Source organism: Neisseria sp. HMSC061H08, from assembly GCF_001836795.1.
Taxonomy (GTDB): domain Bacteria; phylum Pseudomonadota; class Gammaproteobacteria; order Burkholderiales; family Neisseriaceae; genus Neisseria; species Neisseria subflava_A.
Genome location: NZ_KV830548.1, coordinates 1 through 55773, shown reverse-complemented (window position 1 = coordinate 55773; position 55773 = coordinate 1). Strand labels below are relative to the sequence as shown.

General features: G+C 50.5%; 56 protein-coding genes and 1 other RNA gene (1 of these 57 only partly in view). 27 read left to right on the top strand and 30 right to left on the bottom strand.

All coding sequences use genetic code 11. The features are described from left to right. The 5 genes from HMPREF2675_RS00500 to HMPREF2675_RS00480 all read right to left on the bottom strand — a co-directional run. Positions 1-608: the 5' portion of an IMPACT family protein gene (locus HMPREF2675_RS00500; protein WP_049323008.1), read on the bottom strand. The gene continues 4 nt to the left of window position 1, outside the view; 608 of the gene's 612 nt are visible here — the first part of the coding sequence; the start codon lies at positions 606-608; its stop codon lies beyond the left edge, outside the window. A gap of 61 nt (positions 609-669) precedes the next feature. Continuing rightward, complete coding sequence (locus HMPREF2675_RS00495) at positions 670-1602, bottom strand: electron transfer flavoprotein subunit alpha/FixB family protein (RefSeq protein WP_070813686.1); 933 nt, start codon at positions 1600-1602, stop codon at positions 670-672. Positions 1603-1612: 10 nt separating this feature from the next. After that, on the bottom strand, positions 1613-2362 hold the full coding sequence (locus HMPREF2675_RS00490) for an electron transfer flavoprotein subunit beta/FixA family protein (protein WP_003686610.1): 750 nt from the start codon (positions 2360-2362) through the stop codon (positions 1613-1615). 184 nt (positions 2363-2546) lie between these two features. Then, on the bottom strand, positions 2547-3515 hold the full coding sequence (waaC, locus tag HMPREF2675_RS00485; protein ID WP_070813685.1) for a lipopolysaccharide heptosyltransferase I: 969 nt from the start codon (positions 3513-3515) through the stop codon (positions 2547-2549). Positions 3516-3561: 46 nt separating this feature from the next. Then, positions 3562-4197: a nicotinamidase gene (locus HMPREF2675_RS00480; RefSeq protein ID WP_070813684.1), complete on the bottom strand. Its 636-nt coding sequence runs from the start codon at positions 4195-4197 to the stop codon at positions 3562-3564. A gap of 170 nt (positions 4198-4367) precedes the next feature. On the opposite strand from HMPREF2675_RS00480, the gene tsaA reads away from it, so the two are divergent. After that, entirely contained in the window at positions 4368-5042 is a 675-nt protein-coding gene (gene tsaA, locus HMPREF2675_RS00475; protein WP_070813683.1) for a tRNA (N6-threonylcarbamoyladenosine(37)-N6)-methyltransferase TrmO, read from the top strand. A 95-nt stretch (positions 5043-5137) separates the two neighbouring features. On the opposite strand, the gene gap is transcribed toward tsaA, so the two are convergent. Continuing rightward, on the bottom strand, positions 5138-6142 hold the full coding sequence (gap, locus tag HMPREF2675_RS00470; RefSeq protein ID WP_003747744.1) for a type I glyceraldehyde-3-phosphate dehydrogenase: 1005 nt from the start codon (positions 6140-6142) through the stop codon (positions 5138-5140). Between the two features lie 650 nt (positions 6143-6792). Between gap and lpxC the strand changes: the two genes are divergently transcribed. Beyond that, positions 6793-7707: a UDP-3-O-acyl-N-acetylglucosamine deacetylase gene (gene lpxC / locus HMPREF2675_RS00465; protein WP_036492441.1), complete on the top strand. Its 915-nt coding sequence runs from the start codon at positions 6793-6795 to the stop codon at positions 7705-7707. 235 nt (positions 7708-7942) lie between these two features. Here the strand turns inward: lpxC and ggt are convergent, their stop codons facing one another. After that, complete coding sequence (gene ggt / locus HMPREF2675_RS00460) at positions 7943-9712, bottom strand: gamma-glutamyltransferase (protein ID WP_070813682.1); 1770 nt, start codon at positions 9710-9712, stop codon at positions 7943-7945. Between the two features lie 482 nt (positions 9713-10194). Here ggt and gnd point away from each other — a divergent pair, with 482 nt between their 5' ends. After that, the gene (gene gnd, locus HMPREF2675_RS00455) at positions 10195-11643 is read left to right on the top strand and encodes a decarboxylating NADP(+)-dependent phosphogluconate dehydrogenase (RefSeq protein WP_070813681.1); all 1449 of its coding nucleotides are present in this window, start codon (positions 10195-10197) and stop codon (positions 11641-11643) included. 195 nt (positions 11644-11838) lie between these two features. Here gnd and HMPREF2675_RS00450 read toward each other — a convergent pair whose 3' ends face one another. Next, positions 11839-12789: a D-2-hydroxyacid dehydrogenase gene (locus HMPREF2675_RS00450; RefSeq protein ID WP_070813680.1), complete on the bottom strand. Its 951-nt coding sequence runs from the start codon at positions 12787-12789 to the stop codon at positions 11839-11841. 128 nt (positions 12790-12917) lie between these two features. Between HMPREF2675_RS00450 and HMPREF2675_RS00445 the strand changes: the two genes are divergently transcribed. Both HMPREF2675_RS00445 and dinG read left to right on the top strand, forming a co-directional pair. Then, complete coding sequence (locus HMPREF2675_RS00445) at positions 12918-13136, top strand: DUF2061 domain-containing protein (RefSeq protein ID WP_070826381.1); 219 nt, start codon at positions 12918-12920, stop codon at positions 13134-13136. A gap of 164 nt (positions 13137-13300) precedes the next feature. After that, entirely contained in the window at positions 13301-15451 is a 2151-nt protein-coding gene (dinG, locus tag HMPREF2675_RS00440) for an ATP-dependent DNA helicase DinG (RefSeq protein WP_070813679.1), read from the top strand. Between the two features lie 68 nt (positions 15452-15519). Here the strand turns inward: dinG and HMPREF2675_RS00435 are convergent, their stop codons facing one another. After that, positions 15520-15975, bottom strand: coding sequence for a GNAT family N-acetyltransferase (locus HMPREF2675_RS00435; protein WP_070813678.1), 456 nt, complete (start codon positions 15973-15975; stop codon positions 15520-15522). A 167-nt stretch (positions 15976-16142) separates the two neighbouring features. On the opposite strand from HMPREF2675_RS00435, the gene HMPREF2675_RS00430 reads away from it, so the two are divergent. Continuing rightward, positions 16143-16409, top strand: a complete 267-nt coding sequence (locus HMPREF2675_RS00430) for a DUF3079 domain-containing protein (RefSeq protein WP_003686685.1) — start codon at positions 16143-16145, stop codon at positions 16407-16409. 81 nt (positions 16410-16490) lie between these two features. On the opposite strand, the gene HMPREF2675_RS00425 is transcribed toward HMPREF2675_RS00430, so the two are convergent. Continuing rightward, positions 16491-16973, bottom strand: coding sequence for a dihydrofolate reductase (locus tag HMPREF2675_RS00425; RefSeq protein WP_070813677.1), 483 nt, complete (start codon positions 16971-16973; stop codon positions 16491-16493). 194 nt (positions 16974-17167) lie between these two features. On the opposite strand from HMPREF2675_RS00425, the gene HMPREF2675_RS00420 reads away from it, so the two are divergent. Beyond that, the gene (locus HMPREF2675_RS00420) at positions 17168-17968 is read left to right on the top strand and encodes a factor H-binding protein (protein WP_234395567.1); all 801 of its coding nucleotides are present in this window, start codon (positions 17168-17170) and stop codon (positions 17966-17968) included. An 88-nt stretch (positions 17969-18056) separates the two neighbouring features. Here HMPREF2675_RS00420 and asd read toward each other — a convergent pair whose 3' ends face one another. Then, the gene (gene asd / locus HMPREF2675_RS00415) at positions 18057-19172 is read right to left on the bottom strand and encodes an aspartate-semialdehyde dehydrogenase (protein ID WP_049344926.1); all 1116 of its coding nucleotides are present in this window, start codon (positions 19170-19172) and stop codon (positions 18057-18059) included. 240 nt (positions 19173-19412) lie between these two features. On the opposite strand from asd, the gene HMPREF2675_RS00410 reads away from it, so the two are divergent. The 4 genes from HMPREF2675_RS00410 (at position 19413) to HMPREF2675_RS00400 (ending at position 23658) form a co-directional block, all read left to right on the top strand. Continuing rightward, complete coding sequence (locus HMPREF2675_RS00410; RefSeq protein WP_070587859.1) at positions 19413-19985, top strand: RDD family protein; 573 nt, start codon at positions 19413-19415, stop codon at positions 19983-19985. Positions 19986-20192: 207 nt separating this feature from the next. Beyond that, on the top strand, positions 20193-20309 hold the full coding sequence (locus tag HMPREF2675_RS10780; RefSeq protein WP_001791010.1) for a tetracycline resistance determinant leader peptide: 117 nt from the start codon (positions 20193-20195) through the stop codon (positions 20307-20309). A 15-nt stretch (positions 20310-20324) separates the two neighbouring features. Beyond that, complete coding sequence (gene tet(M), locus HMPREF2675_RS00405) at positions 20325-22244, top strand: tetracycline resistance ribosomal protection protein Tet(M) (RefSeq protein WP_063856397.1); 1920 nt, start codon at positions 20325-20327, stop codon at positions 22242-22244. A 91-nt stretch (positions 22245-22335) separates the two neighbouring features. Next, positions 22336-23658, top strand: a complete 1323-nt coding sequence (locus tag HMPREF2675_RS00400) for a murein transglycosylase A (RefSeq protein WP_070813675.1) — start codon at positions 22336-22338, stop codon at positions 23656-23658. A gap of 107 nt (positions 23659-23765) precedes the next feature. On the opposite strand, the gene rnpB is transcribed toward HMPREF2675_RS00400, so the two are convergent. From rnpB to HMPREF2675_RS00365, 7 genes are all read right to left on the bottom strand, one after another. Continuing rightward, positions 23766-24127: RNase P RNA component class A (gene rnpB, locus HMPREF2675_RS00395), an RNA gene on the bottom strand. 53 nt (positions 24128-24180) lie between these two features. After that, positions 24181-24891 carry a hypothetical protein gene (locus HMPREF2675_RS00390; RefSeq protein ID WP_070813674.1) on the bottom strand — a complete coding sequence of 237 codons (711 nt, stop codon included), beginning with the start codon at positions 24889-24891 and terminating at the stop codon, positions 24181-24183. Positions 24892-24944: 53 nt separating this feature from the next. Beyond that, entirely contained in the window at positions 24945-25178 is a 234-nt protein-coding gene (locus HMPREF2675_RS00385; RefSeq protein WP_070813673.1) for a methionine-binding protein, read from the bottom strand. A gap of 13 nt (positions 25179-25191) precedes the next feature. Beyond that, positions 25192-25776: a Holliday junction branch migration protein RuvA gene (ruvA, locus tag HMPREF2675_RS00380; RefSeq protein ID WP_049335658.1), complete on the bottom strand. Its 585-nt coding sequence runs from the start codon at positions 25774-25776 to the stop codon at positions 25192-25194. Positions 25777-25874: 98 nt separating this feature from the next. Continuing rightward, positions 25875-26594, bottom strand: a complete 720-nt coding sequence (locus HMPREF2675_RS00375; protein WP_070813672.1) for a septal ring lytic transglycosylase RlpA family protein — start codon at positions 26592-26594, stop codon at positions 25875-25877. A 48-nt stretch (positions 26595-26642) separates the two neighbouring features. Continuing rightward, a complete protein-coding gene (gene trmL / locus HMPREF2675_RS00370; RefSeq protein WP_036492475.1) occupies positions 26643-27107 on the bottom strand; it encodes a tRNA (uridine(34)/cytosine(34)/5-carboxymethylaminomethyluridine(34)-2'-O)-methyltransferase TrmL in 465 nt (154 codons plus the stop codon). 64 nt (positions 27108-27171) lie between these two features. Next, entirely contained in the window at positions 27172-27888 is a 717-nt protein-coding gene (locus HMPREF2675_RS00365) for a ComF family protein (RefSeq protein WP_070813671.1), read from the bottom strand. On the opposite strand from HMPREF2675_RS00365, the gene bioH reads away from it, so the two are divergent. From bioH to HMPREF2675_RS00345, 4 genes are all read left to right on the top strand, one after another. Beyond that, on the top strand, positions 27887-28633 hold the full coding sequence (gene bioH / locus HMPREF2675_RS00360) for a pimeloyl-ACP methyl ester esterase BioH (RefSeq protein ID WP_070813670.1): 747 nt from the start codon (positions 27887-27889) through the stop codon (positions 28631-28633). The genes HMPREF2675_RS00365 and bioH overlap by 2 nt on opposite strands. Before the next feature lie 60 nt (positions 28634-28693). Beyond that, on the top strand, positions 28694-29488 hold the full coding sequence (locus HMPREF2675_RS00355; protein WP_070813669.1) for a class I SAM-dependent methyltransferase: 795 nt from the start codon (positions 28694-28696) through the stop codon (positions 29486-29488). 115 nt (positions 29489-29603) lie between these two features. Beyond that, entirely contained in the window at positions 29604-29930 is a 327-nt protein-coding gene (locus HMPREF2675_RS00350; RefSeq protein WP_141759928.1) for a cytidine deaminase-like fold-containing protein, read from the top strand. Continuing rightward, entirely contained in the window at positions 29920-30345 is a 426-nt protein-coding gene (locus HMPREF2675_RS00345) for a DUF6911 family protein (RefSeq protein WP_197049997.1), read from the top strand. Before HMPREF2675_RS00350 ends, HMPREF2675_RS00345 begins: the two co-directional genes overlap by 11 nt. 102 nt (positions 30346-30447) lie before the next feature. Here HMPREF2675_RS00345 and HMPREF2675_RS10775 read toward each other — a convergent pair whose 3' ends face one another. The 4 genes from HMPREF2675_RS10775 to HMPREF2675_RS00330 all read right to left on the bottom strand — a co-directional run bounded on the left by HMPREF2675_RS10775 (position 30448) and on the right by HMPREF2675_RS00330 (position 32626). Continuing rightward, positions 30448-30627, bottom strand: a complete 180-nt coding sequence (locus HMPREF2675_RS10775) for an IS3 family transposase (RefSeq protein WP_083323852.1) — start codon at positions 30625-30627, stop codon at positions 30448-30450. Beyond that, positions 30606-30854: a BolA family protein gene (locus HMPREF2675_RS00340; protein ID WP_003686612.1), complete on the bottom strand. Its 249-nt coding sequence runs from the start codon at positions 30852-30854 to the stop codon at positions 30606-30608. Before HMPREF2675_RS00340 ends, HMPREF2675_RS10775 begins: the two co-directional genes overlap by 22 nt. A 126-nt stretch (positions 30855-30980) precedes the next feature. Then, entirely contained in the window at positions 30981-31310 is a 330-nt protein-coding gene (locus tag HMPREF2675_RS00335) for an FKBP-type peptidyl-prolyl cis-trans isomerase (protein ID WP_141759927.1), read from the bottom strand. 140 nt (positions 31311-31450) lie between these two features. Beyond that, on the bottom strand, positions 31451-32626 hold the full coding sequence (locus HMPREF2675_RS00330; RefSeq protein ID WP_070813666.1) for a cytochrome-c peroxidase: 1176 nt from the start codon (positions 32624-32626) through the stop codon (positions 31451-31453). 380 nt (positions 32627-33006) lie between these two features. Between HMPREF2675_RS00330 and efeU the strand changes: the two genes are divergently transcribed. The 3 genes from efeU to efeB all read left to right on the top strand — a co-directional run bounded on the left by efeU (position 33007) and on the right by efeB (position 36420). Next, on the top strand, positions 33007-33840 hold the full coding sequence (efeU, locus tag HMPREF2675_RS00325) for an iron uptake transporter permease EfeU (protein ID WP_004519216.1): 834 nt from the start codon (positions 33007-33009) through the stop codon (positions 33838-33840). A gap of 12 nt (positions 33841-33852) precedes the next feature. Next, complete coding sequence (gene efeO, locus HMPREF2675_RS00320; RefSeq protein WP_004519217.1) at positions 33853-35019, top strand: iron uptake system protein EfeO; 1167 nt, start codon at positions 33853-33855, stop codon at positions 35017-35019. 135 nt (positions 35020-35154) lie between these two features. Next, complete coding sequence (efeB, locus tag HMPREF2675_RS00315) at positions 35155-36420, top strand: iron uptake transporter deferrochelatase/peroxidase subunit (RefSeq protein ID WP_070813665.1); 1266 nt, start codon at positions 35155-35157, stop codon at positions 36418-36420. A gap of 78 nt (positions 36421-36498) precedes the next feature. Here the strand turns inward: efeB and HMPREF2675_RS00310 are convergent, their stop codons facing one another. The 3 genes from HMPREF2675_RS00310 to HMPREF2675_RS00300 all read right to left on the bottom strand — a co-directional run bounded on the left by HMPREF2675_RS00310 (position 36499) and on the right by HMPREF2675_RS00300 (position 38999). Next, the gene (locus tag HMPREF2675_RS00310) at positions 36499-36966 is read right to left on the bottom strand and encodes a CinA family protein (RefSeq protein WP_070813664.1); all 468 of its coding nucleotides are present in this window, start codon (positions 36964-36966) and stop codon (positions 36499-36501) included. A 74-nt stretch (positions 36967-37040) separates the two neighbouring features. Next, positions 37041-37886 carry a mechanosensitive ion channel family protein gene (locus tag HMPREF2675_RS00305; protein ID WP_070813663.1) on the bottom strand — a complete coding sequence of 282 codons (846 nt, stop codon included), beginning with the start codon at positions 37884-37886 and terminating at the stop codon, positions 37041-37043. Positions 37887-37997: 111 nt separating this feature from the next. Beyond that, on the bottom strand, positions 37998-38999 hold the full coding sequence (locus HMPREF2675_RS00300) for a thiamine ABC transporter substrate-binding protein (RefSeq protein ID WP_070813662.1): 1002 nt from the start codon (positions 38997-38999) through the stop codon (positions 37998-38000). Positions 39000-39064: 65 nt separating this feature from the next. Here HMPREF2675_RS00300 and HMPREF2675_RS00295 point away from each other — a divergent pair, with 65 nt between their 5' ends. From HMPREF2675_RS00295 to glmS, 4 genes are all read left to right on the top strand, one after another. Further along, positions 39065-39712 (top strand): pyrimidine 5'-nucleotidase, encoded by a 648-nt coding sequence (locus HMPREF2675_RS00295; protein WP_070813661.1) that lies wholly within the window; start codon positions 39065-39067, stop codon positions 39710-39712. A 61-nt stretch (positions 39713-39773) separates the two neighbouring features. Then, the gene (locus HMPREF2675_RS00290; protein WP_003686634.1) at positions 39774-40058 is read left to right on the top strand and encodes a membrane lipoprotein lipid attachment site-containing protein; all 285 of its coding nucleotides are present in this window, start codon (positions 39774-39776) and stop codon (positions 40056-40058) included. Positions 40059-40156: 98 nt separating this feature from the next. Further along, positions 40157-41530 (top strand): bifunctional UDP-N-acetylglucosamine diphosphorylase/glucosamine-1-phosphate N-acetyltransferase GlmU, encoded by a 1374-nt coding sequence (glmU, locus tag HMPREF2675_RS00285; protein WP_070813660.1) that lies wholly within the window; start codon positions 40157-40159, stop codon positions 41528-41530. 161 nt (positions 41531-41691) lie between these two features. Beyond that, positions 41692-43530 (top strand): glutamine--fructose-6-phosphate transaminase (isomerizing), encoded by a 1839-nt coding sequence (glmS, locus tag HMPREF2675_RS00280; RefSeq protein WP_070813659.1) that lies wholly within the window; start codon positions 41692-41694, stop codon positions 43528-43530. A gap of 251 nt (positions 43531-43781) precedes the next feature. Here glmS and HMPREF2675_RS00275 read toward each other — a convergent pair whose 3' ends face one another. Together HMPREF2675_RS00275 and HMPREF2675_RS00270 are read right to left on the bottom strand one after the other, a co-directional pair. After that, positions 43782-45080 (bottom strand): M16 family metallopeptidase, encoded by a 1299-nt coding sequence (locus HMPREF2675_RS00275; RefSeq protein WP_070813658.1) that lies wholly within the window; start codon positions 45078-45080, stop codon positions 43782-43784. A gap of 58 nt (positions 45081-45138) precedes the next feature. Next, positions 45139-46488 (bottom strand): M16 family metallopeptidase, encoded by a 1350-nt coding sequence (locus tag HMPREF2675_RS00270; protein ID WP_070813657.1) that lies wholly within the window; start codon positions 46486-46488, stop codon positions 45139-45141. Positions 46489-46683: 195 nt separating this feature from the next. On the opposite strand from HMPREF2675_RS00270, the gene HMPREF2675_RS00265 reads away from it, so the two are divergent. Continuing rightward, positions 46684-47862 (top strand): phosphoglycerate kinase, encoded by a 1179-nt coding sequence (locus HMPREF2675_RS00265; RefSeq protein WP_036493913.1) that lies wholly within the window; start codon positions 46684-46686, stop codon positions 47860-47862. 167 nt (positions 47863-48029) lie between these two features. Here the strand turns inward: HMPREF2675_RS00265 and yccS are convergent, their stop codons facing one another. From yccS to HMPREF2675_RS00250, 3 genes are all read right to left on the bottom strand, one after another. Continuing rightward, on the bottom strand, positions 48030-50165 hold the full coding sequence (gene yccS / locus HMPREF2675_RS00260; protein WP_070813656.1) for a YccS family putative transporter: 2136 nt from the start codon (positions 50163-50165) through the stop codon (positions 48030-48032). A 164-nt stretch (positions 50166-50329) separates the two neighbouring features. Next, positions 50330-51559, bottom strand: a complete 1230-nt coding sequence (locus tag HMPREF2675_RS00255; protein ID WP_049344908.1) for a PilT/PilU family type 4a pilus ATPase — start codon at positions 51557-51559, stop codon at positions 50330-50332. Positions 51560-51645: 86 nt separating this feature from the next. Then, positions 51646-52692, bottom strand: a complete 1047-nt coding sequence (locus HMPREF2675_RS00250) for a type IV pilus twitching motility protein PilT (RefSeq protein ID WP_004519239.1) — start codon at positions 52690-52692, stop codon at positions 51646-51648. Between the two features lie 117 nt (positions 52693-52809). Between HMPREF2675_RS00250 and HMPREF2675_RS00245 the strand changes: the two genes are divergently transcribed. The 4 genes from HMPREF2675_RS00245 (at position 52810) to dksA (ending at position 55589) form a co-directional block, all read left to right on the top strand. After that, positions 52810-53505 (top strand): YggS family pyridoxal phosphate-dependent enzyme, encoded by a 696-nt coding sequence (locus HMPREF2675_RS00245; protein WP_070813655.1) that lies wholly within the window; start codon positions 52810-52812, stop codon positions 53503-53505. A 76-nt stretch (positions 53506-53581) separates the two neighbouring features. Continuing rightward, the gene (gene proC, locus HMPREF2675_RS00240; RefSeq protein WP_049344906.1) at positions 53582-54379 is read left to right on the top strand and encodes a pyrroline-5-carboxylate reductase; all 798 of its coding nucleotides are present in this window, start codon (positions 53582-53584) and stop codon (positions 54377-54379) included. A 2-nt stretch (positions 54380-54381) separates the two neighbouring features. Next, positions 54382-54939: a YggT family protein gene (locus HMPREF2675_RS00235; protein ID WP_049344905.1), complete on the top strand. Its 558-nt coding sequence runs from the start codon at positions 54382-54384 to the stop codon at positions 54937-54939. 233 nt (positions 54940-55172) lie between these two features. Beyond that, positions 55173-55589: an RNA polymerase-binding protein DksA gene (gene dksA / locus HMPREF2675_RS00230; protein WP_049344904.1), complete on the top strand. Its 417-nt coding sequence runs from the start codon at positions 55173-55175 to the stop codon at positions 55587-55589. Positions 55590-55773 lie beyond the last annotated feature (184 nt).

Sequence of the window (55773 nt, the reverse complement as noted above, 5' to 3'; positions counted from 1 at the left end):
TCAAACGGCTTCTCAGTATTTACTTCAATTTGGCGCGTATTTTTCCAGGCGGCAATACAGGCTTCATAATCGGCCAACGCTATTTTTACTGTCAACTTACAATCCAGCTGCAAATCCTGTTCCACAATATCGGCCTGATATTGTTTGGCAATCCGTATCGCCTCATTCAAAACAGGATATTCACATTTCAACCAAACCGTTTTTTCAACATTCTTTTCAACAACTTCAGCTATCGCTAGTGCCTGAGCCGTTGATTCCTTATAGGCATGAATCAAACCGGGAACACCCAATAGCGTACCGCCAAAATAACGCACAACCACAACCAATACATCCGTTACGCCGACAGAATCAATCTGCCCCAGAATAGGGCGGCCTGCGCTCCCGGACGGTTCTCCATCATCGTTTGCGCGAAACTGCATTCCATCCACACCCAATCGATAGGCGTAACACCAATGTCGCGCCTTGTGATGCTCTTCCTTTAATGGGTCGAGATATTTCTTCACATCGGCCAAAGTGCGGATTGGATAGGCATATGCGATGAAGCGGCTGCCTTTATCTTTAAATTCAGCCTGTGTCGGTGTGGTAATGGTTTTATAGGTCGTAATCATGCCGAAATATTTTCAGACGGCCTTTGTTATAAAAGGCCGTCTGAACGTTTCACGTGAAACATTAGTTTTTCAGTGCTTCTGTCAGTTGAGGCACAACTTCAAACAAATCACCAACCAAGCCGTAATCTGCTACATTGAAAATCGGCGCGTCAGCATCTTTGTTGATGGCAACAATTACTTTACTGTCTTGCATACCGGCAACGTGTTGGATAGCACCGGAAATACCGATAGCGAAGTACAGTTGCGGCGCAACCACTTTACCGGTTTGTCCGACTTGGGCATCGTTTGGCGCATACTCGGCATCCACTGCCGCACGGGACGCACCAATCGCCGCACCCAAAGCATCTGCCAAAGGAGTCAACACTTCATTGAATTTTTCAGCACTACCCAATGCACGACCACCGGAAACAATCACTTTTGCCTGAGTCAATTCAGGACGGTCAGATTGGGAAAGTTGACGGTTTACGAAACGGCTCAGGTTTTGAGCAGGCGTTGCTTCAACATTGACCACTTCTGCATTACCGCCTTGTCCGGCAGCATCAAATGCTGTCGCACGGAAAGTCAGCACCAGTTTTTCAGAATTGGATTGAACAGTTTCAAACGCATTACCGGCATAAATCGGACGGACAAATGTCGAGTTATCCACAACTTCGGTTAAATCCGAAACTTGTGGTACATCCAACAAGGCTGCTACTCGAGGCAGAAGATTTTTGCCAAACGCAGTTGCAGTCGCAGCCACATAGCGGTAATCCGCAGCCAGTTTAACAACCAAAGGCGCCAATTCTTCTGCCAAACCTTCAGCGTAATAGGGCGCATCAGCTGCTAAAACTTTCGCTACACCTGCAACCTGTTTTGCCTCTTCAACGACTGCAGCAGTATTACTGCCGGCAATCAATAAATCTACATTACCCAATTGAGTGGCAGCCGTTACCGCATGCAAAGTGGCAGGATTCAAATGTTGGTTATTATGTTCTGCAATAATCAATACGCTCATTTCATACTCCTTAGATCACTTTGGCTTCGTTTTTCAGCTTTTCAACCAATTCGGCAACATCAGCCACTTTCACACCGGCTTGACGTGCTTTAGGTTCGGCAAATTTCACGGTATTTAAACGCGGAGAAATATCCACAGCCAAATCGGCAGGACTTAATTTTTCCAAAGGTTTTTTCTTTGCCGCCATGATATTAGGAAGTTTGACAAAGCGTGGTTCGTTCAAACGCAAATCCGCACTGATCACCGCAGGCAGCTTCAACGCAACAGTTTCTTCGCCGCCGTCAATTTCACGGGTTACCAATGCTTCTTCGCCTTCAATTTGCACTTTTGATGCAAAAGTACCTTGAGCCGCATTCAACAACGCAGCCAGCATTTGGGCAACTTGGTTGGCGTCATCGTCAATTGCCTGTTTACCTAGCAGTAAAATTTGCGGATTTTCTTTATCCGCAACAGCTTTCAGCAATTTCGCAACGGCCAAAGGCTCCAACTTCGCATCAGTCTCAACATGAACCGCACGGTCGGCACCCATCGCCAAAGCTGTACGCAACGTCTCTTCGCATTTTTTCTCGCCAAGAGAGACAGCAACAATCTCGCTTACTTTTCCGGCTTCTTTCAAACGGACAGCTTCTTCTACCGCGATTTCATCAAACGGGTTCATCGACATTTTGACATTACCGATATCCACATCGGAACCATCGGCTTTCACACGAACTTTGACGTTGTAGTCCACTACGCGCTTTACTGCGACCAGTGCTTTCATTCAATTCTCCTAAAAAGAATGTCCATCAAATCAAGTATACTGCTTTTGATACATTCTTTATATAAAATCCAATTCGGTTTTCACCAACATGACAAAACCAAATTTATATAAATCTTGGCAAATAGAGCGGAATTATATCATTTCTAAAGCATTTACTCAGAAAATAAATCTAACTCTCCAGCAATTATTTACCGTATACTGCAACACAATCCATTAAGGTTTGGTAAACCTCGTCAACATTGGGAATTTGAGCAATACCGCCTAAATTTTTCGCATAAGCCGAAACTTGAACGCCGGTCTTAGCCGGATCTGTATCCGTATAAATTCCTACAACAGGCTTTTCCAACGCATTGGCAAGATGCAGTAGTCCGGTATCTACGCCAATAATACCTTCTGCGTTTTTCAATAAAAATGCAGCCTGTAATAAATTCATTTTGTCGCAGACGAAAGCAAACGGTAAATCGCTTGCAATCTGTTCGGCACGCATTTTTTCGGTTTCATTTCCCCACGGCAGATATACGGTGCATCGTTGTTTTTCATTCAACTTCTTCAATAATGCATGCCAGTGTTCTACCGGCCATAATTTACTATCGCGACTGGTTGCATGCAAAGCAACATAATAGGGAGATTGCACATTTTTCAGACGGCCTGATTCAGGAACCGACAAACCAAACACCTGCGTTTCAGGCATTGTATAACCAAAAACTTGGGCGAATAATTCACGGTTTCGCCAGACCGCATTTTTACCTTTTGGCACGGCAAACGTTTTGCTGTACGCAAGAGCAGCCAAACTTTCACGCGCGCTGTGTTTATCCAAACCGTAAATAGGGGATTTCGCCATTTTGGCAAAACATGCGCTTTTAATCAGTCCTTGACTATCTAAAACAAAATCAAAAGATTCAGCCTGTAAATCCGTTTTCAGATGACCTATTTCGCGCCACGTTTCAGCCTGAAAAAGGTGCTTGCGCCATTGCCGCCATTTCATTACATGAACTTTTTTGACAAAAGGATGTAAGCGGGCAATATCTGCAAACCCTGCCTCACACAGCCAATGGAGCTCTACCTCAGGACATTGTCGCGCCAAATCTTCAACTGCAGGCAACGTATGAATTAAATCGCCCATACTGGACAAGCGGACAAGTAAAATCTTCATATTTTGAAAGATGTTTCACGTGAAACAATAGGATTTAAAATATATTTTATTGATTATTAATGTATTTTTTTATTTCTTCGGCGTTTTCTAAAATAATAGCTCCAGCGGAACGCATTTCCTGCCATGCGGATTCAACCGTTTCCGGAGCAATACCGCGACAAGCCGCCTGATTGACGATGACTTTCCAAGCCCCGCCTTTAAGCAACTGTAAAACTGTTGTCTTCACACAATAATCCGTTGCCAAACCGCCGACAATAACTGTATCTGCATTTTGACAGCGCAACCATTCGATCAAACCTGTACTGAGCTTTTCTTCAATATCGTGAAAACATGCGCCGTAAGGATGTAATTCAGGATCAACGCCTTTCCAAACGCAATAATCGTATTCTTTGGCTGAAGGCAGGCCATCCAACAATTCATAGCCATATGTTCCAACCATCGCATGCGCCACCCAAGTCAAATCCGCATCGGGTAAACCTGTCGGCTTCAACATATCAACAGGATTATCCACAAGCCATTTTGCCGCGGCATGATGCGCATCTTTCGTCATCACGCGCAAATCCGCCAATGCAGCTTGGGCATTGAGTTCATCCGCAATCAGATGACCTTCGGCAACAGGCAATTCTTTCGGGCACAAAGGCGTAAACGTTTTTTGTGCATCTACATCGATAGAAACAATCATGGATTAATATAACCTATTGATTTTATTTTAAATAATTTAAATTTTGCATTTATTGCCAATGTTCGGACATTTGGAATAAATGCTTTGTATTATAACAAATTACGACTGCAAAATGTGGGAAAACATCTGTGATATGATGACAATTCGCACAGTATATTTATCCACAAATTATGTCCTATTCGATTACGCCTATTGCAACCGTTCATTCCCCCTACAAGCAAAAATTCGGCATTGCCCGCCAACCCGGCTTGGTTCCTGCGGCAGAAATTTGCATTGAACTCTCTCCTGAATTTACCGCAGACAGCGTTCGGGGCTTGGAGGATTTCGACTATGTGTGGATAAGTTTTATTTTCCACGGTGTATTGGATGAAGGTTGGGCACAAATGGTGCGTCCGCCACGGCTTGGAGGCAAACAAAAAATGGGCGTATTTGCCACGCGTAGCCCGCACCGCCCCAATCATCTCGGTTTATCCCTGCTGAAACTCGAACGCATCGAAACAGGCAAACCTGTCCGCATTTATTGCAGCGGCGCAGACCTGTTGGACGGTACTCCGGTAGTGGATATCAAACCCTACATCCCGTTTGTCGAATCCAAACCTGACGCATCATCGGGCTTTGTCAGCGGCAAACCTGAAGAATTGAGTGTAGTCTGGGCAGAAAGTACGCTTGCGGAACATTTATCCACAGAAGAAAAACATCTTATTGAGCAAAGCATTGCCCAAGATCCCCGTCCTGCTTACCAAGATATTCCCGAACGGATTTATGTAATGAATATTGCGGATTATGAAGTGCAGTTTAGGATAGAAAACAAATGTGCCACAGTGATTAAACTATCCACAATCTGATTGCAGATTGAAATTTTCTACAAACGAAAGGCCGTCTGAAATGTTCAGACGGCCTTTGAGTTATCCACAGACTGATTGATTCAGCCTGTTATCCTTTAGATTTTGCTGGCAAAGAATTCCAAGGTACGAACCAATTGGCAAGTGTAAGACATTTCATTGTCGTACCAAGCAACAGTTTTCACTAATTGTTTGTCGCCTACGGTCATCACGCGAGTTTGAGTAGCATCGAAGAGTGAGCCGTATTCAATACCGATGACGTCGGAAGAAACGATTTGATCTTCAGTGTAGCCGTAAGACTCGCTGGCGGCAGCTTTCATCGCAGCATTGATTTCTTCTTTGGTCACAGGACGCTCCAGAACAGAAACCAGTTCAGTCAAAGAGCCGGTAGCAACGGGAACGCGTTGGGCAGAACCATCAAGTTTACCGTTCAATTCAGGGATAACCAAGCCGATGGCTTTAGCGGCACCGGTGCTGTTCGGTACGATATTCAAGGCAGCGGCACGGGCGCGGCGGAAGTCGCCTTTGCGGTGTGGCGCGTCAAGAGTGTTTTGGTCGCCGGTATAGGCGTGGATGGTGGTCATCAGGCCTTCAACAATACCGAATTCTTTTTGCAATACTGCAGCCATAGGGGCCAGACAGTTAGTCGTACAAGAAGCGGCGGAGATAACAGTTTCGCTGCCATCCAAAATATCTTGGTTTACGCCGTATACAACGGTTTTTACATCATTACCGCCAGGGGCAGAAATCACAACTTTGCGCGCACCGGCACGGATATGGGCTTCCGCTTTGGTTTTATTGGTAAAGAAACCTGTACATTCGAGGACGACGTCCACACCCAGCTCGCCCCAAGGCAATTCTTCAGGATTAGGATTGGCAAATACTTTGATTTCTTTGCCGTTAACAACAATAGCGTCGTCTTTCAATTCGGCAGAGCCTTCAAAGCGGCCTTGGGTACTGTCGTATTTGAAGAGGTGCAGCAACATATCGGCAGGAGTCAAGTCGTTAACAGCAACGACTTCGATACCTTGGGCTTTTTCAATTTGACGCAATGCCAGACGACCGATACGGCCAAAACCATTAATCGCTACTTTAATACTCATTTTGCTACTCCTATTAGATGGAATGGGAAAAATTTCTCAGTGAGGCCATTGTATCCTGAAATAAAATTACTTTCTAGAATTACATGGAATTACTTTTAAAATGTTTGATTTAAATAAACAAAACGTGAAATTCTTGATTGTAGGAAAATATCGAATTTGTCTAAACAGTCCTGTTTTTTGGTATTTTATTTCATAAATTTCATTTTTTTATCTTATTTTTTTTATAAGTTTATGATTTTCATAAATTTAGTTCTATTTTTCTGTATTTTGCCGTTTTTATGCTGATAACTCAGTCTTTTCTTCAAATCATATTATTTAAGTTTTTAAAACGATGACTTTGATGATGGTCCTAATCCTTTGTGGATAACAGAAGATTTTTCTTTAAAACCAATCCAATAATCACTTTTTATCTTTGAGGCCAACCTCAACTGAATGCCGGAATAAAAAAGGATAGAATCTTAGTTTCCCTATTTATCTGTGGATAAAAACCAAATTACCCACTTCAATTTCACATGCTATTGTGGATAATTTAAACATTGAATTTCACCTCCGCAAAACATCCATATTGGCAAATACTATTAAAAATGATGGCTTGTTTTTTCCTTTTTAACGTATCATTTGCCCATCAGACTTTTTAAAAGGAAGCAATTATGCTGCAACGGACTTTAGCCAAATCAGTAAGCGTTACCGGCGTTGGCCTGCATTCGGGCGAAAGGGTCGCTCTAACTTTGCATCCTGCCGAAGAAAACAGCGGTATTTCGTTCCGCCGTACTGATTTGAGTGGAGAAATGGGCGAAGTCATCCAATTGAATCCTTATTTGATCAACGATACCCGCCTCTCTTCAACCATTGTTACCGATAAAGGCGTGCGCATCGGTACGATTGAACACATTATGTCGGCTCTGTCTGCCTACGGCATCGACAATGCCTTGATTGAATTGAACGCACCCGAAATCCCGATTATGGACGGCTCCAGCCTGCCGTTTATTTACCTTTTACAAGATGCAGGCGTTGTCGATCAAAAAGCCCAAAAACGTTTTTTAAAAATCCTCAAACCCATTGAAATCAAAGAAACCGGAAAATGGGTGCGCTTTACGCCTTACGACGGCTTTAAAGTTACTTTAACCATCGAATTCGACCATCCTGTATTCAATCGCAGCGCACCTACTTTTGAGATTGATTTTGCAGGAAAATCCTATATCGATGAAATTGCCCGCGCCCGTACCTTCGGCTTTATGCACGAAGTGGAAATGATGCGCGCCCATAATCTCGGACTGGGCGGCAATTTGAACAACGCTATCGTGATTGACGACATGGACGTTTTGAATCCGGAAGGTTTGCGCTATCCCGATGAATTTGTCCGCCACAAAATCCTGGATGCAATTGGCGATTTGTACATTGTCGGCCATCCGATTATTGGCGCATTTGAAGGTTACAAATCAGGTCATGCCATCAATAATGCGCTGTTGCGTGCCGTTTTGGCAGACGAAACGGCTTACGAATGGGTTGAGTTTGCCGATGACGAAGAATTGCCCACCGCTTTTCACGAGTTGCCGGCAGCCTGATAAAAAATAGATAAAGCAGTCCAATGAGAAGGCCGTCTGAAAGGTTCAGACGGCCTTAATCATGTCATTTTCCACAATTAATTATCCACATATTCATTCTTTTTATCTTATTGAAAAATAAAAATATTAAAATTTAACGTTATTCTTATACACATCTTATCCATATATTTTCCCAAACTAAAAAGGCCGTCTGAACTTGGTTTCAGACGGCCTTTTTCATGTCAAACCGACAATATCAATCGCCCATAACCTTGCCTTCGCGGCGCGGGTCGGCGCCACCGAGCAAACCGTCTTTGCCGATCACAATGCCTTGTACGCCAGAATTCAAATCGCGGATTTGGACTTTGTAGCCCAGTTTTTCCAATGCTGACGCTTTGTCCGCCGCTGCAGTTTTATCCTCGATTTCATACTGGCTGCCGCGGTTGAGCATATTCGGTAGGGAGATTGCCGTCTGAATGTCCATGCCCCAATCGATATGCGCCACCAGCGTTTTGGCAACGAAACCGATAATGCGGCTGCCGCCGGGCGAACCGACTGCCAGATAAGGCTTGCCGTCTTTCATTACAATGGTTGGCGCCATTGAAGAACGCGGCCGCTTGCCGCCAGCCACGCTGTTGGCCACCGTTTTACCGTCCGCGCCGACAGGATTGAAAGCGAAATCGGTCAATTCATTGTTGAGCAGATAACCGTTTGCCATCAGCCCTGAGCCGAACGCATTTTCAATCGAAGTCGTCATCGATACGACGTTGCCGTCTTTATCCACAACCACCAAATGGCTGGTGGATGGCAGCTCGACCGCCATGCCCTGCGCGTATGCCTTGCCGAACTTGCCCGCCTGAATATTTTCCAATGCCTTGTCAGCTTTACGGATTTCTTCGGCGCGCGGTTTCAGGTAAGCCTGAGAAATCAGGGCGCGGGTCGGGACGTTCACGAACTTGGGATCACCGACATAATAATCGCGGTCGGCAAAAGCAATCCGCGACGCATCGCCTATCCAGCGCCAACTGTGGATATTTTCCGCACCTAACGCCTTCATATCCTGATTCTGCAATACGCCCAAAATCTCACCCAAAGCAATCGCGCCCGAACTTGGCGCGCCCATGCCGCAGACTTCGTATTCACGATACGGCGCGCAAACCGGTTCGCGCTCGATAACGCGGTAGTTTTTCAAATCCGCCATGCTGATTTTGCCGGGATTATCCACAGCGCCGGTAACGGCACGAACAATATTCTGTGCCTGCACCCCCTGATAAAACGGTGCGCTGCCTTTTTCCGCCAACAGGCGTACGGAACGCGCAAATTCAGGGTTTTTCAAAACTGTTCCCGCAGCCAAAGGTTTGCCGTCAGGTAGGAAATAGGCGGCGGTTTGCGGATAACGTTGCAAAGGTTCCAAATTTTGCTCGATGGATTTCGCCATACGCGGAGAAACGGCAAAACCTTGTTCCGCCAAAGTAATCGGTTTCTCAAACAAACTTGCCCACGGTAATTTGCCGTAACGCTTGTGGACATCTTCCAACAGCTTCGGAATCCCCGGCACACCGACCGAACGGCCGCCGACCACCGCTTTCATAAAGCCCATCGGTTTGCCGTTTTCGTCCAAGAAAAGTTCCGGTGTTGCCGCTTTCGGCGCTGTTTCACGGGCATCAAACGTCGTCAGCTTTTTCGCCTTATTGTCCCAATACACCAAAAACGCACCGCCGCCCAATCCGGAAGACTGCGGCTCAACCAGTCCCAAAGTTGTCTGCATGGCAATCATCGCATCTATCGCGCTGCCGCCGCGTTTCAAAACCTCGTATCCCGCCTCGGTTGCCAACGGATTGGCAGACGCCGCCATATAATGCTTGGCGCGGATTAACTTCTGCTCAGTCAGCCCCGTCCCTTGTTCCGGCGCATGGTTATCCACAGATACAGAGGGCAGGGCAACTTGAGGTTTTAGAGCCGGCTGTTGCGCACAAGCAGCCAATATCAAAACAGATAACAATTTAATACCAAAGGAAAATTTCATATTCACTCCATAAATTTAAATATTTTCAGACGGCCTTTTCCCAACTTGAACAAGAGGAAATATGAAAATATTCAGAAATAAAAAACCATTTGACTATTTCCCTACTCAATCAGTTCCGATTGGAGAAGTATAAAACAAGCTAAGATTGTGCACAGGCAAAAGTTATTCACAGAATGAAGCGGCAGAAAATTTTTATCCACATATGCAAACAAGGCTGACTGTACTTTATCCTCATCAAGAAATATCAGCTAAGTATTTGAAAAATTGTTTTAATCAAAGTTATCAACAATCTGTGGCAGCACTCAATATCATCTTCTATTTATTATTTAAAATCTTATTTATAGTTTGTTTTCCCAAAAGCAAAGGCCGTCTGAAACGTAAAGGCATCTTTTCAAAAAATTAAAAAGTTAAGGATTGTTAAAAACGTGTAAATCAGCTAGAGTTACGCTTGATAAAATTAATCAATAACGGAGTTTCACGAAATGAAAGGCGACATTGGCGTAATCGGCCTTGCCGTAATGGGGCAAAACCTGATTCTCAACATGAACGACAACGGCTTTAAAGTTGTCGCATACAACCGTACGACCAGCAAAGTAGATGATTTTTTAAACGGCGCAGCCAAAAATACCAATATTATCGGCGCATATTCACTGCAAGATTTGGTTGATAAATTAGAAAAACCGCGCAAAATCATGATGATGGTACGCGCTGGTTCTGTTGTTGACGACTTTATCGAGCAACTCGTTCCGCTTTTGGACGAAGGCGACATCATTATTGACGGCGGCAATGCCAACTATCCTGATTCCACCCGCCGTACACACGAGCTGGCCGCAAAAGGCATCCGCTTTATCGGCGCGGGCGTTTCCGGCGGCGAAGAAGGCGCGCGTCACGGCCCGTCCATCATGCCCGGCGGCGACGAAGCCGCATGGCCTGCCGTTAAGCCGATTTTCCAAGCCATTTCTGCCAAAACGCCTCAAGGCGAGCCTTGCTGCGACTGGGTTGGCCGCGACGGTGCGGGCCATTTCGTCAAAATGGTGCACAACGGCATCGAATACGGCGACATGCAGTTGATTTGTGAAGCGTACCAATTCATGAAAGACGGTTTGGGCCTGTCTTATGACGAAATGCACCAAATCTTCAACGAATGGAACAAAACCGAACTGGATTCCTACCTGATCGAAATCACCGCCGCGATTTTGGGCTATAAAGACGAAAACGGCGAACCTTTGGTTGAAAAAATCCTCGATACTGCCGGTCAAAAAGGCACAGGCAAATGGACCGGCATCAATGCCCTCGATTTGGGCATCCCGCTGACGCTGATTTCCGAAGCCGTGTTTGCACGTTGCGTATCCGCGTTTAAAGACCAACGCGTCCAAGCAAACAGCCTGTTTGGCAAAACCATTACCCCGATTGAAGGAGACAAAGCCGCATGGGTGGATGCGTTGCGCCAAGCCCTGTTGGCATCCAAAATCATTTCCTACGCACAAGGCTTTATGCTGATCCGTGAAGCCAGTGAAAACAACGATTGGGCATTGAACTACGGCAACACCGCCCTCTTGTGGCGCGAAGGCTGCATTATCCGCAGCGCCTTCTTGGGCAACATCCGCGACGCATACGAAGCCAATCCTGATTTGGTCTTCTTGGGTTCCGATCCTTATTTCAAAGGCGTGTTGGAAACCTGTCTGCCTGCATGGCGCAAAGTCGTTGCCAAAGCCATCGAATGCGGCATCCCTATGCCCTGCATGGCTTCCGCGATTACTTTCCTCGACGGCTACACTTCCGCGCGCCTGCCGGCCAACCTGCTGCAAGCGCAACGCGACTACTTCGGCGCGCACACTTACGAGCGTACCGACAAACCGCGCGGCGAGTTCTTCCATACCAACTGGACAGGCAAGGGTGGCGATACCGCTTCAACCACATACGATATTTAATTTGCCCAGGCAAACAAAAGGCCGTCTGAGTATTTCAGACGGCCTTTTTATAGGGTTATCCACAATGAAGAATGAAACGATTTAACCTGATTGATAGATAACTTTATGAAATAAATAAAGATTAATAAAGGCCGTCTGAATATTTCAGACGGCCTTTAAAATTGTTCACAACCTTATCAACAGGTTTTCCATAGATTAAACCAGATTTTGCGGATTTCCGGCCACGAAGCGGTTGATGTTGTCCAAAAGGATGTCAAACAGGCGGTTGGCGGCCTCTTGGCTTGCCCATGCAATGTGTGGCGTGACGATGAGGTTGGGTAGTCGGGCTTTCAGCAGAGGGTTGCCGTCGCGCGGCGGCTCTTGTGTCAATACGTCAAAACCTGCACCGCCGATTTGGCCGTATTTCAACGCCGCAACCAAAGCGGCTTCATCAACTAAGCCGCCGCGCCCGCAGTTGATGAGGATGGCGCCGGGTTTCATTTGCTGCAATTCGGCTTCGCCTATCATGTTGGCTGTTTGCGGCGTGAGCGGGCAATTAAGCGACACGACATCGGCAGAGCGGATGGCTTCGTCAAAGGAAACATAGCCGTCGCGGACGCTTTGGGCATTTTTATGTTCGGCAAACACGACATTCATTTTGAAAGCCTGTGCATAAGTTGCCAGCGTTTTACCGATATTGCCGCGACCGAAAATCGCCAGCGTTTTACCGTTTAAATCGCGCATCGGGACGCCGAGATGGCAGAAAAACGGCGAGTTTTCCCACAAGCCTGCCGCAACGTCACGCTGGTAGGCAGGCAGGTTGCGCATCAAGGTAATCATCATCATAAACGCGTGTTCCGCCACAGATTCATTGCCGTAAGCGCGGATATTGCACACTGCCGTGCCGTTTTGTTTGGCAGCCTCAACATCCACATTGTTAACGCCTGTCGCGGTAACGGCAACCAGCTTGAGTTGTGGATTTTCGGCAAATGCTTGGGCGGAAATCACGACTTTGTTGGTAATCACAATGTCCGCGCCGCGGATGCGCGCCAGCGTTTCGTGTGCTTCGGTTGTGCCGTAGCTGCTCAATGTATGTGGAAAATCAAAGTCAAACGGGCGGTTGACGAGGGTATCGCGGTCGAGGACGACAATATGGAGCGGGTTCATAAAATTCCTATCAAAAATAAAATATCGATTTATAAAATCTAAATCAGAATAAAGGATTTAAAATATACGCGTTAGTTGATAATAATTATTATGTAGCGATTAAAACATCAATGTATCAGGAAAACAGCATGATTAAAACCATTACATTTGCTATTTTGCATTTCAGCGTCGCATTTAGTGTCGCCTATATTCTGACCGGCAGTATCGGCGTTTCCAGCGCGGTCGCTTTGGTCGAACCCATCGTCAATACCGTCGTCTTTTATTTTCACGAAAAAGCGTGGAACCGCTACGAGAAAAACAAATCCGAAAAGCAAAAATTGTGGGTGCCTCTGCATCAGTGCGGCTAAAGTTTCAGACGGCCTTTTGCTTGGTTAAAACCGATTATGGTTTTTTGGTTTATCCATCGCCATAAAAATGCCAAACCCTAAAATAGAGTAAGACTTTACGAAGGCCTCATGAAGGTAAAAATGCTAAAATACGCTATTCTTGCAAACCCATTCAGACGGCCTCAATGCTCACCGATTTAGAAAAAAACGCCATCCGCGACCATTACCAAAACATCGGCAAAAACCTGCCCGGTTTCCGTCCGCGCGCTTCGCAACGGGAAATGATTGCGGCGATTGCCAACGCTTTTTCGCGGACGTTGAAGCGTGAAGAAGGCGAAGAAGCGCCCAAACGCGAGGGCGAGAGCATTGCCGTAATCGAAGGGCCGACCGGCGTGGGTAAATCGTTGGCCTACCTTTTGGCCGGCGGCATCATGGCGCAAACGCGCGGCAAACGGCTGATCGTCAGCAGCGCAACGGTGGCCTTGCAGGAACAGTTGGTTGACCGCGATTTGCCGTTTCTGGTGGAAAAAAGCGGTTTGGAGCTGACCTTTGCGCTTGCCAAGGGGCGAGGCCGTTATCTTTGCCCCTACAAACTCTATCAACTGACGCAAAACAACGCCCAGCAAAATCTGCTTGGTTTTGAAGCGCCGGAAGTGTTGTGGGACAGCAAACCCAAACCAGAAGAATTGAACCTGTTGCGCGACATTGCCGATGAATTTTCCGCCCGCCGCTTTAATGGCGACCGCGACACTTGGCCGGAAAAAATCGATGACGCGATTTGGCTTAAAGTGACCAACGACCGCCACGGCTGCCTGAAATCCGCCTGTCCCAACCGTCCGGAATGCCCGTTTTACCTGGCGCGCGATGTTTTGGAAACCGTCGATGTCGTCGTTGCCAACCACGATCTTCTGCTTGCCGACATCAGCATGGGCGGCGGCGTAATTCTGCCTGCGCCCGAAAACAGTTTCTATTGCATAGACGAAGCGCACCACCTGCCCAAAAAAGCCCTCAGCCGTTTTGCCGCCGAACATTCATGGAATATTGCCGTTTGGACGCTGGAAAAACTGCCGCAGCTGACCGGCAAAATTGCCGCGCTTACCGATAAAGCCGAACTTGCCAACCTTGCCGACGAAGCTGCCACATCCTTGCTCGACAGCCTGCACGAATGGCAGTTTCACTTGGCGGAAGAGCCGTCTTTAAGTCTGGGGTCGTCTGAAAACGACAGGCGGAAACACAACGAACCGACTTGGCTGTGGGAAGACGGCAAAATCCCCGAAGGCCTGGAAACCACAGTTTCCAATACGGCTATTGCTGCGCGCAGCCTGCTCAAACATGTTGTCGGCTTGAACGATGCGCTTTCCGCCGCACGCCGCGAAAAAGAGCAGGACGGCGCGCTCATCGACCGCCTGACCAGCGAGTTCGGCCTTTTTATCGCCCGTATCGAACAAATCAGCGCGGTTTGGGATTTGCTCTCCACCGTTCCCATCGAGGGCGAAGAGCCGTTGGCAAAATGGATAACCCGCCGTGCCGACGACAAAAACGACTATATTTTCAACGCCAGCCCCATCAGCAGCGCATCCCACCTTGCCAACAGCCTGTGGCGGCGCGCGGCAGGCGCGGTGTTGACTTCGGCCACCCTGCAATCGCTCGGCAGCTTCAACCTGATTTTGCGCCAAACCGGCCTATTATGGCTGCCCGAAACCACCACGCTTGCTTTGGAAAGCCCGTTTAATTTCGATACGCAAGGCGAGCTGTATATTCCGCCCGTACACGCCAGCCCCAAAGACCCTGATGCGCATACGGCCGCCATTGTCGAATGGTTGCCGAAGCTGGTTTCGCCGGTTGAAGCCATCGGTACGCTGGTGCTGTTTTCCTCGCGCAAGCAAATGCAGGATGTCGCCTTACGACTGCCTGACGAATACTTGCCGCTTCTGCTTGTACAAGGCGAGTTGCCCAAGACTGTCCTGTTGCAAAGGCACCATCAAGCCATTGCCGAAGGCAAAGCCAGCATTATTTTCGGCCTCGACAGTTTTGCCGAAGGCCTCGACCTGCCCGGCACGGCCTGCGTGCAAGTCATTATTGCCAAGCTGCCGTTTGCCATGCCGGACAATCCTATCGAGAAAACCCAAAACCGTTGGATTGAACAACGCGGCGGAAATCCCTTTATCGAAATTACGGTGCCTGAAGCCAGCATCAAACTGATCCAAGCCGTCGGCCGCCTTATCCGTACCGAACAGGATTACGGCCGCGTGACCATCCTCGACAACCGTGTCAAAACGCAACGCTACGGCCAGCAATTATTGGCCTGTCTGCCGCCGTTTAAACGGATAGGGTAGTTGTGGATAATTTAAAATAAAAGGCCGTCTGAAACCAAATGTTCAGACGGCCTTTTATTCTTTTTAAGCTATAAATCCAATTTCATGACGGATACGGTTTCCCCGTTGTGCCAAGTCTGGGTAATTTCTTTCCAGCCGAACTTTTCATACACAGCCTGCACATCCGGCGTATAGAGAAACAGATGCGGCAAACCCAGTTCGCGTGCTTTATCCAGACAAAACGAAACCAGCTGCCTGCCTACGCCCAAACCGCGAAATTGCGGCAAAACGAACACATCGCCCAGCCAATATTCGTATTCAGGAAAACACGCCATATCAAACCGCTTCAATGCCGCCGAACCCATCAGCTGCCCTTCCTTATCCACAGCCGCGAACGCCAGCGGCAAGTTATCCCCATCGAGGCATTGCGCGTAATATGCACGGATTTTGTCCAGAGACGACCACGGCGCAAAATCGTGCCATTCCTCAAACAGCGCGAGGGATAAAGGCTCGACAAATTCAGGCTTCAGACGGCATATGTTCATATCGGGTCCTTTTGTTGTACCGAATAGGGATTATTTTCACAGTATAGGCCGTCTGAAAGATTAACACATCTTAAAAAATCAGCGTAAAACACAATAAACCCGCCGCCAGCCCCATTCAAATCACTTATAATTCTGCCCGTACCGCACACAAACAAAAGAAGAACACCATGGCCAAGAAATTTCCCATTTTCCCGAAAAATCCTGAGCGTATCTGCTGGGGTTGCGACAAATACTGCAAAGAAGACGATTTGCAATGCGGCAACGGTTGCGAACGCATCCAACACCCCATCGAGTTGGACGGCCGCGACTGGTATAAAAAAGGCGACTGGAGCAATTTGTTGAGCGAAGAGCAGCAAATCGAACTTGGACTGAAAGAAGCGCCCAAGCCGGCCAAACCGCATATCAAGCTGCCTTTGAAAAACAAAACGGCTTAAACGGAATGCCGTAAACAAACGAAATGAAAGGCCGTCTGAAACCTGAAAAACAGGGTTTCAGATGGCCTTTGCGTTGTCGGATTATGCCTTCACATAATGCACAAACGCGTATTCGATGCCTTTGGCGGAAACATGGTTTTCCCGAGAGGCTTCTTGCCATGTTTCTGTGGAAAACTCAGGAAAAAACGCATCGCCGTCCACATCCAAACCGACTTCGGTCAAACGCAAATCGGTGGCAATCGGCAGGGCTTGTGCATAAATTTGCGCGCCGCCCATGATGATGACTTCTTCAACCCCCTGACACAAAGCCAGCGCATCTTCCAAAGAAGCCGCCGTTTGCGCGCCTTCGGCCTGATAATCTTGGCGAGTGATGACGATATTTTGACGGCCGGGCAGCGGTTTGCGCGGCAGCGATTCCCATGTTTTGCGGCCCATAATGACGGGTTTGCCGGTGGTGTAGGATTTGAAAAAGGCAAAATCCTCGGACAAATGCCAAGGCATGGTGTTGTTGATGCCGATACAGCGGCGGGCGGCATAGGCGGCGATAAGGGTGATTTTAGGCATAATGAAATCCGTTTGCAAAATAGAATGATTATAGCGGAAGGGAGGCGGGAAGGACTGAATGCCCGATATTATAAAAATGTTTCAACATTTATAAAATCAATATTCAAAATACTTAATTTTGACAAAAATCATTTATTGTTCATTTTTTTAGGTATATGATAAATATCATATCAAATAAAAAAGGAAAGGAAAAAATGATGAGAACCCTCTGTATTTCTGCTTTGACTGCCTCCCTGTCTTTGATGTTGACTGCCTGCGGCGGCGCAACAAGCGGCTTGTCGAATGCCGTGACCGAGCCGCTCAATCCGCATCCGAAAGGCGTGTTGTCCGTTGAATTGAACGAATCCGTCCCTGAAAACGGTACGTTGGAGCTGACCGCCAACGGTAAAACGCAAACCCTGCAAAAAGGCGGCAAACTCGATACCGGCTTTTTGAAAACCGATAAAGTATCTTCTTACGACTACGCCCAAAAAATCAAGGTAAACGGTCAAGTCATCACTTTGGAAACGGGCGATTTCCAAGTGTATAAACAAAATTATTCCACTGTTGCCGCGCGTTACGCCAAACAAAAAGCCGATGACGCAGGCAAGCTGCAAAACCTCGATACATACATATTTACCGTCGGCGAAGTCCAAGGCGATGAAACAGCGTATCGCAATTTACCCAAACAAGGCAGCTATCAGTATTCGGGGATCGCGTTTAACGGCGACGACCGCAGCGGCCGTCTGAAATACACTGTCGATTTCGATAAAAAACAAGGTTACGGCAAAATCAGCAGCATGGCTTCCTACAATAATGTCGACCTGCTTGCCGCAGGTATTGCCAATAACAATGGCAAAGCCGCCTTCAGCGGTAAAACCAGTTTGAACGGTATCGAAAACGGCCGTTACGATTTGAAACTCTTCGGCCCGCAGGCTGAAGAAATTGCCGGTAAGGCGCAAATCAAAGTTGGCGACTTTACCAAAGAAATTGGCTTGGCCGGTAAGAAAGAATAGGAAACAAGGCCGTCTGAAAGGTTCAGACGGCCTTTTCTTTACAAAAAAGCAACGGCTCAAACCGTTGCTTTTTTCATGCCAACCTAAATTACAGGCTGCCCAAGATAATGCGCAATACGCGGCGCAACGGTTCGGCAGCGCCCCACAAGAGTTGGTCGCCGACAGTGAACGCGCTGATGTATTCGCCGCCCATTTCCAGTTTGCGGATACGGCCGACGGGAACAGACAGCGTGCCGGTTACTTTGGCGGGCGTCAGCTCGTGGATGCTGGCTTCTTTTTCGTTGGGGATGACTTTCACCCAGTCGTTCGCGCCTGCCAAAATCGCTTCGATTTCAGAAACAGGCAGGTCTTTTTTCAGCTTCAGGGTAATGGCTTGGCTGTGGCAGCGCATAGAACCGATGCGCACGCACAAGCCGTCGATTACGGTCGGATTGTCGCTGCGGCCGAGGATTTTGTTGGTTTCCACGCCGCCCTTCCATTCTTCTTTGGACTGGCCATTACCCAAATCCACGTCAATCCAAGGAATCAGGCTGCCGGCGAGCGGTACGCCGAAGTTGGCTTTCGGATAGTCTTCGCTGCGCAGGAAATCGGACACTTTGCGGTCGATGTCGAGGATCGCGCTGGAAGGGTCGGCAAGCTCGTCTGCCACTTGGGCGTGAATCGCGCCCATGCCGCTGATGAGTTCGCGCATGTTTTTCGCACCCGCGCCGGAAGCGGCTTGGTAGGTCATGCTGGTTGCCCATTCGACCAAATCGTTTTGGAACAGGCCGCCCAAAGCCATCAGCATCAGGGAAACGGTGCAGTTGCCGCCGATGTAGTTTTTCACGCCGTTTTTGAGGCCGTTGTCGATGACGTTGCGGTTGACCGGGTCGAGGACGATAATCGCGTCGTCTTTCATGCGCAGGGAAGAAGCCGCGTCAACCCAGTATCCGTTCCAGCCGCTGTCGCGCAGGGGTTGGAACACGGATTTGGTGTAATCGCCGCCCTGACAGGTAACGATGATGTCCATTTTTGCCAATTTGGCAACATCGTTGGCATCCAACAATGTTTTGGCCGCCTGACCGAAATCAGGGGCAGCACCGCCGACGTTGGAAGTGGTAAAGAAAAACGCTTCGGGAATATGGGCGAAGTCGTTTTCTTCTTTCATACGCTGCATCAAAACAGAGCCGACCATACCGCGCCAGCCGACAAAACCTACTTTCATGTGTTACTCCTTACAAAGAAAATCCGGATAAGTTTATAGTGCATTAACAAAAATCGGAACGGCATCGCCTGCCGCTTTGTTCAGATTTTTGTTAACCCACTATAAAAAAGGGGAAAACAAACGTTTTAACGCCGTCTGCGGAAAATGTAAAGGTTTTTATCGAAAATTTTTAGAATGATAGGAAAATAGGTTAAGATGGCAATGAAATTGCATTTCATTAATGGTACAGAGGAAGATTAAATGAGCAAAATCAATTTGTCGGATTTGCCCCAAACAGAAATAGTAGATGTCCATATTGCTTCGCCGGGGGCGAGGGTTGCGGCATATTTGTTGAATAATCTGTTTACTTTTTTGATATGGTTGCCATTCATTGTGATGGTAGTTTTCACTTTAGATGAAAGCAAAGAATTAGTTTCGGAGTCTTCTCTTTCTAATACCCCTGAATATTTTGCCATAACATTTTTTATTTCTTTGGCTGTTTATTTGGTTTTCGGTATCTTCCAACTGTATTACATGAGCCGGGACGGTCAGTCTTTAGGTAAAAAAATTATGGGCATCCGCGTGTTAAAAAGTGACGGGAATAATCCAGGTTTTGAAGGAACAGTTTTAATCCGCGAAGTTGTTTGGGCGCTTGCTGTTGGTGTTGTGGTAACTATTGTATCGTTGGCAATAAGTGACACGGGTGGAAACCTGATTTCTCTGCTTATAGCCTTCATCAACTTCATCATGCTCTTTTCCGTCAAACGCGACCGCCGCACGCTCTACGATATGCTGGCCGATACGGTTGTCGTCAAATTGCCGCCGCGCCGATAAATCGCTTTTTTTGATAAAAAATTGGAGATTCCTTTACAAATATGCTCTTACGTGCTATTATTTAAGTGACTATTTAAAAGGAGTTAATAAATATGCGGCAAGGTATTCTTAAATAAACTGTCAATTTGATAGCGGGAACAAATAATTAGATGTCCTTTTTTAGGAGGGCTTAGTTTTTTGTACCCAGTTTAAGAATACCTTTATCATGTGATTCTAAAGTATCCAGAGAATATCTGTATGCTTTGTATACCTATGGTTATGCATAAAAATCCCAGTGATAAAAGTATTTATCACTGGGATTTTTATGCCCTTTTGGGTTTTTGAATGGAGGAAAATCACATGAAAATTATTAATATTGGAGTTTTAGCTCATGTTGATGCAGGAAAAACTACCTTAACAGAAAGCTTATTATATAACAGTGGAGCGATTACAGAATTAGGAAGCGTGGACAAAGGTACAACGAGGACGGATAATACGCTTTTAGAACGTCAGAGAGGAATTACAATTCAGACAGGAATAACCTCTTTTCAGTGGGAAAATACGAAGGTGAACATCATAGACACGCCAGGACATATGGATTTCTTAGCAGAAGTATATCGTTCATTATCAGTTTTAGATGGGGCAATTCTACTGATTTCTGCAAAAGATGGCGTACAAGCACAAACTCGTATATTATTTCATGCACTTAGGAAAATGGGGATTCCCACAATCTTTTTTATCAATAAGATTGACCAAAATGGAATTGATTTATCAACGGTTTATCAGGATATTAAAGAGAAACTTTCTGCCGAAATTGTAATCAAACAGAAGGTAGAACTGCATCCTAATATGCGTGTAATGAACTTTACCGAATCTGAACAATGGGATATGGTAATAGAAGGAAATGATTACCTTTTGGAGAAATATACGTCTGGGAAATTATTGGAAGCATTAGAACTCGAACAAGAGGAAAGCATAAGATTTCATAATTGTTCCCTGTTCCCTGTTTATCACGGAAGTGCAAAAAACAATATAGGGATTGATAACCTTATAGAAGTGATTACGAATAAATTTTATTCATCAACACATCGAGGTCAGTCTGAACTTTGCGGAAAAGTTTTCAAAATTGAGTATTCGGAAAAAAGACAGCGTCTTGCATATATACGTCTTTATAGTGGCGTACTGCATTTGCGAGATTCGGTTAGAATATCGGAAAAGGAAAAAATAAAAATTACAGAAATGTATACTTCAATAAATGGTGAATTATGTAAAATCGATAAGGCTTATTCCGGGGAAATTGTTATTTTGCAGAATGAGTTTTTGAAGTTAAATAGTGTTCTTGGAGATACAAAGCTATTGCCACAGAGAGAGAGAATTGAAAATCCCCTCCCTCTGCTGCAAACGACTGTTGAACCGAGCAAACCTCAACAAAGGGAAATGTTACTTGATGCACTTTTAGAAATCTCCGACAGTGACCCGCTTCTGCGATATTATGTGGATTCTGCGACACATGAAATCATACTTTCTTTCTTAGGGAAAGTACAAATGGAAGTGATTAGTGCACTGTTGCAAGAAAAGTATCATGTGGAGATAGAACTAAAAGAGCCTACAGTCATTTATATGGAGAGACCGTTAAAAAATGCAGAATATACCATTCACATCGAAGTGCCGCCAAATCCTTTCTGGGCTTCCATTGGTTTATCTGTATCACCGCTTCCGTTGGGAAGTGGAATGCAGTATGAGAGCTCGGTTTCTCTTGGATACTTAAATCAATCATTTCAAAATGCAGTTATGGAAGGGATACGCTATGGTTGCGAACAAGGATTATATGGTTGGAATGTGACGGATTGTAAAATCTGTTTTAAGTATGGCTTATACTATAGCCCTGTTAGTACCCCAGCAGATTTTCGGATGCTTGCTCCTATTGTATTGGAACAAGTCTTAAAAAAAGCTGGAACAGAATTGTTAGAGCCATATCTTAGTTTTAAAATTTATGCGCCACAGGAATATCTTTCACGAGCATACAACGATGCTCCTAAATATTGTGCGAACATCGTAGACACTCAATTGAAAAATAATGAGGTCATTCTTAGTGGAGAAATCCCTGCTCGGTGTATTCAAGAATATCGTAGTGATTTAACTTTCTTTACAAATGGACGTAGTGTTTGTTTAACAGAGTTAAAAGGGTACCATGTTACTACCGGTGAACCTGTTTGCCAGCCCCGTCGTCCAAATAGTCGGATAGATAAAGTACGATATATGTTCAATAAAATAACTTAGTGTATTTTATGTTTATGTAAAATCAGCACTTTCCAACATAGGCCGTCTGAAAAATCGCTTTCAGACGGCCTTTCGACACGCTATTGATTTCATGAAAAAACATTTGTACCGCATTACGCTCGTCAGCATTGCCGCGGCCATTCTTGCCGCCTGTCCGAGCAAAAGCATTAAAAACCTCCCCGAAACCGACACCAGCGTTATCAAAGGCCCTGACCGCCCCACCGGTACGCCCGATCCCGTCGGTACGACAGTGAGCGGGGGAGGAGCAAACTACACCGTAGTTTCCTACAACGAATTGCCGCACTGGGACCTCCAACACTTTACCAAAAGCCTGCAATCTTTCCGTTTAGGCTGTGAAAAACTTAAAAACCGCCAAGGCTGGCAGGACGTTTGTATCCAAGCCATGCAAACGCCGGTGCACCATTTCCAAGCCAAGCACTTTTTCGAGCGCTATTTCACCGCATGGCGCGTCGATAACGGCGGCAATCCTGCCGGCACCATTACCGGCTATTACGAACCGGTCCTGCACGGCGACGACAAGCCCACAAGCCAATCCCGTTTCCCTATTTACGGCATTCCGAACGATTTCGTTTCCGTTCCGTTGGCTGCAAACTTGAGGGGCAGCAAAGCCACCGTCCGCATCCGCCAAACCGGCCAAAATAGCGGCGTCATCGACAACAGCGGCACATACATGGCCGACTTGTCCAGATTCCCGATTACAGCACGCAGCACCGCGCTGAAAGGCCGTTTTGAAGGCAGCCGTTTTGTTCCTTACTACACCCGCAGCCAAATCAACGGCGGCGCACTTAACGGCAAAGCGCCGATTTTGGGTTATGCAGATGATCCGGTCGAACTTTTCTTTATGCACATTCAAGGTTCAGGCCGTCTGAAAACGCCGTCCGGCAAATACATCCGTGTCGGGTTTGCCGATAAAAACGAACATCCGTATGTTTCCATCGGCCGCTATATGGCGGACAAAGGCTATCTGCCGCTGGGTCAGACCAGCATGCAGGGCATCAAGGCCTATATGAAGCAAAACCCCGGCCGCCTTGCCGAAGTTTTGGGACAAAACCCAAGCTACGTCTTCTTCCGCGAGCTGACCGGCAGCGGCGATTCCGGCCCAGTGGGCGCATTGGGTACACCGTTGATGGGCGAATACGCCGGTGCCATTGACCGCCACTACATCACGCTTGGCGCACCGTTATTTGTCGCCACTGCCCATCCGATTACCAAAAAAGCCCTCAACCGCCTGATTATGGCGCAAGATACCGGTAGCGCGATTAAAGGCGCGGTCCGTGTGGATTATTTCTGGGGTTATGGCGACGAAGCAGGCGAAGTGGCCGGCAAAATGAAAACCACCGGCTATGTATGGCAGCTTCTGCCCAACGGCATGAAACCGGAATACCGTCCATAAACAGCGGTTTTAAAAAAGGCCGTCTGAAACCAAGATTCAGGTTTCAGACGGCCTTTTTATTTCGATAAAAATGCGGAAGGTTTTAAAAACCTTCCGCGGTATGGGGACATACAGCTCGGACGGTAAGCCGGGTTCTGTCGCGGACAGTCATTCCTCTAGGCACATCATTGCTGGTGTGCTCAAGCAACCTACCCGAACGCTCGGCGAGCAGCGTCATCGCGTTCTGTTTGGTCTTGCTCCGAATGGGGTTTAGCCTGCTGCGCTTTGTTACCAAATGCACGGTGCGCTCTTACCGCACCTTTTCACCCTTACCTGTTTTGCCCAAAGGCAATCATCGGCGGTATTGCTTTCTGTTCCACTTTCCGTCGCGTTGCCGCGCCCGGCCGTTAGCCGGCATTCTGCTCTGTGGAGCCCGGACTTTCCTCCCCGTATGCCTTACGCGATACGCGGCGACTGTCTGTCCGACCTGTATGAGGTGCGGATTATAACACAGCCGCCATAGGGTTCAGACGGCCTAAATATTTATTTTTTCTTTTTAAATGCTATTTCGGTCAAACCCAATTCCTGTGCTTTTTTGCGGACTGCGGATTCGGGCATTTCGCGTGCCAGGCGGCTGGTGCAGTATTCGGTCATGGTGGTGGCGCAGGCTTTGAAGTTGCCGGTAAAGTCGCTGGCGGCACTCAAAAACGGGATGAGGCGGCCGGCCATGATTTCTTCGGCCGGTGCGTCTGTTTGGGCGGATACGCGTCCGGACTCGACCGCCGAGAAGATTTGTTCGGTAAAGCGTCGGGTGAAGTTTTCTTCTGTTTGGCAGTCTTGGAAGGCGGTGTTTTCATGTTGGCAGACGAGGGTAACTTCGCCTTGAGCTTCTTGCAGCGGTTCGGCCAAATCGAGTTTGAGGGTTTGCTTGTCGGTTTGCAGCCAGGCGGTGCGGCCTTGGGTTTTGATGATTTTGCCGTAAACGCCGATGGCATCGTTTTGGGGGATGTTTTTCTGTTCGACAAGTTGCTGGGCCGAGAATAAGGGGGCTTGTTCGGCAAATGCGCCGCCGGTTTCGTGTTTGAAGTAGGCGGCGAGGTCTTGTTTGATGAGGGCTTGGGTCAACAATTTTTCGCCTTCGGTCAGGCGGTGTGCAAAGCCGTGTGTTTTGGGGGCGGATGCGGTATCCGTGGCGGTCTTGGTGTCCGGTGTGCAGGCGCTCAGGAGTAAAAACAGGGGAAGGATGTATTTCATGGCTGGTCTCTCAACAGGCCGTCTGAATCTATGTTTCAAACGGTCAGCGTTGTTTATCGATAACGATAAACCCGGCGGGGATAAACGGGATAGGCCGGGTAATTGCGGACGGGTTCGCTGTCTTGATAGATGACGGTCGTCCCGGGCGGGGCGTTGATGGTCACGGTTTTGTTGACAGTGGTTTGCGAGTGGACGGGCATATCTAAGACGGCGGTGCGCCCGTACGGAGTCTCGGTATAAACGCACGCGCTTAGAAGCAAGGCGGCACTCAGGACGGCGGTTTTCATGTTTCAGACGGCCTTATTTGAGCAGGTTTTTTAAGGCCAGGCGCACGCCTTCGCCGACTTCCGTGCCTTTGGGAATGCCTTTGGTGGCGGCTTTGGCTTCGCGTTCGTTGTAGCCGAGGGCAAGCAGGGTGTTGATGATGTCTTGGCTTTCGTCGGCAACGGCATCAGGGGCAAACAGGCCGTCTGAAACGGTATGGGACACGAGTTTGCCGCGCAGTTCCAACACCATGCGCTCGGCGGTTTTTTTGCCGATGCCGGGGGCGGAGGAGAGGCGTTTGACGTCTTCTTCGGCGACGGCTTGCGCCAGCTCGTCGGCATTCATGGCCGACAAAATGCCCAATGCGGTTTTGGCACCGATGCCGCTGACTTTGACCAGTTGGCGGAAGGTGGCGCGTTCCTCGGCCGAGGCGAAACCAAACAGCAAATGCGCGTCTTCGCGGACGACAAGCTGGGTGTAGAGATGGACGGTTTCGCCAACGGAAGGCAGGTTGTAGAAAGTCTGCATGGAAACGTCGGCTTCATAACCGACGCCGTTGACGTCGATAACGACCTGCGGCGGATTTTTCTCAATCAATTTGCCTGTGAGCCTGCTGATCATGGTGTTCCCCTGTGATTAAAAAAGGCCGTCTGAAACCTTGCAATCGGGTTTCAGACGGCCTTGTATTGTATCAAACTTCAGCGGTAACGCGGACGAAATCAGATGGCGGATACCAGGTTCAGATGACGGGCGCGTTCGCCTGCTTCGGCGGCACGTTCTTGGCTGCTGAACGGACCCATTTTGACAACATATTCGTAGTTGCGTTTTTCCAGCATGACTTTGCTGTCTGACGGCAGGCTTTGTGCAGCTTGGTTCAAATAAGCCTGTGCTTCGCGTTGGGTACCGAAGGATTTCAAATCAACAAAAAATTCTTTGTTGTTTGGGGAAATAATGGTTTGAGCGGCGGTTTGGCCGGGGATGATTTGTTCAACTTTAACGTTGGCCGTGCCTTGGTTGATGAAACCCAATTGTTGGGCGGCGGCGCGGGAAACATCGATGACACGGTTGCCGTGGAAAGGGCCGCGGTCGTTGACACGGACGATGACGCTTTTGCCGTTTTGCATATTGGTCACGCGTGCGTAGCTGGGAATAGGGAGGGTTTTGTGGGCGGCGGAGAGGGCGTTCATATTGTAACGCTCGCCGCTGGAAGTTTTACGGCCGTGGAATTGGTTGCCATACCATGAGGCTTTGCCGGTTTGGCTGAAAGAGGAAACTTGGGTCAACGGCGTGTAGCGTTTGCCGGCAACTTTGTAACTGCGGTTGGCAGAAGGATGCAGTTTTTCGACTCGGACCACGCTGTCGGCGACGGCGGCATTGATGGAAAGGACGCCGATGGTGGTGGCGGCTAAGGAAAGGAGGGTTTTTTTGGTAAAAGTCAAAACGGGTTCCGTTCTTGAGTTGATAACGCAGCGGTTTCAGACGGCCTGTTATACGCCGCCGGCAAAACCATTTTGTCGCCATGCTTCAAACAGAATAACGGCGACAGTATTGGAAAGATTCATGCTCCTGCTGCCGGGCATCATCGGCAGGCGGATTTTTTGTCCGGCAGGCAGGCTGTCGAGAATTTCGGCAGGCAGGCCGCGCGTTTCGGGACCAAACAGCAACACGTCGCCTTCGCGGAAGGAAACTTCGTCGGGGCGGGTAGAGCCTTTGGTGGTCAGCGCGAAAATGCGGCGGCCTTCAAGAGCCTTGAGGCAGTCTTCGAAATTCTCATGTACCGTCAGTTTGGCAAACTCGTGATAATCCAAGCCCGCGCGTTTCATTTTGGACGAATCCAGCGGAAACCCAAGCGGCTTGACCAAGTGCAAATCGGCACCGGTATTGGCGCACAGGCGGATGATATTGCCCGTATTGGGCGGGATTTCGGGTTGGTACAAAACTATGGTAAACATATAAATCAATCACTTATAGAGTGGCATAATGCCGAAATGTTCCATGGGTGTCAAAAACTTTAAGCTATTTTTTCATTGGCGGCCATGCCAAAGACCAACAACAAATCCGGCCTGCGCCTGATTTTTTCAGCGTTTTCGCCAATTCGTCCAAAGTCGAGCCGGTGGTGAAGACATCGTCAATTAACAGAATATTACACGCCTTCGGCAATTCGGTTTTGATTTTAAATGCATTCTTGATATTTCGCCGACGTTCGTCGCTTTTCAGCGTACTTTGCGGCTCGCCGTGCCGTCTGAAAACCGCGTGGTGCGGCAACAGCGTCCAGCCGTAGCGTTTTGCCAAAATATCCGTCAACGCCTCGCTTTGGTTGAATCCGCGCTTGAGCCGCCGCTCTTTGCTCAAAGGCATGGGCAGGACGAAATCGAAGTGTTCCGTCGCCAGCCAGTCCGGTGCGTTTTGGCACATCAAATCCGCCAACGGACGGCTCATGCCCAAGTCGGCCAAGTGTTTCAGCTCGCGTATCATGCTGCTGACGGGCGGTTCGTAATACAGCGAGGCCCATATTCTATCAAATGCGGGCGGCTTTTTCTGACAACCGCCGCACACTGCCCCGCCCGCGACATGGCGGAAACACAAAGGACAGCTTTGTGCCGCGTCGATAAAATATTCCGTCAAATCGTTTGCGCAGCCTCGGCAAAGGCCGTCTGAAACGGAATCGTGGCATAATACGCAACGTCGCGCATTGAGCCGTTTCAAATTGCGCCACCAAGAAAGAACATTCATGCCACACTCCGCCAAAAAAGTTTATCTGATACACGGTTGGGCGGCGAACCGCCATGTATTCGACGATTTGATACCGCGCCTGCCTGCCGGTTGGGACGTCCGCGCGCTTGATTTGCCCGGACACGGCGATGCGCCTTTTGCCGAACCGTTTGATATTGCCGCCGTTGCCGAAGCCTTTGCCGGACAAATCGACACGCCGGCACACATTCTCGGCTGGTCGCTGGGCGGATTGGTTGCCCTATATCTGACCGCGCTTTATCCCGACAAAATCCGATCGCTCTGCCTGACGGCAAGTTTTGCCCGATTGACTGCCGACACGGATTATCCCGAAGGCTTGGCACAACCTGCCTTGGGCAAGATGGTCGGCGCATTCCAGCAGGATTATGCCAAACATATTAAACAGTTTCTACAACTGCAACTGCTGCACACGCCCCATTCCGGCGAAATCTTAAACCGGGTGCTGCCCGATTTGGCGCGCTGCGGCACGCCTTCCGCCTTACAGGCCGCGCTTGAAGCGGTTAACCATGCCGACGCGCGTCCGCTGTTGCCGCTTATTCAAACGCCGTCATTGCTGGTGTTTGGACAGAAAGACGCCATCACGCCACCGCGCATGGGCGAATATTTACACCGCCATTTGAGCGACAGCGAGCTGGTCCTTATCGACAAAGCCGCACACGCGCCCTTTTTAAGCCATGCCGACGAATTTGCCGAAACCTACCGCAATTTTGTCGAAAAGGCCGTCTGAAACAGCCTTCAACCATAAAAACAGAATATTGTCGGGCAAAGCCCGCTGACACGACCCACCATGACCGAACAAGACAAACGCTGGCAAATTCACCGCCATCTCGCCCAAGACACCGACGAGCGCCTGCAGCTGGTCCGCAATGCACCCAAACGCATCATGCTGATTGGTGCCGATGCCGACATCAGCCGCAGCCTGCTGGCCGCGCGTTATCCCGACGCCGTGTTTGAAGAATACGATCCGAATGCCGACTTTTTGAAAACCGCCGCGGCCGCGCGCAAAGGCGGTTTCTGGCAAAAACTGACCGGCAAAACCATTCCGCAGCATTGCCAAGCCCTGACCGCGCCGCTGCCTGAAGCAGCCGCCGATATGCTGTGGGCCAACCTCAGCCTCAGTCGCGCCGACGATATTTTGCCGGTATTGAAAAACTGGGCCGCAGCCTTGAAAACCGACGGATTATTGTTTTTCACGCACTTTGGTCGCGACAGCCTGACCGAGCTGACAGGCCGTCTGAACCATGAAGGCATCGAATGCGAAGCGCCCACGCTGATTGATATGCACGACTTGGGCGATATGCTCGCCGACAACGGCTTTTATGATCCGGTAACCGACACGGCCAAGCTTGAGCTAAGCTATAAAAAAGCCGGGACGTTTTGGCAGGACATGGAAACCTTGGGATTGTGGAATGCGTTGAAGTTCAGCAATCCGCAAGCGGCCAAGGAAGCTGTGGATAAGATTTTTGCCAACGAAGGCCGTCTGAACATCACGCTTGAAACCGTATACGGCCATGCCGTGAAAAAATTGGTGTTGCCTCAAGGGGAGAATGTGGTGCAGTTTTTCCCGAAACGGCAGGGCTAGTTTGGCGGTTGTGGCGGTAGGGTTGACACCGCGATTGTGTGTTGTCGAATGCGGTTTGGCGTTTATATCGATTGCCTGCGCTGTTTAAGGGGATAGATTTTCAGACCCTAATAAATTGACTTTAATTGCAGAGAATGTGGCAAATAAAAAACCTCAAAAGAACGGTTCACCTTATCCAAATGCTAATATGCGAGATGCACATGCTGAAATAGGTGCAATTCAACAAGCTTATGAAAAAGGTGTGACTAAAGGAAAAAATATGGTGATCCATGTCCAAGGGCGTGATGTATGTACGCATTGTCGTCAAGACATTGCATCAGCAGTAGAAAAAGCAGGATTAAAATCGGTCACTGTTCATGCTGTTGATGATAAGAACAAACTGAAAACTTATACTTGGATTCAAGGGCAAACATCAATAAAGGAAAATAAGAATGGAAAATAGCTTATTATTTTTTTCATGTGCATATAAATCAGAAGAGGGTGAATGGATAACTTTGGCAGATAGGGATATGGCATCTAAGATTGGTAAAGATAAAATATTATCTATGCTTAACAGCACAAAGAATCATAGATCTGACGTTAGATTAGAAGTTATACCTGAACCAGAAGTAGGCTTATCTGAATTAAGGATGGAATCAGATGGTGAGAGATATTTATTTACTCTACTTGAATACGGGGATAACGGGGAGTTTTTGATTAGGTCTAAGTCCGATTTTACTGGAGTTCCAAGATTGGTTGATTTTATGGGAGAACCTTTTCCAGCAAGTGAAGTTATAACAGATTTTGATTTTATTAAAAGAGTATTTGTTGAGTTGCTAGAAACAGGAAATGTTTCTTATGAGTTAATGGATATATAATTTAAAACATCTATATAAAGTGCGGTCAATTTTTAAAGCGTTTTAAAAGCTCTCAAAAACTGACCGCACTTTGATCTGCCCCCCAAAAGTTGGACAGGTTAGTTAACTTAAATATTGAGCTCGGTATTGCACTGGGCTCAATCCTTTTAAACCAAGTTTAATTCGTTTTTGGTTGTAATACACTAAATATTCTTCAATTTCAGTATGTATGAAAAAGGCCGTCTGAAAAGTTTTCAGACGGCCTTTTATTTGATTCCAAATTAAGCCTGTTTGGCAGCCCATTCGGCCGGAGTGGCGGCAACGGAAATCGACAACGCGTGCAATTCGTTGCTTTCGAGTTGCGGCTTGAGGCCGTCTTTAATCAGGCGGTGGCGGGCGAGGCGGGCTTTGCCTTCAAATGAGGAGGAAACGATTACGGCGAAGAAGTGATGGCCGTCGCCTTCGACTTCGACGTGTTCGCAAGGGGTAACGCCTTCAATCAGGGTTTTGACTTGTTCGGGTAAAAGCATGGGGGTTCCTTGGGAAATGGTTTGCTTGTAAAAGAGGGCATTATACCGAATCTTGATAAAAACAGGCCGTCTGAAAAACCAAACTTCGGGTTTCAGACGGCCTCGGTCTTTTGAAGCATTAAATGCTTATTCGTACACTTTTAGTAGCTCGACTTCAAAAATCAAAGTCGCGTGCGGAGGAATCACGCCGCCGGCACCGTGTGCGCCGTAGCCCATTTCGGAAGGAATGGTCAGCTTGCGTTTGCCGCCTTCTTTCATGCCGCCGAAGCCTTCGTCCCAACCTTTAATCACTTGGCCGACGCCCAGAGTGATGGTCAGCGGTTGACGGCGGTCGAGGCTGGAGTCGAATTTGGTACCGTCTTCCAACCAGCCGGTGTAATGTACGGTGATTTCTTTGCCTTTAACGGCTTCTTTGCCGTGGCCTTCTTGCAAGTCTTCAATCATCAGGCTCATGATGTTCCTTTCGGGTGTATGGTGAAAATTGGCTCAAGATTACCATATTGTGTGCAATCGTGAAACAAAGCCGCCCATATGGCCGGCAACAAAAAAGGCCGTCTGAAACGGATTTTCAGACGGCCTTTGTTTTGTGCTAAACCTTATTTGTTGTCAGGTCGGGATTTGACATCGGTGGATACAGGCAGCTCAGGCATGGTTCGGGCAGATTCAGGAATATTACCGGAGAGGGCTTTCAAGAAGGCAACGATGTTTTCAGTTTCTTCCGGAGCCAGAGTTTTACCCAATTGGGCTTTCGCCATGATGTTGACGGCTTTATCCAATTCCCAAACGCTGCCGTTGTGGAAGTATGGGTAGGTGCGCTCAACGTTTCTCAAGCCTGGAACACGGAAGAAGAATTCGTCTTCGGCTTTTTTGGTTACGTCCGCACGGCCTTTGTCGTGTTTAGGATCGTCGATGTGTTTCCAGTAAGGACCATCCACCAAACCGAATTTTTGGAACATGGTACCGCCCAAGTTAACGCCGCTGTGACAAGCGATACAGCCGTTGTCCATAAATGCGCGTACGCCTTTGCGTTCTTGTTCGCTCAGGGCGGATACGTTGCCTTTGAGGTAGTCGTCCCAACGGGTCGGGGTCAGCAGGGTGCGTTCAAACGCGCCCAATGCGGTGGTGATGTTTTTGAAGGAAACCGCGCCGTCTTCAGGGAATGCGGCTTTGAATTTCTCTTGGTATTCGGGAATGCCGGCGATTTTGGCGGCGGCATCGGCTTCGGTTGCGTTGGCCATTTCAACAGGGTTGAGCAATGGGCCGCCGGCTTGTTCTTCCACATCGGCGGCACGGCCGTCCCAGAATTGGCTGCCCAACAAGGCGGCATTCAGGGCAGTTGGGGAGTTACGGCCGCCGAATTGGCTTTTGTGGCCCGCGCTGGTTGGCATGTTGTCTACGCCGGCAGTTGCCAAGTTGTGGCAAGAGTTACAGCTGACGGTGTTGCCTTTGGACAGGCGGTTTTCGTACCAAAGTTGTTGGCCGAGTTTGACTTGTTCTTCGGTAAACGGACGGACTTTTTGCATTTCGGCTAGGTCAGGCAAAGGTTTGAACGTAGCTTGCGCGCGTTCCAACAGGGCTTTGTCTTCGTCAGAAACATCGGCAGAATTTTGAGGGGCTGAAACGGCGGCGGTGCTTGCGGCAGCATCGGCAGTGCTCGCGGCAGAAGCAGCTTGAGGAGTTTCAGTAGTTTGTGCAGTTTTCTCACCGCAGGCGGTCAACGCGGCAGAAACGGCCAAGGCCAGAACGATTTGGTGGAGTTTCAAACGTGGCATAGGAGGTTCCTTTATTATGCATTTGTTATGTAATGGTTTGCTGGTTGCGACAGCAGTATTTGAACTATATGAGATAAGTTGCTTTTGATTCTTGCTGTAAATCAACCTTTTATTTTTGATAAATTTTGAAAATATAACCGATAGAGAATTTTATACTATGAAACTTTTTTATTGTTTTTTTACAATTAGTTAATGTTTTTAAGGCCGTCTGAAAAAACAAAATTCAGACGGCCTTTTAGTTTTTATTGATTACGTTCGTTATTTTATTTTAAAAAATCTTAATAATTATAGGATTATTAAAAAATGAAAATAATTTGCGTTATTAAGCGTAAAGCGTTATAAATGCGTTAACAAATGAACGTTTCACTTTAGAGTTTTTTATGCTGATTGCTTTTTTGATTATGCTGCGCGAGGGCATCGAAGCCGCCCTGATCGTCGGCATTGTTGCCAGTTTTTTAAAACAGTCGGGACACAGCGAGCTGATGCCGAAGGTTTGGCTGGGCGTGTTTTTGGCTGCGGCCATGTGTTTGGGTATCGGTTACGGCATTCATTCCGTTACGGGCGAGATTCCGCAAAAAGAACAGGAATTGGTGGTCGGCGTCATCGGCCTGGTGGCCGTGGCGATGCTGACGTACATGATTTTGTGGATGAAGAAGGCCGCGCGTTCGATGAAACAGCATCTTCAGGATTCTGTTCAGACGGCCTTGAACCACGGCAGCGGCCAGGGCTGGGCCTTGGTCGGCATGGCGTTTTTGGCCGTGGCGCGCGAAGGTTTGGAAAGCGTGTTTTTCCTGCTTGCCGTGTTCCAGCAAAGCCCGACGTGGTCTATGCCGATAGGCGCGGTATTGGGGCTGCTGGCGGCGGTTGTCATCGGTACGCTGATTTATCAGGGCGGTATGCGCCTGAACTTGGCGAAGTTTTTCCGTTGGACGGGCGCGTTTTTGATTGTGGTGGCGGCCGGTCTGTTGGCCGGTTCGTTTCGTGCGCTGCATGAGGCTGGCGTATGGAATGCGATGCAGGACATCGCTTTCGACACCTCGAAATATTTGCATGAAGACAGCCCTTTAGGCGTGCTGCTCGGCGGTTTCTTCGGCTATACCGACCATCCGACCGAAGGCGAAGTCCTGATTTGGCTGCTGTATCTGGTTCCCGTCATGATTTGGTTTTTGCGCGGCAGCGCTCCGGCAAAAACGTTAACTAAATTAACTAAATAAGAAGGAAGTAAAATGAAAAAATTCAATCTGACTGCTTTGTCTGTAATGCTGGCTCTGGGTTTGACTGCGTGTCAGCCGCCTGAAGCCGAAAAAGCCGCGCCTGCCGCTTCAGGTGCATCCGCTGCCGCCAATGCCGACGGTTCGGTCAATATCGGTGTGAACGATACTGCCTGCGAACCGATGGAATTGACCGTCCCCAGCGGCCAAGTCGTGTTCAACATCAAAAACGACAGCGGCCGCAAGCTGGAATGGGAAATCCTGAAAGGCGTGATGGTGGTGGACGAGCGTGAAAACATCGCCCCGGGTTTATCCGACAAAATGACCGTTACCCTGCTGCCGGGCGAATACGAAATGACTTGCGGCCTGTTGACCAATCCGCGCGGTAAGCTGATTGTTACCGACAGCGGCTTCAAAGACACTGCCAACGAAGCCGATTTGGAAAAACTGGCGCAACCTTTGGCCGACTATAAAGCTTACGTTCAAGGCGAGGTTAAAGAGCTGGTGGCGAAAACCAAAACCTTTACCGAAGCCGTTAAAGCCGGCGACATTGAAAAGGCCAAATCCCTGTTTGCCGCCACCCGCGTCCATTACGAACGCATCGAACCGATTGCCGAGCTTTTCAGCGAACTCGACCCCGTCATCGATGCGCGTGAAGACGACTTCAAAGACGGCGCGAAAGATGCCGGGTTTACTGGGTTCCACCGTATCGAACACGCCCTTTGGGTAGAAAAAGACGTATCCGGCGTGAAGGAAATTGCAGCGAAACTGATGACCGATGTCGAAGCACTGCAAAAAGAAATCGACGCATTGGCGTTTCCTCCGGGTAAGGTGGTCGGCGGCGCGTCCGAACTGATTGAAGAAGTGGCCGGCAGCAAAATCAGCGGCGAAGAAGACCGTTACAGCCATACCGACTTGAGCGACTTCCAAGCTAATGTGGAAGGCTCCAAAAAAATCGTTGATTTGTTCCGTCCGCTGATCGAAGCCAAAGACAAAGCGTTGTTGGAAAAAACCGATGCCAACTTCAAACAGGTTGAAGACATTTTGGCGAAATACAAAACCCCGAACGGTTTCGAGCTGTACGACAAATTGAGCGAAGAAGACCGCAAAGCCCTGCAGGCGCCGATTAATGCCTTGGCAGAAGATTTGGCCAAACTGCGCGGCATTTTGGGTTTGAAATAAGATAACGCGTTTTCAGGCGGCCTTTGGATATTGAAAGGCCGTCTGAATCTTATTGTCTCCCACACAAAATATGCTTGAAAACCAACCTTACTTCACACGATTGCAATCTTTCCGTTCCCTGCCAAGGAGCAGACCATGAGCCAAAACAAACAACCGGCACAACCCGAAAAACGAACCCTTTTCAAAACTGCCCTTGCCGCCGGCGCTATCGGCGTTGCCGGTTATTTTGCCGGTAAAAAACAAGGCGAAGCCGCCGCCGATACCCAAAACAACCAACATTCCGAGCTGGCCTATCCGTGTTACGGCGAGCATCAGGCAGGCATCGTCACGCCACACCAGCTCTTCGGCATCATGTGTGCCTTTGACGTTACCGCCAAAGACGCCAAACAACTTGAAAACCTGTTCCGCACCCTGACCGCCCGCATCGAATTCCTTACCCAAGGCGGCGAATACCAAGACGGCGACGACAAGCTCCCGCCTGCGGGCAGCGGCATCCTCGGCAAACAATTCCGCCCCGACGGATTGACGGTTACCGTCGGCGTCGGCAGCAGCCTCTTTGACGATCGCTTCGGCCTCAAAGACAAAAAGCCGAAACACCTGCAGGAAATGCGCGACTTTCCTAACGACAAACTCCAAAAATCTTGGTGCGACGGCGACCTCAGCCTGCAAATTTGCGCATTCTCCCCCGAAACCTGCCAAGCCGCCCTGCGCGACATCATCAAAAACACCGCCCAGTTTGCCGTCATCCGCTGGAGCATAGACGGTTGGCTCCCTAAAGCCGAACCCGGCGCCATTGCCGCGCGCAACCTTTTAGGTTTCCGCGACGGCTCCGGCAATCCCAAAGTCGAAGATCCCAAAGTTGCCGATCAAGTCCTGTGGACAGGCGTTGCCGCCAACAGCTTGGACGAACCGGCATGGACGAAAAACGGCAGCTATCAGGCCGTCCGCCTCATCCGCCACTTTGTCGAGTTTTGGGACCGCACCCCGATGCAGGAACAAACCGATATTTTCGGCCGACGTAAATACAGCGGCGCGCCCATGGACGGTAAAAAAGAAGGCGACACCGCCGATTTCGCCAAAGACCCCGACGGCAAAATCACGCCCAAAGACAGCCATATGCGCCTTGCCAACCCGCGCGATCCGGAGTTTATGAAAAAACACCTGCTCTACCGCCGCGCCTTCAACTACTCGCGCGGCCTCGCCGCCAACGGCCAGCTCGATGTCGGCTTGGTGTTCATCTGCTATCAGGCCAACCTTGCCGACGGTTTCATCTTCGTACAAAACCTGCTCAACGGCGAGCCGCTGGAGGAATACATCAGCCCGTTTGGCGGCGGCTATTTCTTTGTCCTGCCGGGTGTCGAAAAAGGCAGCTTCCTCGGCAAAGAGCTTTTGGGCGTATAAATCCGCCGATGGTTTGAATAGATAAAAAGGCCGTCTGAAACCTGATTTCCAGATTTCAGACGGCCTATGTTTTTTCTATCAAACCAAATGTTCCGCCAAGAAAGCCAATGCGTATTCGACGGCTTGCGCCCTTACTGCTTCGCGGTCGCCTGTGAAAAGCGCGGTTTGCTCAAACGAACCTTCGGGCGTGGCCAGGCCGAACCAGACTGTGCCGACCGGTTTGGCCGCGCTGCCGCCGCTAGGGCCGGCGATGCCGGAAATGCTCAAGGCGTAATCTGCCTGCGCGACGGCTTTTGCGCCGCGAGCCATTTCATAGACGGTCTCGCGGCTGACCGCGCCGTGTTTCAGTAAAGTATCGGGCATGACACCGAGGCGCTCCTGCTTGGCTTGGTTGCTGTATGTGACGAAGCTTTGATGAAACCATTGCGAACTGCCGGAGAGGGAGGTCAGCGCACCTGCAAGCAGGCCGCCGGTGCAGGACTCGGCGCAGGTAACGGTTTGACGGCGGCTGGTCAGGTGTTCGGCGATGGTTTGCAGATAGGACATGGCGGCTCCTTATGGAAATGGTGGAATGGGGCGGGCGTTGACCCGCCGGGTTTCAGACGGCCTGAAAGCTGAAATCAGTCTTTCGGCTGAATGAGGTGGACATCACATTGTGGGAATGGGATGTTGATGTTGGCTTCGCGCAGGTTTTCAACCACTTGCTCGTTCAGGGCGAATCGGAACGGGCCGAGATTTTCTTCTTGCGTCCACGCCCAAAGGGTAATTTCGATGGCGCTGTCGCCAAGGTTGGTAATGTATACGACGGCAGGTCGTTCTTCGGTTTGAACACACAATGGATGCTCGGTTGCCGCTCTCAATACGGCGGCTTTGGCGGCTTTCAAGTCACAGGCGTAGTCGACGCCGACAACGACTTGGGCGCGGCACAGGGGCAGGGAGGAGCGGTTGGTGATACTGTTGGTCATGACCATGCTGTTGGGCAGGACGACTTCTTCGTTGTCCGGCGTACTCAAAGAGGTCTGCACCATTTTGATTTCGCGGACGATGCCTTCAAAACCGTTGACGCGGATAAAGTCGCCGACTTTAAACGGGCGGAACAGGATAATCAGTGCGCCGGCGGCGAAGTTGGACAGTTGGTCTTTCAAAGACAAAGCCACGGCCAGGCCTGCGCCACCGATCAAGGCGGTAACGGAAGTGGTCGGAATGCCGAGTTTGCCCAGTGCGGCGATGATGATGAGGATCAGCAGGCCGATGTTGGCGACGTTGCCGAGGAAGCTGACCAGTGTTTTGTCGACTTTGGCGCGTGTCAGCGCGGCTTTCATCAGTGTCACCACGCGCGTGGCGACCCAGCGGCCGATAAAGAAGATGGCTAAGGCGGCCAGCAGGTTGGTACCGAAAGACATGCCGGTTTGGGCGAGTTGTTCCCAGCCGGAGAACGAAGAGAGGACTTGAAGATCGAAATTCATAATTGTGTGTGCGTGTGAAGTTGTTTAAAAGGTCATTGTAAAACAAGGCCGTCTGAAAAACTAATGATTTGTTTTTTCAGACGGCCTTGATGTGTTTTTAAGTTTTTCGGTTTAACGTAAAACGGTTTTGCTCCAACGGCTCACCCATTGTTTTTGTTTGGTGTTGATGTCGGCGCGGTTGGGGGAATCGCTGTGTTTCGGGGTTTGGGCAAACTCGAATACTTTGGGCAGCGGCGTGTTTTTGGCAGCCGGATAGACCCACATTTCGGCAGGCAGGGCTTTTTGCACGTCGCCGCTTTGCAGCCAGCTCACCAGTTTGGCTGCCAGTTCGGGTTGTTTTGCGCCTTTCAAAACGGCCGCGCCTTCAACTTGGCGGAATGTGCCGCCTTTGAGGAAGAGGTTGCCGGTGGGTGGGGTGCTGTATTTGCCTTTGGAGTAGTGGACTTCGGCCGCCGGGCTGGTGGCATAGCTGACCACGAGGGGATAGGCGCCGCCGTTTTGGGTGAAGTCGGTGTAGTAGGCTTCGCTCCAGCCTTTGGCAACTTTCACGCCGTTTTGGCGCATTTGCGCCCACCATTTGAACGCACCTTCTTCACCCATGCCGCCGATGTTGGCCAAGAGGAAGGAGAGGCCGGGCGAGGATGTGGCGGGAGACGGGGTTACCAGAAGGTTTTTATATTCCGGTTTGGTCAAATCTTGCAGGGTTTGCGGCAGGGGCAATTTTTTCTGTTCAAACCATTTTTTGTCGTAGTTGATGGCGACATAGGCGTAATCGACAGCCAGCGCATCGGGCAGGGAAGCGGTTACGGGTGCGGATTTGGGTTGGTTGGCGGCGAGGATGCCGGCGGCTTTGGCTTTGCCGATGTTGGCGTTGTCTAAACCGTAAACCGCATCGGCAATCGGGTTGGCCTTGCTCAAAATCAGCTTGTTGAGCATTTCGTTGCCACTGCCTGCCTTGATGACGGACACTTTGGCATCGTTGGCTTTTTCAAATTGTGCGATGACGGATTGTGGCAGGCTGAAGGATTTGTGCACGGCCAAACGCACTTCGGTTTGGGCGTACAGGTTTGCCGAAGCCAGCAACAGGGCCACGGCGGACAATTTCAGTTTCATTCTCTTTCCTTTAGTACGGGTAAAATACGAAATATCATAACAAAATCTGCATATCAAGGCACGATATGAATCATTCTCCCGTTTGGCTGTTTGACCTCGACAATACTTTGCACAATGCCGAAGCCGGCATTTTCTACATCATCAACCGCGCCATGACCGAATACATGGCAGGCCGTCTGAAACTTTCCGAAGAAGCCGCCTCCCACCTGCGCCAAGATTATTGGCACCGATACGGCGCGACGCTTGCCGGTTTGCAAATCCACCATCCCGAAGTCGATATCGATGAGTTTTTGCGTGAAAGTCACCCGCTTAAGCAAATTTTGGCAAAGGTGGAGGGTATGGATGGAACTGATGACGTTTTAGGCCGTCTGAAAGGGCGAAAAGCCGTATTTTCCAACGGGCCTTCGTTTTATGTCCGCGCATTGGTTGAAGCGTTGGGCTTGGAAGCGCATTTTGACGGCTTGTTCGGCACGGACGACTTCGGCCTGCTCTACAAACCCAATCCGCAGGCCTATCTCAACGTCTGCCGCCTGTTGGGCGTCAAACCCGAACAGTGCATTATGGTGGACGACAGTGCCGACAATCTGCACCAAGCCAAAGCCTTGGGCATGAAGACCATTTGGTACGGCGAAAAAGCCCATCCGCTGCCATTTGCCGACGGCATAGCGAAAGATATGCAGGGTTTGCTTGAAGTTTGCACAAAACTGCCGTGAAGTTTTGCAAAAACAAGTACAATACACGGTATTGCCGACATTTAAAAACAAGGACAACATCATGCGTAAACTCGCTTTAATTCTGACCGCCGCCGCCGTTTTGGCCGGTTGCTCTTGGGAAACCTACACCAACGAATCCGGCCGTACCGCCGTACGACAAAAATATGCTACCGGCACGCCTATCGTTTATCAGGACGGTACTTATTCTAAAAACATGAATTACAACCAGTTCCGCCCTGAGCGCCGCGCCGTCCAATCCAATCAAGCGGATCATGCCGAACACGGCGAACGCGGCCAACATTGGCAAAAACCGCAATTTGCCAACCAACAGCCAGCAACCGAATAACAATATCCCCAAGGCCGTCTGAAACGGAGTGAAAAACAATCAACACTTGTTGCCACACTTTTCAGACGGCCTCAAACAACGACAACGGAAACCGTATCATGGCTCAGACAGCTTTAAATATCGTCATCCTCGCCGCCGGCAAAGGCACGCGCATGTACTCCAAAATGCCCAAAGTGCTGCACCGCATCGGCGGCCTTCCCATGGTTGAGCGCGTTATTGACACCGCCGCCTCCCTGAATCCCCAAAACATCTGCGTCGTCATCGGCCACGGCAAAGAGCAAGTCTTGGACACCGTCAAACGCGATGTCGTTTGGGTTGAACAAACCGAACAGCTCGGTACCGGCCACGCCGTCAAAACCGCCCTGCCGCACCTGTCCGCCGAAGGCCGCACGCTGGTGTTGTACGGCGACGTCCCCCTGATTGACGCAGCAACCCTCGAAACCCTGCTCGAAGCCGCAGGCAACGAAGTCGGCCTGTTGACCGACGTGCCCAACGACCCGACAGGCTTGGGCCGCATCATCCGCGACAGCAACGGCAACGTAACCGCCATTGTCGAAGAAAAAGACGCCGATGCCGCCCAAAAGGCCGTAAAAGAAATCAACACCGGCATTTTGGTTCTGCCTAACGCCAAACTTGAAGCTTGGTTGAACAGCCTTTCCAGCAACAATGCCCAAGGCGAATACTACCTGACCGACCTCATCGCCAAAGCCGTTGCCGACGGCATCAAAGTTCATCCCGTCCAAGTGCGCGCCTCCCATCTGGCCGCCGGCGTGAACAACAAACTCCAGCTTGCCGAACTCGAACGCATCTTCCAAACCGAACAGGCGCAAGAATTGCTCAAAGCAGGCGTCACCCTGCGCGATCCGGCACGTTTCGATTTACGAGGCCGTCTGAAACACGGACAAGATGCCGTGATTGACGTCAACGTCGTCATCGAAGGCGAAGTCGAACTCGGCGACAACGTCGAAATCGGTGCCAACTGCGTGATCAAAAACGCCAAAATCGGTGCCAACACCAAAATCGCCCCGTTCTCTCATTTTGAAGATTGCGAAGTCGGCGAAAACAACCAAATCGGCCCATACGCCCGCCTGCGTCCGCAAGCCAAACTGGCCGACGACGTACACATCGGCAACTTCGTCGAAGTCAAAAACGCCACCATCGGCAACGGCACCAAAGCCAACCACCTCACCTACATCGGTGATGCCGAGATCGGCAGCAAAACCAACTTCGGCGCCGGCACGATTATTGCCAACTACGACGGCGTGAACAAACACAAAACCGTCATCGGCGACGAAGTACGCATCGGTTCAAACTGCGTACTGGTTGCCCCTGTCACCCTCGGTAATAAAGTGACGACAGGCGCGGGCAGCGCGATTACCCGTAACTGCGAAGACGGCAAACTCGTTCTCGCCCGTTCGCGCCAAACCGTCATCGAAGGCTGGGTGCGTCCGGAAAAAGGCGATAAGAAGTAAGGTTGATCTTTTATTTGTTTTCAGACGGCCTTGAGAAACAACAGGCCGTCTGAAACCTAGATTTGCCGTTTCAATGAAAATAAAACGGCGTTTTCCGACTGCCGCTTTCGGGAGCCGGAGCAGCAGTCATTTTTTCAAACTTTTGATACTAAGGAACTTATATGTGCGGTATCGTAGGTGCTATTCGCGCCAATCACAATGTAGTCGATTTTCTGACCGACGGTCTCAAACGCCTTGAATACCGAGGCTACGATTCGTCGGGTATTGCCGTCAACATGGACGGCAAAATCAAACGCGTCCGCCGTGTCGGCCGTGTTCAGCTGATGGAAGATGCAGCACGTGAAAATGGCGTGTTCGGCCATATCGGCATCGGCCATACCCGTTGGGCAACCCACGGCGGTGTAACCGAGCCTAACGCCCACCCCCATATTTCCGGCGGCATGATCGCGGTTGTCCACAACGGCATCATCGAAAACTTCGAAGCCGAACGCGAACGCCTGCAAGCTTTGGGTTATACCTTCGAATCGCAAACCGATACCGAAGTCATCGCCCACAGCGTCAACCACGAATACACGCAAAACGGCGGCAAACTGTTTGAAGCCGTCCAAGCTGCGACTGCCCGTTTCCACGGCGCATACGCCATTGCCGTTATCGCACAAGACAACCCTGAAGAAATGGTTGTTGCGCGCATGGGCTGCCCGTTGTTGGTGGCCTTGGGCGACCAGGAAACCTTCATCGCTTCCGACGTATCCGCAGTGATTGCCTTTACCCGCCGCATCGCTTACTTGGAAGACGGCGACATCGCCCTGTTGAATGCAAACGGTATCGAAAAACTGCTTGACAAAACCGGTGCGCAAACCGAACGCGCGGTTAAAGTATCCGAATTGTCTCTGGCTTCTTTGGAGTTGGGCCCATACAGCCACTTCATGCAAAAAGAAATCCACGAACAACCCCGCGCCATCGCCGATACCGCCGAAGTCTTCTTGGATGGCGGTTTCGAACCTGAAAACTTCGGCGCGAACGCCCGCGAAGTATTCGACGATATCCACAGCATCAAAATCCTTGCTTGCGGTACGTCCTACTATGCCGCGCTGACCGCCAAATACTGGCTCGAATCCATCGCTAAAGTGCCGACCGACGTGGAAATCGCCAGCGAATACCGCTACCGCGACGTGATTGCCGATCCGAAACAATTGGTCATCACCATTTCCCAATCCGGCGAAACTTTGGACACCATGGAAGCCCTGAAATACGCGCAATCCTTGGGACACAAACACAGCCTGTCTATCTGCAACGTCATGGAATCCGCCTTGCCGCGTGAAAGCGAATTGGTACTGTACACACGCGCCGGCGCAGAAATCGGCGTTGCCTCTACCAAAGCGTTCACGACCCAACTGGTTGTCCTGTTCGGCCTGGCCGTTACCTTGGGCAAACAACGCGGTTTGGTTTCCGCCGAAAAAGCGCGTGAATACGTCGAAGAGCTGCGCCAACTGCCCGGCAGCATTCAGCACGTTCTCAATCTTGAGCCGCAAATCGCCGCTTGGGCGCAAAAATTTGCCAAGAAAACCAGCGCACTCTTCTTGGGCCGCGGCATCCACTTCCCAATCGCCCTTGAAGGCGCATTGAAGCTGAAAGAGATTACCTATATCCACGCCGAAGCTTATCCTGCGGGTGAGCTGAAACACGGCCCGTTGGCTTTGGTGGACGAGAACATGCCTGTTGTCGTGATTGCCCCGAACGACAGCCTGTTGGACAAAGTAAAAGCCAATATGCAGGAAGTCGGCGCACGCGGCGGCGAACTGTTTGTCTTCGCCGACCTCGACAGCAACTTCAACGCCACCGAAGGCGTGCACGTTATCCGCGCCCCACGCCATGTCGGCGTACTCTCGCCGATTGTGCACACCATCCCCGTGCAGCTCCTGTCTTACCACGCCGCCCTTGCACGCGGTACAGACGTGGACAAACCGCGCAACTTGGCTAAATCAGTAACGGTTGAATAAGCAATAAACCGGTTAAAAAAGGCCGTCTGAAACCTGAGATTTGGGTTTCAGACGGCCTTTATATTTGTCGGTTTCAATAATAGAAATGCTATTGATGATGTCTTTGCTTTCATTATAAATGTACAACAACAGCTGATTGTTACCGATATTTTATTGATTAGAGTTGCCTCTAATGACAAGATCAGCAAACCGACAGAATGACAACAGGCCGTCTGAAAAAATCTTCAGACGGCCTGTTGTTTTAAAGCGTTTTATTCTGCACCGACAACGACGGTGTTGAGGTCTTTGAACTTGACGCGGCGTTGCCATGCGTCGCGGACTTGTTCGACGGTCAGGCTGTTGATGGCTTTGGGGTAGGCTTCCAAGTAGTCGTTGGGCAGGTCGTAGAGGCCGATCAGGCTCAGGTAGTTGAGTAGTTTGTCGTTAGAATCGTAGCGCAGGGGGAAGCTGCCGACGATGTTGGCTTTGGCCTGTTTCAGCTCGGCTTCGGTCGGGCCTTCGGCGATAAACTGCTCGATGACGGCTTGGGTGTCGGCCAGTGAGGCTTTGGTGTTTTTCTTTTGGGTGGAGTAGGAAACGGCAAACGTGCCTTCTTCTGTCGCCGGGGCGAGGCTGCTGTATACGCCGTAGGTGTAGCCGTGTTGGTCGCGCAAAACTTTCATGAGGCGGCTGTCGAAACCGCCGCCGCCGAGGATGTAGTTGCCGGCAATGAGGGCGTAGTAGTCAGGGTCGTGGCGTTTGAAGAGGGAAGTACCGAGCAGGATTTGTGCCTGTGTGCCGGCAAAGGGGATGTCGCGGCGTTGGGCGGTTTGTTTGGGAACGGGCGGGATGGCGTGGGTTGCGGTGGCTTTGGCTGGCAGGTCTTTGAGGACGCGCTCGACCAGTTGCTCTGCCTGTTTGCGGTTGAGGTCGCCGACGATGGCGACGATGGCGTTGTCTTTGCCGTAGTGGGTGCGGTGGAAGGCGCGGATGTCGTCGAGGTTGACGCGTTTGAGGCTGTCAACGGTTACGTTTGCGCCGCTGCCGTAGGGATGGTTCGGGTAGATGAGCTTGGTCAGTTCGCGCGTGGCGGTGTAGTCGGGGGTGGTTTCCTGTTGTTGCAAGCCGGTAATGGATTGGATTTGACGGCGGCGGAAAACGGTTTCGTCAAAGCGCGGACGGGTCAGCGAGTGGTTGAGCAAGTTGGCGGCTTTGTCGCGGATGTCGGCTTTGCTGAGGCTGCGGAAGCCTGCGGATGCGCTTTCGGCATTGCTGTCGCTGCTGATGTGCGCGCCGATGTTGTCGGCTTCGGCATTGAAGGCTTCTTCGTCCAGCTCTTGGGTGCCGTCGGTCAGGAGGGCGGCGGTAAATTCGGCAACTTGGCTTTTGCCGTCCGGATTGGCGACGCTGCCTGCGCCCTTGAAGCTGACTTCAAGGTCGATGATGGGGTTTTCGTGGCGTTCGACAAGGAGGATTTGGGTGCCGTCGCGGTTGCGCCAGCGTTGGATGTCGGTGGCGGCTTGGACGCTTAAGGGCAGGAGGAGGGCAAGGGCGAGCAGGGTGGGTTTCATGTTGTGGCTTTCTGTTAAGGCCGTCTGAAAGGGTATGGGCTTTCAGACGGCCTGATGTTTATCGGCGTTTGGCAACTTTTTTGCTTGGCGCGGCGGCAGGTTTTTGCGGCTCGATGATGACGGTACTCATGCGCTCGTCGGTCAACATCCGGGCGGCGGCCTGTACTTCTTGCGCGCTGACTGCCTGTAAGCGGCGGTGGATTTCTTGTTCGTCGGTATATTGGAAACCGCGCGCTTCGAGGCGGCCCATCATGGAGGCTTGGGAAGACATGGAGTCTTTGGCGTAGATTTCGCTGACCGCTGCCTGGGTTTTGACGCGCTGCAATTCTTCTTCGGAAACGCCGTTGTCGGCAATGTCTTTGATTTCTTGGCGCAGCTGGGCAATCAGAGTATCGGTTTTCACGCCTTCGGCAGGCATGGCTATGACGCTGAACAGCGGCATTTCACGGCTGATGATGTCGTAATGCGTGCCTGCGTTCAATGCGGTTTGCTTGCCGCGCACGAGGTTTTTATCAAAACGGCTGGACGCGTTGCCTGCCAAAATATCGGAGAGGACGTCGAGGGCAAAAGGCATTGCGTCGTCGAATTTTTGGAGTTTCGGCACACGGAAGTTGATGGCAATCAGCGGCTGGTGTGTGACCGGAGAAGTGGCTTTGACCGTAACAGGCTTGCGCAAATAGGGTTCGGTATGGAGCTTGTTACGCGGCGGCTGGGCTTTGGCCGGAATATCGCCAAAGAGTTTGGCGGCCGTCTGAAGCGTTTGTTTGGCATCGACATCGCCGACAATGACCAATACGGCATTGTTGGGCGCGTAATATTGTTTGTACCACGCGCGCAGGTCATCGGCTTTTAGGGTGTGCAAATCTTTCATGTAGCCGATGACGGAGGCGCGCATCGACGGTTGGGTAAAGGCGGCAAGATAGGCTTGCTCCCACATTTTGCCGTCGGCCGTGTCTTCAGTGCGCTGGCGGCGTTCTTCACGGATGACGTTCATCTCGTTGAGGAATTCTTTGTCGCTGAAGTTGAGGTTGTGCATGCGGTCGGCTTCGAGCTTCAGAATCTCGGGCAGGTTGGCGGCGGCGACGTTTTCGTAATACACCGTTTCATTGCGGCTGGTGTAGGCGTTGTTTTGCCCGCCCAGCTCGGACACGCGGCGATTGAACTCGCCGGAGGGAACGTCTTTCGTGCCTTTAAACATCATGTGTTCCAAAGCGTGGCTCAGGCCGCTTTTGCCCGGTTTCTCATCCACGCTGCCGATTTTGTACCAAATCTGCGAAACGGCCACAGGCGCGCGGTGGTCTTCTTTGACGATGATTTTCAGACCGTTGGGCAGGGTTTCAGAAAGCGTCTGCGCCCATGAAGCGGCAGGCAGCGCGAAGGCAAGCATTAAAGCAATTCGGCGTAACATGGTTCAATCCGTAAAATGAAAATCAATCGCCAAAGTATAGCGGAAAATCTGCAAAGATTGGCCGAATGTTTCAGACGGCCTGCGGCTTTATCTGCTGATTCACATCAAGCACGGCCGTTGCCAATCTTTACCGTCGCGCCTCATTCGCGGATAATCCCAAACATTCCCGTTCCCAATCATCACAAAGGAATCATCATGGCATTTTTGAAACTGACCGAACAAAATGTTCAAGGCAAAACCGTTCTGATCCGCGCCGATATGAACGTACCGTTCAAAGACGGCAACATCAGCGACGACACCCGTATCCGTGCTTCGCTCGCATCCATCAAATACTGCTTGGACAACGGCGCGTCTGTGATCGTGATGACCCACCTCGGCCGTCCGACCGAAGGCGAATTCCATCCTGAAGACGATGTAGCGCCTGTTGCCGCGCATTTGGGCAAACTGTTGGGCAAAGACGTGAAAGTATTGAACGACTGGCGTGAAAACAAACCAACTTTGAACGCCGGTGATGTCGTGATGTTGCAAAACGTGCGCATCAACAAAGGCGAGAAGAAAAACGACTTGGAGCTGGGCAAAGCCTACGCTTCTTTGTGCGACGTATTCGTTAACGACGCATTCGGTACCGCCCACCGCGCCCAAGCTTCGACTGAAGCCGTTGCCCAAGCCGCGCCCGTTGCCTGCGCCGGCGTGTTGATGGCGGGCGAACTCGACGCTTTGGGCAAAGCCCTGAAACAACCGGCTCATCCGATGGTTGCCATCGTTGCCGGCAGCAAAGTGTCCACCAAGCTGACCATCCTCGAATCTTTGGCGGATAAAGTCGACCAACTCATCGTCGGCGGCGGCATTGCCAATACCTTCCTGTTGGCAGAAGGCAAAGCCATCGGCAAATCTTTGGCCGAACACGATTTGGTGGAAGAATCCAAAAAAATCATGGCGAAAATGGCGGCCAAAGGCGGCTCTGTTCCGCTGCCGACCGACGTGGTTGTCGCGAAAGCCTTTGCCGCCGATGCGGAAGCGGTGGTGAAAGACATTGCTGACGTTGCCGAAGACGACATGATTTTGGATATCGGCCCGAAATCCGCCGCTGCACTTGCCGAGTTGCTCAAAGCTGCCGGTACGGTCGTATGGAACGGCCCGGTCGGCGTGTTTGAATTTGACCAATTTGCCGGCGGTACCAAAGTATTGGCCGAAGCGATTGCCCAAAGCGATGCGTTCTCGATTGCCGGCGGCGGCGACACTTTGGCGGCAATTGCTAAATTCGGCGTAACCGATCAAATCAGCTACATCTCCACCGGCGGCGGCGCGTTCCTCGAATTCTTGGAAGGCAAAGAGTTGCCTGCCGTTGCTGCTTTGGAAAAACGCGGCGCATAATCGGTTTTAAAATCGATTGTTAAAAATAAAGGCCGTCTGAAATCTGGAAATCAGGTTTCAGACGGCCTTTTGTTTTTGGGTTTTTATTTGAGGAAGTGTTTAGCTGGATTCAACACCAATGATTGGCAGACTTGTTGCTAAACAGGCTGGAAAGTGTCCGGCTCTTTTCAGACGACCTCCACGTCGGCTTGTCGGTGCAATGCCTGATAGCACGGGGTAAGCTGGCGGATGATCAGGTCGAGCTGGTGTTTGAGGACGTGGTCTTGCTGCGCTTGTGTGTTTTGCTCAAGCTCGGCAAACTCCTGACGGATTTGGGTCATGGCCGTTTCAAAAGCCTCAGGGTCGGTTTGGGGCATTTGGGTCAGCAACTCGGCGATGTGGTGGGTCAGCTTGGCATAGGGCGCAAAGCTGTCGTTGCCGTCGATTCGGACTTGGTCGCGGTATGCGCCGAGCGCGGAAATGTGGCCGGTCAGCGCATAGCTGGTTTTGAGCAGGGTAAAACCGTCTTGCAGGCGGTCTTGGTATTTTTTCGGGTTGCTGCTCATGTCCGACAGGGTGCTGCTGAGGGCGGCGATGCTTTCGTGGGCTTGGCGGCGGGTGAGGCGGTAGTCGAAATCGTCGCGGCTGCCGTTTTGCAGCTGGTCGAGGATGGCGTCGAGATAGCGGCCGTTGGCAGTGATGGTTTGGGCGGCGGTGTGGCTGAGGGTGAGGTAACGCCAATCGGGCCAGAGGTAGGTGGCGGCGGCCCATGCGATCACGGAACCGACGATGGTGTCGATGATGCGGATGGGCATGGCGTGGTACACGTCCAAACCGGCAAGCGAGAGGCTGGTCAGGGCTTGGATGGTGATGAAGAAGGTGGAGAAGCTGTATTTGTAGCTTCGGGTCATGAAGAACAGGGTGGTGCTGGCGATGACAATCCAGAGCTTAGTTTCAACGGACGGGGTGAAGTAGGGGACGAGCGAACCGACAATCACGCCGAGAATCGTACCGGCGATGCGTTGGTACACGCGGCTTTTGGTAGCGGTGTAGTTGGGCTGGCAGACGAAAAGGGCGGTCAGCAGAATCCAGTAGCCGAGGTTGAGATGAAGGATTTCGACAATGATGCAGGCTGCGGCCACGACGATGGAGAGGCGGGTGGCATGGCGGAATACGCCGGAGTCGAAATTGAGCTGGCTGAGAACGGTCTCGCCGATATTGCGGAACTTGGTGTTTTCAAGGGCGGCGATGCGGGTGTCGGCGTTGTCATTTTCGGCAAGGGACGCATCGTTTTGCAGTTGCCGCAGTTGGTAATCGACGCTGCTGAGGTTGTCGAGCAGGCGGCGGATGTTGTGGAGGTTGGCATTGTCGGCATGGGTCTCGGCAAAATGGCTGAGGGATTGGCGGCAGCCTTCCATGGCGCGGCCGAGGCGTTTGCTGTATGCGTAGGGTTTGTTGTTGCGCAGGGAGGCGGCAACGTTGCGGCACGCCTGGCCTTGCATTTCGAGAAGGCGGCGGATGCGGAAGATGAGGTCGGTGTTTTTGAGCTGCTCGGCCATTTCGCTGTAATCGACGTGGGCGGAGCTGATGCGTTCGTGCATGTCTTGCGCGCAGAGGTAGTAGCGCAGCATTTTGGCGGTACGCGGATGGCGGTGTTGGCCGCGCAATCGGTAGAAAAGTGCGCCGCGGCATTGGTTGAAGGCAGTAATCACGCCGGTGTTGCTCATGGCCAAGTCGATTTGGCGGTTGCCTAACCATGCGGCTTCGTCGGGGTCGAAAAAGTCGGCTTTGGCATCGAAGTAGTTGCTGAGTGCGTCGTAGGCGTTGGCGACGGTTTCTTGGACGGGGCGGTGGGGCAGGATGATTTGGAAGATCAGGGTGTTGACGCTGTATAGGACAGTGCCCAACAGAATCATGACAGGGTTGGTCAGCCAGTAGGTCTCGGGGGTGTAGGTCAGCGTGGTGTAGGTGGCGACGGCGAGCGCACCGAAAGCGAAGGTGCGATATTTGAGGCCGACGGTGCCGAGGATGGTGAAGCCGAAAGTCATCAGGGTCATGGCCAAGATGAAGGGAACGCCTGTACCGATGGTGCTTTGGGCAAGCAGCGAGGAGAGGGTAAACAGGGCAACGGTGATGACGATGTTTTTCAGACGGCCTGTGAGGCGGTTGTCCAAATCAACCAAACCGCCGGCAATAATGCCGAGTACGAAGGGCATAACCAGTTTGGGCGTGTCGAAATGCCAAACGAGGGTGGCGGCGATGAATACGCTGGCGAAGACGGGTAGGGAGGCAATGATCAGAGGTTTGAGCGGCGGAGTTTTCATGATGGTGTTGTTTATTATTCGTTATGAGGTGAATGATTGGATTTTAACAGGATTTTCAGTCGGTTTCAGAATGCTTTAAATGGGATAAGGCCGTCTGAACGGATACGGGGAAATACTTGATTTCGTTTCCACATCCGTTCAGACGGCCTTTTTGGCTTACTCCATTAGGTCATCAGGTTGAGGTCGCTGATGCGGTCGTAGAGGCGTTCGGTATTATTGCCCTCGTCGTGCATTTGGATGCGCAGGCGCAAATCGTTGGCGGATACCGCTTGGCGCAAGGCTTCGCTGAGTTCGATTTGGCCTTGTGCGTAGAGGTTGAAGAGGTTTTGGTCAAACGTCTGCATGCCGTTGCTGCCGGAGCGTGCCATCAGGTCGCGGATTTCCAGCAATTCGCCTTTGAAAATCAAGTCCTGCATGGCCGGAGTGTTGAGCAGGAGGTCGGTAACGGCCGTACGTTGGCGGTTTTTCTTGGTGGTGAGGCGTTGGCCGATGATGCTGACGAGGTTTAACGCCAAATCCATCAAAACTTGTTGGCGGCGGTCTTCCGGATAGAAGTTGATGATGCGCTCGATGGTTTGGGAGGCTGTGCTAGCATGGATGGTGAAAACGCACAGATGGCCGGTTTGAGCCAGTTGGAGGGCGTATTCCATGCTTTCTTCGCTGCGGACTTCGCCGATACAGACGACATCGGGTGCTTGACGCATGGCGCTTTGAACGGCGGTTTTCCAGTTGTCGGTATCGATGCCGATTTCGCGCTGGGTGAAGATGCTGCGGCAAGGTTTGTAGATAAACTCGATGGGGTCTTCGATGGTAACGATATGGCCGGGCAGCTTTTGGTTGCGGTAGTTGAGCATGGAGGCCATGGTGGTGGATTTACCCGAACCGGTCGGGCCGGCGAGGATAAGCAGGCCGCGCGGCGCGAGTGCAAGCTCTTGGAGCTTTTCGGGCAAACCGAGGGTCTTCATTTCGGGAATGTCTTGGCTGACGCGGCGCAATACCATGCCGACGCGGCCTTGCTCGTGGTAGGCGTTGACGCGGTAGCGCGTGTTGCTGCGCGATTGGACGGAATAGTTGATTTCCCAGTCGCGGTTGAAGGCTTCGAGCTGGTCGGGGTTCATGGTAGATTCGGCGATGGCGGCGGTGTCCGCGCCGGTCAGCGCTTTGTGGGGCATGGGCGTGAGGGTGCCGCCGACTTTGATGGCAGGGGGAAAGCCTGCGCTGATGAAGATGTCGGATGCGTTGCGTTTTTCGGCCTCTTCACACATGCGGTCGAGCAGGGGGTGAAGATGCGTGCCGATTTCGGCCGGGGTGGGGATGTGCGGTGCTTGGTTTTTTTGTGAGTAGGCTTGCACCATTTCGCTTAACAGGTCGTGCAGAGGGGCGAGGTCGCTCATGATGATTCTCTTTAAAACGGGTATTCGGTCAGGCTGAAAGGCCGTCTGAAAACGGGATGATGGTGTTCAGACGGCCTGAGTATGGTTTAGAAAACAGAGAGGTTTTCGATATTTTGCGCCTTGCTGCGTGCCAGCTCGGGGCTGATGGTACCTTGGCGGACAAGGGTTTGCAGGGCTTGATCGAGGGTTTGCATACCGTGGGCCTGACCGGTTTGGAGGGCGGCGTTGATTTGGGCGATTTTGTTCTCGCGGATGAGGTTGCGCACGGCCGGTGTGGAAATCAGGATTTCGTGTGCGGCGACGCGGCCGTTGCCGTCGCGGGTTTTCAGCAGGGTTTGGGAAATGATGGCGCGCAAGGATTCGGACAACATGGAGCGTACGATTTCTTTTTCGCCTGCAGGGAATACGTCGACAATACGGTCGATGGTTTTGGCGGCGCCGGTTGTGTGCAGCGTGCCGAAAACCAAGTGGCCGGTTTCGGCGGCGGTCAGGGCGAGGGAGATGGTTTCAGGGTCGCGCATCTCACCGATCAAAATCACGTCTGGGTCTTCGCGCAGGGCGGAACGCAGGGCGTTGGTGAAGCTGTGGGTGTGCTGATGCAGCTCGCGCTGGTTGATGAGCGCCTTTTTGCTTTGGTGGACGAACTCAATCGGGTCTTCGATGGTCAGAATGTGGGCCGGTTGGGTTTCGTTGATGTAGTTGACCATCGCCGCCAGCGTGGTGGATTTACCCGAACCGGTCGGGCCGGTTACCAAGACCAAACCGCGCGGATTTTCGGCAATTTTTTGGAAAATGCGCGGCGCACGTAATTCTTCCAGCGTCAGGACGGTACTCGGAATGGTACGGAATACGGCAGCCGGGCCGCGTTCAGTCATAAAGGCGTTGACGCGGAAACGGGCAACATTAGGCAGCTCAAATGAGAAATCGACTTCAAAATCCTGTTGATAGAGCTTGCGCTGGTGGTCGTTCATGACCGAGGTAATCATGGTACCGACTTCTTCCGAGCTCATCTCGGGCAGGTTGATGCGGCGGATGTCGCCGTGTACGCGTATCATGGGGGAAATGCCAGAACTCAAATGGAGGTCGGAGGCTTTGTTTTTCACGCCGAACGCGAGTAAGTCGGTAATCTGCATAATGTGGCCTTGTTTTGGTTTAGAATAATAAAATCGCTTTATTTTAAATAGATAAATCCGTTCGACCAAGTAAAATTTTCAAAATGCCGAGTGATGAACGGGTTAAAGGAGAAAACCATGTCGGTATTGCAACAAAACTATCAGGACGTATGCCGGGCGGTTGAACAGGCGGCTGAGGCTGCAGGACGGCCTGCGGATGCGGTGAAGCTGGTAGCGGTCAGCAAGACGTTTCCTGCAGACGACATCCGCGAAGTGTATGCGGCCGGTCAGCGCGATTTCGGCGAGAACTATATTCAGGAATGGTTTGAAAAAACGGAAACGCTGGCCGATTTGCCGGATATTGTTTGGCACGTTATCGGCGATGTGCAGTCTAATAAAACTAAATTTGTGGCCGAACGCGCACATTGGGTGCATACGATAGGCCGTCTGAAAACGGCGCGGCGCTTGAGTGAACAAAGGCCGTCTGAAATGCCGCCGTTGCAGGTGTGTATTGAAGTGAACATTGCCGCGGAAGAGGCGAAACACGGCGTAGCGCCCGCAGAAGCGATTGCGCTGGCCCTTGAAGTGGCCAAGTTGCCGAATATTAAAGTATGCGGATTGATGTGTGTGGCCAAGGCCGACAGCAGCGACGATGAGTTGCGCAGTCAGTTTCATACCATGCAGCGGTTGTTGGCCGAGTTGAATGCGGCAGGCGTCGAAGCAGATGTTTTGTCTATGGGTATGTCCGGAGATATGCCAATCGCGGTAGAATGCGGCGCAACCCATGTCCGCATCGGCAGCGCGATTTTCGGCAAGCGGCATTATCCTCAATAAAAGTAATAGGCCGTCTGAACAGGGCAGACAGCAGTTTCAGACGACCTGATCGATATCACAAAGGAGTGACATATATATGAATATCTATTTTCTCGGCGGCGGCAATATGGCGACTGCCATTGCAGGCGGTTTGGTCAAACAAGACGGCTATCGTGTCCACATTGTCGAACGCGGCGCCGAAAGACGAGCGCAACTGGTACAAGAATTGGGCGTAGCCACTTCTGAAAACCTGCCCGAATTGAGTGCGGACGATGTCCTTATTCTCGCCGTTAAACCGCAAGACATGCAGGCGGCCTGTCAAAACATTCGTTTGAATGGCGCGCTGGTGTTGTCCGTAGCGGCTGGTTTATCCATCGATACCCTCAGCCATTATCTGGGCGGCACACGTCGTATCGTGCGCATCATGCCCAATACACCGGCCAAAATCGGTTTGGGCGTATCCGGTATGTTTGCCGATGCAAGCGTTTCAGAAGCCGACCGCGCAGCCGCAGACGGCATCATGCGCTCTGTCGGCACGACCGTTTGGTTGAACGAGGAAGAGCAACTCCACAATATTACCGGCATCAGCGGCAGCGGCCCCGCCTACGTTTTCTATCTGTTGGGCGCGCTCCAAAATGCGGCTTTGGCACAAGGTTTCAACGAACAAGACGCACGCGAACTGAGCCTCACCACATTTAAAGGCGCAGTGGCTTTGGCCGAACAAACCGGCGAAGCATTCGCACAATTACAGCAAAACGTGACTTCCAAAGGCGGTACGACACACGAAGCCATCGAAACCTTCAAAGCCCGTCACGTTGCCGAAGCCATCGAACAGGGCGTAGAAGCCTGCGTCAAACGTTCGCAAGAAATGGCGCAACAATATAAGGCCGTCTGAACATGCGCGGCGACTTGCTCTTATTATTGGCAGACGCTATTGCCATCCTGTGTATCACACGCTTTTTGCTCCGATACGCAGGATTGGCAGCAGAACACCCCCTGCTCAAATTCAGCATACAGGCAACAGGCTGGCTGACCAAACCTTGGCAAAAAGCATTTCCATCCGGCGAGAAAACCGATTGGTACTGCCTACCCGCAGGTTTTCTGGTGTACTACCTTGCCTGTACCGCCATTATTTTCATCTCGCCGGCGCTGTCCATCAGCAATAAGCTGATTTTGGCAAACTTCTGGTTTGCCGCACTCCATATGCTGAAAGCCGCGGCCTATACATTACTTATCGGTCTGATTATTAGAATGGTGTCCAGCATACAGGGCCGCTATTCGCCGTTGACTTATGCCATCGAACGAATCCTGCAGCCATTGCTCAAACCGTTTTCCTTTTTGCGCGCAGGGCGATACGATTTTTCAGGCAGTTTGTTGGCACTCTTATTATGGTTGTGGTTGGCCAGATGGTTTCCCCAACTTATCCAGCAAACCAACCTATGGTTGCTTCAATAGGCCGTCTGAAAGCGCAGCAGGTATTAACGACCAAAAATACAACGTCCTAAAAAGCGCTTTAATACATTTAGATGTAAGGTAGTGCAAAAAAGTGCAAATCGAAATATAAGGAACAAATGAATAGGTAAAACATGATATGATTCGCCCAATTTCCAAAACGGAAATTTAAGAAAATCCAATAAAAGCAAACCCGTAGCATCCAAATCATTAACAACAAATCGAAAGCAGACACCATGGCAAAGCTGACAGAACAAGATATTTTAAACTGGGATGGTCCTGAAGAGGACTACATGAACAGCGACCAATTGGCCTTCTTCCGCGAACTACTGGTTAAAATGCAAGAAGAGCTGATTGAAAATGCAAACACCACTACCGGCCATCTTCAAGAGCACGAATCCGCTCCCGATCCAGCCGACCGAGCTACTCAAGAAGAAGAATACGCTTTAGAGCTGCGCACCCGCGATCGCGAGCGTAAACTTCTCAATAAAGTGCAAGCGACTATCCGCAGCATTGACGAAGGTGATTACGGTTTCTGTGCCGATACCGGCGAACCCATTGGCCTCAAACGCCTGCTGGCACGTCCGACCGCGACATTGTCCGTAGAAGCGCAAGAGCGACGCGAACGAATGAAAAAACAGTTCGCCGACTAAAATATAGATATAGAAACCTCAAAAGGCCGTCTGAAAGAGCATTTCAGACGGCCTTTTTTTGTGTTTTTTTGTATGTATGGATTGTGTAGGAAGTTTGTTGGAGTTTTGTATAAAATAAAAACCCTGTTAAAACAGGGCAGTGGTTAAATTTCTGAAAATAATTTTGCGAAAGGTGTTGACTGGT

Bases quoted from the DNA above. Each gene is read 5' to 3' on its own strand.
- HMPREF2675_RS00495 (WP_070813686.1), bottom strand. From the start codon at position 1,602: ATGAGCGTATTGATTATTGCAGAACATAATAACCAACATTTGAATCCT.
- HMPREF2675_RS00490 (WP_003686610.1), bottom strand. From the start codon at position 2,362: ATGAAAGCACTGGTCGCAGTAAAGCGCGTAGTGGACTACAACGTCAAA.
- waaC (WP_070813685.1), bottom strand. From the start codon at position 3,515: ATGAAGATTTTACTTGTCCGCTTGTCCAGTATGGGCGATTTAATTCAT.
- HMPREF2675_RS00480 (WP_070813684.1), bottom strand. From the start codon at position 4,197: ATGATTGTTTCTATCGATGTAGATGCACAAAAAACGTTTACGCCTTTG.
- tsaA (WP_070813683.1), top strand. From the start codon at position 4,368: ATGTCCTATTCGATTACGCCTATTGCAACCGTTCATTCCCCCTACAAG.
- gap (WP_003747744.1), bottom strand. From the start codon at position 6,142: ATGAGTATTAAAGTAGCGATTAATGGTTTTGGCCGTATCGGTCGTCTG.
- lpxC (WP_036492441.1), top strand. From the start codon at position 6,793: ATGCTGCAACGGACTTTAGCCAAATCAGTAAGCGTTACCGGCGTTGGC.
- ggt (WP_070813682.1), bottom strand. From the start codon at position 9,712: ATGAAATTTTCCTTTGGTATTAAATTGTTATCTGTTTTGATATTGGCT.
- gnd (WP_070813681.1), top strand. From the start codon at position 10,195: ATGAAAGGCGACATTGGCGTAATCGGCCTTGCCGTAATGGGGCAAAAC.
- HMPREF2675_RS00450 (WP_070813680.1), bottom strand. From the start codon at position 12,789: ATGAACCCGCTCCATATTGTCGTCCTCGACCGCGATACCCTCGTCAAC.
- HMPREF2675_RS00445 (WP_070826381.1), top strand. From the start codon at position 12,918: ATGATTAAAACCATTACATTTGCTATTTTGCATTTCAGCGTCGCATTT.
- dinG (WP_070813679.1), top strand. From the start codon at position 13,301: ATGCTCACCGATTTAGAAAAAAACGCCATCCGCGACCATTACCAAAAC.
- HMPREF2675_RS00435 (WP_070813678.1), bottom strand. From the start codon at position 15,975: ATGAACATATGCCGTCTGAAGCCTGAATTTGTCGAGCCTTTATCCCTC.
- HMPREF2675_RS00430 (WP_003686685.1), top strand. From the start codon at position 16,143: ATGGCCAAGAAATTTCCCATTTTCCCGAAAAATCCTGAGCGTATCTGC.
- HMPREF2675_RS00425 (WP_070813677.1), bottom strand. From the start codon at position 16,973: ATGCCTAAAATCACCCTTATCGCCGCCTATGCCGCCCGCCGCTGTATC.
- HMPREF2675_RS00420 (WP_234395567.1), top strand. From the start codon at position 17,168: ATGATGAGAACCCTCTGTATTTCTGCTTTGACTGCCTCCCTGTCTTTG.
- asd (WP_049344926.1), bottom strand. From the start codon at position 19,172: ATGAAAGTAGGTTTTGTCGGCTGGCGCGGTATGGTCGGCTCTGTTTTG.
- HMPREF2675_RS00410 (WP_070587859.1), top strand. From the start codon at position 19,413: ATGAGCAAAATCAATTTGTCGGATTTGCCCCAAACAGAAATAGTAGAT.
- HMPREF2675_RS00400 (WP_070813675.1), top strand. From the start codon at position 22,336: ATGAAAAAACATTTGTACCGCATTACGCTCGTCAGCATTGCCGCGGCC.
- HMPREF2675_RS00390 (WP_070813674.1), bottom strand. From the start codon at position 24,891: ATGAAATACATCCTTCCCCTGTTTTTACTCCTGAGCGCCTGCACACCG.
- HMPREF2675_RS00385 (WP_070813673.1), bottom strand. From the start codon at position 25,178: ATGAAAACCGCCGTCCTGAGTGCCGCCTTGCTTCTAAGCGCGTGCGTT.
- ruvA (WP_049335658.1), bottom strand. From the start codon at position 25,776: ATGATCAGCAGGCTCACAGGCAAATTGATTGAGAAAAATCCGCCGCAG.
- trmL (WP_036492475.1), bottom strand. From the start codon at position 27,107: ATGTTTACCATAGTTTTGTACCAACCCGAAATCCCGCCCAATACGGGC.
- bioH (WP_070813670.1), top strand. From the start codon at position 27,887: ATGCCACACTCCGCCAAAAAAGTTTATCTGATACACGGTTGGGCGGCG.
- HMPREF2675_RS00365 (WP_070813671.1), bottom strand. From the start codon at position 27,888: ATGAATGTTCTTTCTTGGTGGCGCAATTTGAAACGGCTCAATGCGCGA.
- HMPREF2675_RS00355 (WP_070813669.1), top strand. From the start codon at position 28,694: ATGACCGAACAAGACAAACGCTGGCAAATTCACCGCCATCTCGCCCAA.
- HMPREF2675_RS00345 (WP_197049997.1), top strand. From the start codon at position 29,920: ATGGAAAATAGCTTATTATTTTTTTCATGTGCATATAAATCAGAAGAG.
- HMPREF2675_RS10775 (WP_083323852.1), bottom strand. From the start codon at position 30,627: ATGGGCTGCCAAACAGGCTTAATTTGGAATCAAATAAAAGGCCGTCTG.
- HMPREF2675_RS00340 (WP_003686612.1), bottom strand. From the start codon at position 30,854: ATGCTTTTACCCGAACAAGTCAAAACCCTGATTGAAGGCGTTACCCCT.
- HMPREF2675_RS00330 (WP_070813666.1), bottom strand. From the start codon at position 32,626: ATGCCACGTTTGAAACTCCACCAAATCGTTCTGGCCTTGGCCGTTTCT.
- efeU (WP_004519216.1), top strand. From the start codon at position 33,007: ATGCTGATTGCTTTTTTGATTATGCTGCGCGAGGGCATCGAAGCCGCC.
- efeO (WP_004519217.1), top strand. From the start codon at position 33,853: ATGAAAAAATTCAATCTGACTGCTTTGTCTGTAATGCTGGCTCTGGGT.
- efeB (WP_070813665.1), top strand. From the start codon at position 35,155: ATGAGCCAAAACAAACAACCGGCACAACCCGAAAAACGAACCCTTTTC.
- HMPREF2675_RS00310 (WP_070813664.1), bottom strand. From the start codon at position 36,966: ATGTCCTATCTGCAAACCATCGCCGAACACCTGACCAGCCGCCGTCAA.
- HMPREF2675_RS00305 (WP_070813663.1), bottom strand. From the start codon at position 37,886: ATGAATTTCGATCTTCAAGTCCTCTCTTCGTTCTCCGGCTGGGAACAA.
- HMPREF2675_RS00300 (WP_070813662.1), bottom strand. From the start codon at position 38,999: ATGAAACTGAAATTGTCCGCCGTGGCCCTGTTGCTGGCTTCGGCAAAC.
- HMPREF2675_RS00295 (WP_070813661.1), top strand. From the start codon at position 39,065: ATGAATCATTCTCCCGTTTGGCTGTTTGACCTCGACAATACTTTGCAC.
- HMPREF2675_RS00290 (WP_003686634.1), top strand. From the start codon at position 39,774: ATGCGTAAACTCGCTTTAATTCTGACCGCCGCCGCCGTTTTGGCCGGT.
- glmU (WP_070813660.1), top strand. From the start codon at position 40,157: ATGGCTCAGACAGCTTTAAATATCGTCATCCTCGCCGCCGGCAAAGGC.
- glmS (WP_070813659.1), top strand. From the start codon at position 41,692: ATGTGCGGTATCGTAGGTGCTATTCGCGCCAATCACAATGTAGTCGAT.
- HMPREF2675_RS00275 (WP_070813658.1), bottom strand. From the start codon at position 45,080: ATGAAACCCACCCTGCTCGCCCTTGCCCTCCTCCTGCCCTTAAGCGTC.
- HMPREF2675_RS00270 (WP_070813657.1), bottom strand. From the start codon at position 46,488: ATGTTACGCCGAATTGCTTTAATGCTTGCCTTCGCGCTGCCTGCCGCT.
- HMPREF2675_RS00265 (WP_036493913.1), top strand. From the start codon at position 46,684: ATGGCATTTTTGAAACTGACCGAACAAAATGTTCAAGGCAAAACCGTT.
- yccS (WP_070813656.1), bottom strand. From the start codon at position 50,165: ATGAAAACTCCGCCGCTCAAACCTCTGATCATTGCCTCCCTACCCGTC.
- HMPREF2675_RS00255 (WP_049344908.1), bottom strand. From the start codon at position 51,559: ATGAGCGACCTCGCCCCTCTGCACGACCTGTTAAGCGAAATGGTGCAA.
- HMPREF2675_RS00250 (WP_004519239.1), bottom strand. From the start codon at position 52,692: ATGCAGATTACCGACTTACTCGCGTTCGGCGTGAAAAACAAAGCCTCC.
- HMPREF2675_RS00245 (WP_070813655.1), top strand. From the start codon at position 52,810: ATGTCGGTATTGCAACAAAACTATCAGGACGTATGCCGGGCGGTTGAA.
- proC (WP_049344906.1), top strand. From the start codon at position 53,582: ATGAATATCTATTTTCTCGGCGGCGGCAATATGGCGACTGCCATTGCA.
- HMPREF2675_RS00235 (WP_049344905.1), top strand. From the start codon at position 54,382: ATGCGCGGCGACTTGCTCTTATTATTGGCAGACGCTATTGCCATCCTG.
- dksA (WP_049344904.1), top strand. From the start codon at position 55,173: ATGGCAAAGCTGACAGAACAAGATATTTTAAACTGGGATGGTCCTGAA.